Source organism: Streptomyces sp. NPDC057623 (assembly GCF_042800355.1).
Classification (GTDB): Bacteria; Actinomycetota; Actinomycetes; order Streptomycetales; family Streptomycetaceae; genus Streptomyces.
In genome coordinates, this window is the sequence record NZ_JBHVGZ010000018.1 from 98,584 (window position 1) to 155,004 (window position 56,421).

Annotated in this window: 43 protein-coding genes; 19 read left to right on the forward strand and 24 right to left on the reverse strand. The window is 71.9% G+C overall.

The window, feature by feature from the left end:
* Positions 1-156: 156 nt before the first annotated feature.
* The 3 genes from ACFU95_RS20545 to ACFU95_RS20555 form a co-directional block, all read right to left on the reverse strand.
* Positions 157-1,974, reverse strand: coding sequence for a CDP-alcohol phosphatidyltransferase (locus ACFU95_RS20545; protein WP_383829285.1), 1,818 nt, complete (start codon positions 1,972-1,974; stop codon positions 157-159).
* A gap of 175 nt (positions 1,975-2,149) precedes the next feature.
* Positions 2,150-4,087 (reverse strand): glycogen debranching N-terminal domain-containing protein, encoded by a 1,938-nt coding sequence (locus ACFU95_RS20550; RefSeq protein WP_383829288.1) that lies wholly within the window; start codon positions 4,085-4,087, stop codon positions 2,150-2,152.
* Positions 4,084-5,550 carry a trehalase family glycosidase gene (locus ACFU95_RS20555; protein ID WP_383829291.1) on the reverse strand — a complete coding sequence of 489 codons (1,467 nt, stop codon included), beginning with the start codon at positions 5,548-5,550 and terminating at the stop codon, positions 4,084-4,086. Before ACFU95_RS20555 ends, ACFU95_RS20550 begins: the two co-directional genes overlap by 4 nt.
* 120 nt (positions 5,551-5,670) lie before the next feature.
* Between ACFU95_RS20555 and ACFU95_RS20560 the strand changes: the two genes are divergently transcribed.
* Positions 5,671-6,906, forward strand: a complete 1,236-nt coding sequence (locus tag ACFU95_RS20560) for an ROK family protein (protein ID WP_383829294.1) — start codon at positions 5,671-5,673, stop codon at positions 6,904-6,906.
* Between the two features lie 453 nt (positions 6,907-7,359).
* Positions 7,360-10,080 carry a pyruvate, phosphate dikinase gene (gene ppdK / locus ACFU95_RS20565; RefSeq protein ID WP_383829297.1) on the forward strand — a complete coding sequence of 907 codons (2,721 nt, stop codon included), beginning with the start codon at positions 7,360-7,362 and terminating at the stop codon, positions 10,078-10,080.
* 159 nt (positions 10,081-10,239) lie between these two features.
* On the opposite strand, the gene ACFU95_RS20570 is transcribed toward ppdK, so the two are convergent.
* The 4 genes from ACFU95_RS20570 to ACFU95_RS20585 form a co-directional block, all read right to left on the reverse strand.
* A complete protein-coding gene (locus ACFU95_RS20570) occupies positions 10,240-10,710 on the reverse strand; it encodes an excalibur calcium-binding domain-containing protein (protein ID WP_383829300.1) in 471 nt (156 codons plus the stop codon).
* Positions 10,711-10,792: 82 nt separating this feature from the next.
* Positions 10,793-11,950, reverse strand: a complete 1,158-nt coding sequence (locus ACFU95_RS20575) for an alkaline phosphatase PhoX (protein ID WP_383829303.1) — start codon at positions 11,948-11,950, stop codon at positions 10,793-10,795.
* 183 nt (positions 11,951-12,133) lie between these two features.
* Positions 12,134-13,618, reverse strand: a complete 1,485-nt coding sequence (locus ACFU95_RS20580) for a sensor histidine kinase (RefSeq protein ID WP_383829306.1) — start codon at positions 13,616-13,618, stop codon at positions 12,134-12,136.
* The gene (locus ACFU95_RS20585; RefSeq protein WP_383829309.1) at positions 13,615-14,436 is read right to left on the reverse strand and encodes a winged helix-turn-helix domain-containing protein; all 822 of its coding nucleotides are present in this window, start codon (positions 14,434-14,436) and stop codon (positions 13,615-13,617) included. Before ACFU95_RS20585 ends, ACFU95_RS20580 begins: the two co-directional genes overlap by 4 nt.
* A 192-nt stretch (positions 14,437-14,628) precedes the next feature.
* On the opposite strand from ACFU95_RS20585, the gene ACFU95_RS20590 reads away from it, so the two are divergent.
* The 3 genes from ACFU95_RS20590 to cpt are packed head-to-tail and all read left to right on the forward strand — an operon-like array spanning position 14,629 to position 17,550.
* Positions 14,629-15,234, forward strand: a complete 606-nt coding sequence (locus tag ACFU95_RS20590; RefSeq protein ID WP_383829312.1) for a carbonic anhydrase — start codon at positions 14,629-14,631, stop codon at positions 15,232-15,234.
* On the forward strand, positions 15,231-16,964 hold the full coding sequence (locus ACFU95_RS20595) for a SulP family inorganic anion transporter (protein WP_383829314.1): 1,734 nt from the start codon (positions 15,231-15,233) through the stop codon (positions 16,962-16,964). Before ACFU95_RS20590 ends, ACFU95_RS20595 begins: the two co-directional genes overlap by 4 nt.
* A 52-nt stretch (positions 16,965-17,016) precedes the next feature.
* Positions 17,017-17,550: a chloramphenicol phosphotransferase CPT gene (cpt, locus tag ACFU95_RS20600; protein WP_383829317.1), complete on the forward strand. Its 534-nt coding sequence runs from the start codon at positions 17,017-17,019 to the stop codon at positions 17,548-17,550.
* Between the two features lie 187 nt (positions 17,551-17,737).
* On the opposite strand, the gene ACFU95_RS20605 is transcribed toward cpt, so the two are convergent.
* From ACFU95_RS20605 to ACFU95_RS20625, 5 genes are all read right to left on the reverse strand, one after another.
* A complete protein-coding gene (locus ACFU95_RS20605; protein ID WP_383829319.1) occupies positions 17,738-18,517 on the reverse strand; it encodes an SDR family NAD(P)-dependent oxidoreductase in 780 nt (259 codons plus the stop codon).
* 96 nt (positions 18,518-18,613) lie between these two features.
* Positions 18,614-19,198, reverse strand: coding sequence for a TetR/AcrR family transcriptional regulator (locus tag ACFU95_RS20610; protein WP_383829322.1), 585 nt, complete (start codon positions 19,196-19,198; stop codon positions 18,614-18,616).
* Between the two features lie 46 nt (positions 19,199-19,244).
* Positions 19,245-19,595, reverse strand: coding sequence for a nitrite reductase small subunit NirD (gene nirD, locus ACFU95_RS20615; RefSeq protein WP_383829325.1), 351 nt, complete (start codon positions 19,593-19,595; stop codon positions 19,245-19,247).
* Positions 19,592-22,204, reverse strand: a complete 2,613-nt coding sequence (gene nirB / locus ACFU95_RS20620; RefSeq protein WP_383829328.1) for a nitrite reductase large subunit NirB — start codon at positions 22,202-22,204, stop codon at positions 19,592-19,594. The genes nirD and nirB overlap by 4 nt, the downstream gene beginning before the upstream one ends.
* Entirely contained in the window at positions 22,204-23,517 is a 1,314-nt protein-coding gene (locus ACFU95_RS20625) for an NAD(P)/FAD-dependent oxidoreductase (RefSeq protein ID WP_383829331.1), read from the reverse strand. Before ACFU95_RS20625 ends, nirB begins: the two co-directional genes overlap by 1 nt.
* A gap of 203 nt (positions 23,518-23,720) precedes the next feature.
* Between ACFU95_RS20625 and ACFU95_RS20630 the strand changes: the two genes are divergently transcribed.
* Positions 23,721-24,503, forward strand: coding sequence for a sulfite exporter TauE/SafE family protein (locus tag ACFU95_RS20630; RefSeq protein ID WP_383829334.1), 783 nt, complete (start codon positions 23,721-23,723; stop codon positions 24,501-24,503).
* Between the two features lie 23 nt (positions 24,504-24,526).
* Here ACFU95_RS20630 and ACFU95_RS20635 read toward each other — a convergent pair whose 3' ends face one another.
* Complete coding sequence (locus ACFU95_RS20635) at positions 24,527-25,444, reverse strand: NAD(P)-dependent oxidoreductase (RefSeq protein WP_383829337.1); 918 nt, start codon at positions 25,442-25,444, stop codon at positions 24,527-24,529.
* 98 nt (positions 25,445-25,542) lie between these two features.
* Between ACFU95_RS20635 and ACFU95_RS20640 the strand changes: the two genes are divergently transcribed.
* Complete coding sequence (locus ACFU95_RS20640) at positions 25,543-25,944, forward strand: winged helix-turn-helix transcriptional regulator (RefSeq protein ID WP_383829342.1); 402 nt, start codon at positions 25,543-25,545, stop codon at positions 25,942-25,944.
* Here ACFU95_RS20640 and ACFU95_RS20645 read toward each other — a convergent pair.
* The 3 genes from ACFU95_RS20645 to ACFU95_RS20655 all read right to left on the reverse strand — a co-directional run bounded on the left by ACFU95_RS20645 (position 25,882) and on the right by ACFU95_RS20655 (position 29,270).
* The gene (locus tag ACFU95_RS20645) at positions 25,882-26,529 is read right to left on the reverse strand and encodes a class F sortase (protein ID WP_383829345.1); all 648 of its coding nucleotides are present in this window, start codon (positions 26,527-26,529) and stop codon (positions 25,882-25,884) included. The two genes, ACFU95_RS20640 and ACFU95_RS20645, sit on opposite strands and share 63 nt — an antisense overlap.
* 117 nt (positions 26,530-26,646) lie before the next feature.
* Complete coding sequence (locus tag ACFU95_RS20650; RefSeq protein WP_383829348.1) at positions 26,647-27,165, reverse strand: hypothetical protein; 519 nt, start codon at positions 27,163-27,165, stop codon at positions 26,647-26,649.
* A gap of 458 nt (positions 27,166-27,623) precedes the next feature.
* Positions 27,624-29,270, reverse strand: a complete 1,647-nt coding sequence (locus ACFU95_RS20655; RefSeq protein WP_383829351.1) for a M4 family metallopeptidase — start codon at positions 29,268-29,270, stop codon at positions 27,624-27,626.
* 110 nt (positions 29,271-29,380) lie between these two features.
* On the opposite strand from ACFU95_RS20655, the gene ACFU95_RS20660 reads away from it, so the two are divergent.
* Positions 29,381-29,821 (forward strand): gamma-glutamylcyclotransferase family protein, encoded by a 441-nt coding sequence (locus tag ACFU95_RS20660; RefSeq protein WP_383829354.1) that lies wholly within the window; start codon positions 29,381-29,383, stop codon positions 29,819-29,821.
* A gap of 35 nt (positions 29,822-29,856) precedes the next feature.
* Here the strand turns inward: ACFU95_RS20660 and ACFU95_RS20665 are convergent, their stop codons facing one another.
* Together ACFU95_RS20665 and ACFU95_RS20670 are read right to left on the reverse strand one after the other, a co-directional pair.
* Positions 29,857-32,064 carry a molybdopterin oxidoreductase family protein gene (locus tag ACFU95_RS20665; protein WP_383829357.1) on the reverse strand — a complete coding sequence of 736 codons (2,208 nt, stop codon included), beginning with the start codon at positions 32,062-32,064 and terminating at the stop codon, positions 29,857-29,859.
* 190 nt (positions 32,065-32,254) lie between these two features.
* Positions 32,255-35,536 carry a S8 family serine peptidase gene (locus tag ACFU95_RS20670; protein WP_383829360.1) on the reverse strand — a complete coding sequence of 1,094 codons (3,282 nt, stop codon included), beginning with the start codon at positions 35,534-35,536 and terminating at the stop codon, positions 32,255-32,257.
* A 317-nt stretch (positions 35,537-35,853) separates the two neighbouring features.
* Between ACFU95_RS20670 and ACFU95_RS20675 the strand changes: the two genes are divergently transcribed.
* From ACFU95_RS20675 to ACFU95_RS20685, 3 genes are all read left to right on the forward strand, one after another.
* On the forward strand, positions 35,854-36,249 hold the full coding sequence (locus ACFU95_RS20675; protein ID WP_383829363.1) for a hypothetical protein: 396 nt from the start codon (positions 35,854-35,856) through the stop codon (positions 36,247-36,249).
* Entirely contained in the window at positions 36,249-37,184 is a 936-nt protein-coding gene (locus ACFU95_RS20680) for a hypothetical protein (RefSeq protein ID WP_383829366.1), read from the forward strand. Before ACFU95_RS20675 ends, ACFU95_RS20680 begins: the two co-directional genes overlap by 1 nt.
* A gap of 63 nt (positions 37,185-37,247) precedes the next feature.
* The gene (locus ACFU95_RS20685) at positions 37,248-37,967 is read left to right on the forward strand and encodes an alpha/beta hydrolase (RefSeq protein WP_383829369.1); all 720 of its coding nucleotides are present in this window, start codon (positions 37,248-37,250) and stop codon (positions 37,965-37,967) included.
* Between the two features lie 26 nt (positions 37,968-37,993).
* On the opposite strand, the gene ACFU95_RS20690 is transcribed toward ACFU95_RS20685, so the two are convergent.
* Positions 37,994-41,827 (reverse strand): CHAT domain-containing protein, encoded by a 3,834-nt coding sequence (locus ACFU95_RS20690; RefSeq protein WP_383829372.1) that lies wholly within the window; start codon positions 41,825-41,827, stop codon positions 37,994-37,996.
* Positions 41,821-42,546: a hypothetical protein gene (locus ACFU95_RS20695; protein WP_383829375.1), complete on the reverse strand. Its 726-nt coding sequence runs from the start codon at positions 42,544-42,546 to the stop codon at positions 41,821-41,823. The genes ACFU95_RS20690 and ACFU95_RS20695 overlap by 7 nt, the downstream gene beginning before the upstream one ends.
* Positions 42,547-42,968: 422 nt before the next feature.
* Here ACFU95_RS20695 and ACFU95_RS20700 point away from each other — a divergent pair, with 422 nt between their 5' ends.
* Genes ACFU95_RS20700 through ACFU95_RS20710 form a run of 3 tightly spaced genes read left to right on the forward strand, consistent with a single transcriptional unit; the run spans position 42,969 to position 45,954 of the window.
* The gene (locus ACFU95_RS20700; RefSeq protein ID WP_383829378.1) at positions 42,969-44,093 is read left to right on the forward strand and encodes a hypothetical protein; all 1,125 of its coding nucleotides are present in this window, start codon (positions 42,969-42,971) and stop codon (positions 44,091-44,093) included.
* Complete coding sequence (locus tag ACFU95_RS20705; protein ID WP_383829381.1) at positions 44,090-45,367, forward strand: ATP-grasp domain-containing protein; 1,278 nt, start codon at positions 44,090-44,092, stop codon at positions 45,365-45,367. The genes ACFU95_RS20700 and ACFU95_RS20705 overlap by 4 nt, the downstream gene beginning before the upstream one ends.
* Before the next feature lie 2 nt (positions 45,368-45,369).
* Positions 45,370-45,954, forward strand: coding sequence for a C39 family peptidase (locus ACFU95_RS20710; protein ID WP_383829384.1), 585 nt, complete (start codon positions 45,370-45,372; stop codon positions 45,952-45,954).
* On the opposite strand, the gene ACFU95_RS20715 is transcribed toward ACFU95_RS20710, so the two are convergent.
* The gene (locus ACFU95_RS20715) at positions 45,951-47,012 is read right to left on the reverse strand and encodes an oxygenase MpaB family protein (protein WP_383829387.1); all 1,062 of its coding nucleotides are present in this window, start codon (positions 47,010-47,012) and stop codon (positions 45,951-45,953) included. The two genes, ACFU95_RS20710 and ACFU95_RS20715, sit on opposite strands and share 4 nt — an antisense overlap.
* 91 nt (positions 47,013-47,103) lie before the next feature.
* Between ACFU95_RS20715 and ACFU95_RS20720 the strand changes: the two genes are divergently transcribed.
* On the forward strand, positions 47,104-47,754 hold the full coding sequence (locus ACFU95_RS20720) for a TetR/AcrR family transcriptional regulator (RefSeq protein WP_383829390.1): 651 nt from the start codon (positions 47,104-47,106) through the stop codon (positions 47,752-47,754).
* Positions 47,755-47,817: 63 nt separating this feature from the next.
* Here the strand turns inward: ACFU95_RS20720 and ACFU95_RS20725 are convergent, their stop codons facing one another.
* Positions 47,818-48,849, reverse strand: a complete 1,032-nt coding sequence (locus tag ACFU95_RS20725) for a LacI family DNA-binding transcriptional regulator (protein WP_383829393.1) — start codon at positions 48,847-48,849, stop codon at positions 47,818-47,820.
* Between the two features lie 189 nt (positions 48,850-49,038).
* On the opposite strand from ACFU95_RS20725, the gene ACFU95_RS20730 reads away from it, so the two are divergent.
* From ACFU95_RS20730 to ACFU95_RS20745, 4 genes are all read left to right on the forward strand, one after another.
* Positions 49,039-50,352: an ABC transporter substrate-binding protein gene (locus tag ACFU95_RS20730; RefSeq protein WP_383829396.1), complete on the forward strand. Its 1,314-nt coding sequence runs from the start codon at positions 49,039-49,041 to the stop codon at positions 50,350-50,352.
* Positions 50,353-50,555: 203 nt separating this feature from the next.
* Positions 50,556-51,518 carry a carbohydrate ABC transporter permease gene (locus tag ACFU95_RS20735; protein WP_383829399.1) on the forward strand — a complete coding sequence of 321 codons (963 nt, stop codon included), beginning with the start codon at positions 50,556-50,558 and terminating at the stop codon, positions 51,516-51,518.
* Entirely contained in the window at positions 51,515-52,354 is an 840-nt protein-coding gene (locus ACFU95_RS20740; RefSeq protein WP_383829402.1) for a carbohydrate ABC transporter permease, read from the forward strand. Before ACFU95_RS20735 ends, ACFU95_RS20740 begins: the two co-directional genes overlap by 4 nt.
* Positions 52,355-52,440: 86 nt before the next feature.
* Positions 52,441-54,114 carry a glycoside hydrolase family 13 protein gene (locus ACFU95_RS20745; RefSeq protein WP_383829405.1) on the forward strand — a complete coding sequence of 558 codons (1,674 nt, stop codon included), beginning with the start codon at positions 52,441-52,443 and terminating at the stop codon, positions 54,112-54,114.
* Positions 54,115-54,537: 423 nt separating this feature from the next.
* Here the strand turns inward: ACFU95_RS20745 and ACFU95_RS20750 are convergent, their stop codons facing one another.
* Together ACFU95_RS20750 and ACFU95_RS20755 are read right to left on the reverse strand one after the other, a co-directional pair.
* Positions 54,538-55,134 (reverse strand): HD family hydrolase, encoded by a 597-nt coding sequence (locus tag ACFU95_RS20750; protein ID WP_383829408.1) that lies wholly within the window; start codon positions 55,132-55,134, stop codon positions 54,538-54,540.
* Positions 55,131-56,249 carry a helix-turn-helix domain-containing protein gene (locus ACFU95_RS20755; protein WP_383829411.1) on the reverse strand — a complete coding sequence of 373 codons (1,119 nt, stop codon included), beginning with the start codon at positions 56,247-56,249 and terminating at the stop codon, positions 55,131-55,133. The genes ACFU95_RS20750 and ACFU95_RS20755 overlap by 4 nt, the downstream gene beginning before the upstream one ends.
* Positions 56,250-56,421: the final 172 nt, after the last annotated feature.

Sequence of the window (56,421 nt, forward strand, 5' to 3'; positions counted from 1 at the left end):
GGGTGCGGGGTGTACGGCCACTCTTCGACGTCGGGCCAGGCATCCTCAGCCCGTCCGGCGTTTGAGGACGAGGCCGTTCAGGCCGATGGGGGTCCAGGGGGCGGCCGCCCCCTGGGGATGGGACGGGTAGGGGCGGCGGGGGCGAGGGAGTCGGGGTCAGTTCGAGGGGTGGGGGGTTGAGCCGTAGGCCGTCAGGAAGCGGTCTCGGAAGGAGCTCATCTTCCAGACGGGGGCCTTGGGGGCGGGCCGCAGGCCGTCGGTCCAGTTCCAGTCGGCGATCCGGTCCAGCACCTTCGGGTCCTTGGCGACGATCGAGATCGGGACGTCCCGGCTCGCCTTGGCGCCGCTGACGCGGGAGATCGGCTGGTGGTCGCCGAGGAAGACGAGGACCGTGTCGTCGGTGCCGTAGCGCTCCAGCCATTGGGTGAGACTGGTGACGGAGTACGAGATCGACTTGCCGTACTCCTGCTTGGAACGGGTGGAGTCGGAGATGATGTCCGACGGCTTCGTGCCGGACTTCTGGATGGGCCCGAAGACCGAGCCGTCGCCGAGGTCGTTCCAGTCGACCATCTTGGGGATGGGGGCCCAGGGTTGGTGACTGGAGGTCAGGATGATCTCCGCCATCAGGGGCTTGTCGCGCTTCCTGCCGTGGACCTGGCGCTGGAAGGCTTCGAGGGCGTACTGGTCGGGCATGGTCGACCAGCTGAACTTCGGTCCCCTGTAGCCGAGTCGGAAGGCGTTGTAGACCTTGTCCAGGCCGAAGTACTCCTGTTCCGGCCAGCCCTTTTGCACACCGGGCATCACACCGACCGTGTCCCAGTCGCCCGTCTTCTGGAAGGCCTTGGTGAGGCTGAGGTGGTCGCCGGCCATGACGGTGCGGTAGCGCTGCTGGTTGTCGATCCACAGGCCGGAGAGGGTGGTGGAATGGCCCAGCCAGCTGCTGCCGCCGAACGTCGCCGAGGTGAGCCAGCCGCTCCTGGCGTGGAAGCCGGCGTCCGCGAGGGCCTTGGTGCCGGTGTCGAGGGTGCTTGTGACGCCGGGGGCGATCTCCGGATCCTGTAGTGCGCTGCGGCCGTAGCTCTCGATGAAGGTGAACAGGACGTCCTTGCCGCGTAGGTGCGGGACCAGTTGGGCGGGGGGCGTGTCGCCGAACGTGTCCGCCTTCGTTTCCTTCGCGAACTCCGCCTCGTCGCGGAGGGTGTTCACCGCGCGGTGTGCCCGGAGCTTGAGGACGGCGGCGGTGTGTTCGGCGGCGATCGGTGTGCCTGCGACCTGGAGCCCGAAGGCCGTGCAGGTGATCCAGACGGTGCCTGCGACGAGGGCGCCCTTGGACGCGGTTGCCTTGTGGTGGGCCAGGACGTCGGCGATGCGGACGGTGGCGAGGGCGACGAGGACTATCAGGAGGACGACCAGGAGGATGACGCCGATGGTGAGGAGGGTGGTGGTCGTGCCGCCCAGGGAGTCCTTCATGTACGACCGGGCGTCGTCGAGGAGTTCCCAGTCCAGGATGATGTTGAAGCCGCGGCCCAGGTATTCGTTGTAGCCGATGTCGAGGATGTTGAGGGTGGTCAGCGCGCCCAGGAAGGCGCCGGAGATCGCCGCGACGATCAGGCGGGGGCGGCGGGGGAGGCTGAGGAGGAGGGCGGCTCCGATGATGGCCTCTGCGGGGAGGCGTATGAACTCGGCGGGTGTGAGGGTGTCCGGGGTGTTCGGCATCTGCAGGCAGATGTGGATGAGGACGGCGGCCAGGGCTGTGAGGGTCCAGCGGAGGTAGGGGGTGGTGGGTCGTCGTCGCCCGGCCTCGGCCCCGGCTTCGCCTTCGGCGGCCGCGGGTTGTCCGGCCGCCGGGACGGCCCCCTCGGTCGTCGGCTCGGCTGTCGGTGCTGTTTCCGGCGTTGCCTTCTCGGCAGGTGCCCCGTTGGGCAAGTCTGGGTCTTTGCCCGGTAGTTGGCGTAGGCGCGTGAAGACGGGCACCCGAAGGTCCTTCCGTGCGAGGCCCCTGGTGGAGTGGTGCGGCGGGCCTCGCTGGGGAGGCTGGGGGCCCGCCACACCCTCGTACGGGCCGCCGTCGGCAGCTGTTCAGCCACTGCGCCCCAGCGCTCGGCAAACACCCGGCAAACGCCGGGCCAACTGGCCCGCGGCGGCCCGTCTACGCCCCGCCCACCGCCGTCAGCAGGGCCAACGGCGCTGCCGCCGAGCGGGATTCGCGGACGCACGCGTGTGGGTACGGCACCGGCTCCGCGTGGGTGTCGCGGCCGTAGCCCGCCAGGACCTCGGGCAGGCGGTGGCCGGTTGTCGTCGCCGCGCTCACCAGGGCGTGGGCGACCGTGCGGGCCTCGTCGTGCAGGCCGTAGCGGGCCAGGCCCAGGGTGATCAGCGCGTTGTCGTGCGGCCAGACCGAGCCTCGGTGGTAGGAGAGGGGGTGGTAGGCCGGTTGGCCGGCGGCCAGGGTTCGTACGCCCCAGCCGGAGAAGAAGTCCGGTTCGAGGAGGCGGCGCCCCACCGCCTCTCCGTACTCCTTGTCCAGGAGGCCGGACCAGAGCAGGTGGCCGGCGTCCGAGGCGAGTGCGTCCACCTGGTGGCCGTCGCCGGCGAGGGCCAGGGCCGGGAAGGAGTGCTCCGGCATCCAGAAGTCCTGCTGGAAGCGGTCCCGGAGATCGCTCGCCGCCTGCTCCAGGAGGGCCGCGTAGGTCTCGTCCTGCCATACCGTGCGGGCCAGCCACGCCGTGCGGCGCAGGGCGTCGTACGCGTAGCCCTGGGCGCCCGCCGCCGTCACCGCGCCGCCGGGGCGGGTGCCGTCGGCCGAGCAGATCGCGCCGGGGGAGTCCTTCCAGTTCTGGTTGGCCAGGCCGCCCTGGTCGGCCCGGTAGACCAGGTAGCCACGGGAGGTCAGGCCGCCGTGGTCCAGCATCCAGCCGATCGCCGCGCGGGCGTGGGGTTCGAGGCGGCGGGCCAGGGCCCTGTCGTCCGTCTGCTCCACGTACGCGCCCAGGAGGATCAGGAAGAGCGGGGTCGCGTCCACCGAGCCGTAGTAGCGGGCGTACGGCACCTGGCCGAAGTGCGCCAGCTCGCCGTGCCGTACCTCGTGCACGATCTTGCCGGGCTGGGAGACGGAGTCGACGCCGGTCTCCGTCGCCTGGGTCGCGGCCAGGGCGGGGAGGGTGGTGGCGGCCAGCTGGGGGCGGTAGGGGAGGGCGAAGAGGGAGGTGAGGAGGGCGTCTCGGCCGAGGAGGGTCAGGAACCACGGGGCGCCGGCCGCGGGGACGCGCAGTTCCTCGCCGTCGGGGCCGGTCGCCGGGACCTGGAGCGCGGCCAGGTCGGCGAGGCCGCGGGCGCAGGCGGCGGCCAGTTCGGGCCAGCCGGTCGGGAAGGCCACCCCCTCCACGAACTCGCCTTCCAGGGACAGGAGTTGGTGGGTGATGGCCGAGGGGGAGCGCGGCACGCGCAGTGCTCGTTTGTCGCCGTGCGGGCGGGCCATCACGCGGAGGGTCAGCTCCGTCGTGCCGTGCGGGGGCAGGGTCAGCGTCCAGATCAGGCGACGGGCGCCGGTGCCGGTTTCCTCCACGCCGTCCGGGGCGGGGTCGCACGTCACGGTCGTGAGGGAGCGCCATTCGCCGCGCTGGTAGGTGAACTCCACTCCGTGGTCGAGGACCTGGCGGGAGCGGGTGGCGCCGGTCTTGGCGTAGGTGCGGTGGTCGGAGCGCAGTTCGAACTGGTCCGTGAAGTCGGCGTCGGCCGTGACCGCGAGGTGGATCGTCGTGGGGACGGGGCGGTTGCTGGTGACGCGGAGGGTCTCGATGAACGAGCTGTCGCCCACCGCCTGTTCGCGGAAGAGGGTGTAGGCCGGTGGTTCGTTGCGGCCGCCGCGGGGGACCAGCACGCAGCGGGCCGTGTCTCCGTCGGCGACCGGGGTCAGGGTCTCGGGTACCGCTCCGTCCACGGTGAGCTGCCAGCGGCTCAGGTGACGGGCGTCGCGTACGAACAGTCCCTCCGGGGAGCCGGCGGCCCGTACGCCGCTGATGTCCCCGCCGTCACCCACGGCCGCGAACGTGCCTCCGTACACGAGCAGATGATGCCGGTCCGTCATCCCCGGTTTCCTCCCTTGAGTTCGTTGACCACAGTGGCTCCGGTCGGGCTGTGCAGCAGGTCGAGCGAGAGCGCGGCGGTCCAGCTGAAGCCGGTCGCGCCGCAGGCCGCGCCGGTGTACGGGTCCACGTACTCGGCGAAGTCCGAGCTCTGCGCGATGTCCAGCACCGCCTCGCGCAGGGCGTCGGCGCGTCGGTGCTCCCCTTGTGTCCGCAGGCCCCGCTCCAGCAGCCAGTTGGTGTTGAACCAGGCCGGGCCGCGCCAGTAGCGGTGCGGGTCGAAGGACTCGCCGAGCAGGTCGTAACTCGGCGCGAGCCGGGTCGAGGTGCCGAGGCCGAAGTGCTCGGACGTCGTCGTGCGGACCAGGGCTGCGGCGATGTCCCGCGGCAGGCCGGGCAGGAGCAGGGGGATCAGGCCCGAGACGCCGCGCTCGTGGATGAGCCCGCCGCTCCGTACGTCGCGGCAGAAGAACATGCCCTCCGCCGGGTCCCAGAGCCGCTCGATCAGCGCCGCCGTCAGCCGTTCCGCGCGTGCGTGGCGGGCCGTGCCGGTCGCGCCCAGTTCGCCGGCGATCCGGGCGAGCGCGTGCTCGGAGGCGATGAGCAGGGCGTTGAAGGACGGGTCCTCGACGGCGAAGGCGTCCGTCCGCCTCCCGCCGTCGCCGGTGCGGTCGGCCGAGGTCCTGCGGGGTGCTCCCTCGATGCCGCCGTCGGCGTAACCGCCGTCCCGGTAGTCCGTCGCCAGGCGTACGTAGCGTCCGTAGTCCAGGTCGGTCGGGCGGTCCTCGGGCGCCCCGTGGTCGAGGTCGGCGCGGCGGAAGGAACGGGTCGGGGCCGGGGTGACGCGGGCCAGCGGGGCGTCCCAGCAGGGGCTGTTGTCCATGCCCTGTTCCCAGGGGTGCACGACCGACGCGAGGCCGCCGCCGCCCAGGTCCCGGCGGCGCAGCAGATAGCGGTGCCAGGCGGCCAGGCGGGGATACATCCGGGTGAGGAAGCCGCGCGCCCGGGACAGTCCCGGGTCGGCGCGGTGCACCAGCCAGGCGGCCAGCGCGTGCACCGGTGGCTGCACGATGCCGGAGGTCTGTACGGTGCGCGGGGCGCCCGCGGCGCGGCCCGCGGTCGAGGAGCGCCAGAAGTCGGGGCTCGGGAAGTAGGCGTCCAGGGGGACCGAGGGGTTGAAGACGATGTGCGGGACCCGGCCGTCGCCCCACTGGGCGTCGAGCAGGGTCTCCAGCTCCGTCTGCGCCCGTAACGGCGAGAGGTGCCTGAGGCCGATCGCGATGAACGCCGAGTCCCAGGACCACTGGTGCGGATACAGGCTGCGGGAGGGGACGGTGGAGGCGCCGGTCCAGTTGGCCTCCAGCACTCGGGCGGCCCTGACGTGCAGCGAACCTGCCTCAGGAGGCGGATCGTATGCGATGTCACGCTCCGCGGTACGGGCGGTGAGTTGGGCAGTGCGATCCACTCGGGGCTCCCCGAAAGACGTTCGGCCGACCGGTTCGGTCATGGCTACCGTAGGGTTACGTCTATTTAACACGCAAAACTCAATATGTAATGCAGGGTTGAGGAACACAAGGGGGTGCGCATGACCGGGTGGCAGAGGCAGCGGCGGACGGGCAGGACGACCAGGGGGGTCGGCCCGGCCGGCGCCGGCGATCTGCTCGAACTCGTGCGCAGCGGACGGGCCGTCACACGCGGCGCCCTCCAGCAGGCCACCGGCCTCTCCCGCGCGACCGTCGGCCAGCGCCTCGACCGGCTCTTCCGGGCGGGATGGCTGCGCGAGGGTGCCGGGGGGCCCGTGGACTCCCCGCTGGGCGGGCGGCCCTCCATCACCCTGGAGTTCGACGGCGAGCACGCCGTCGTCCTCGCCGCCGACCTGGACACCCGGCACGCGCGTGCCGCCGTACTGTCCCTGACCGGCGACATCCTCGCCGAGCACAGCGGCACGCTGGTCGTCGAGGACGGGCCGGACGCCGTGCTGGGCGAGCTGGGGCGCTGGTTCGCCGAGCTGCTGGAGAAGGCCGGGCGCCGGGCCGGCGAGGTGGGCGGCATCGGGCTCGCGGTGCCGGGGCCGGTGGACATCGAGACCGGCCGGGTGGTCCAGCCGCCGATCATGCCCGGCTGGGACGGCTATGACATAAGAGGGCGGCTGGCCAGGGCCTTCGGTGAGCAGACGGGGGTCGCGCCGGTGCCGGTCCTCGTCGACAACGACGCCAACCTGATGGCGTACGGCGAACAGCGCACCGGATATCCGCAGTGCTCGGCGTTCGTGCTGGTGAAGGTGTCGACCGGTATCGGTGCGGGGGTCGTCGTGGACGGCTCCCTGTACCGGGGCATCGACGGGGGTGCGGGGGACATCGGGCACATCCGGGTGGGCGCCGACGCGCTGTGCCGGTGCGGTTCGTACGGCTGTCTGGCCGCCGTCGCCAGTGGCGGTGCCGTGGCCCGGCGGCTGGCCGAGGCGGGGGCGCCCGCGGCCTCCGGGGCGGATGTGCGGGATCTGCTGGCGGCCGGGGATCCGGGGGCGGCCGCGTTGGCGCGGGAGGCCGGGCGGCAGGTCGGGGACGTGCTGGTGACCGTGGTGACGCTGCTCAACCCCGGGGTGCTGATGATCGCCGGGGATCTGGCCGGGACGCCCTTCGTCACCGGTGTGCGGGAGCTGCTGTACCAACGGGCGCTGCCGCGCTCCACCGCTCATCTGGAGGTCGTCACCTCGCGGCTGGGGGAGCGGGCCGGGTTGGTGGGGGCCGGGGCGCTGGTCGTGGAGCATCTGTACGCGCCGGAGCGGGTGGAAGAACGCCTGGTCGCGCTGGGTGTGTGACGGCCGTCGGGGGCGGTGTGCGACAGCCGTCCGGATCGGTGTGTGACGGGCGCGTTTCCGTCCCGGAGGCACGTCCGCATGGTGAAATCCGATCCTCTGTGGCAGCGTGATTCTCGCCACCTCTGATAAGGGTTGCGCTCAGATGAGCGGATCTTGAGCGGCTGCACTTCTCCAAGGGGTGGCACCGAGTGCCACCCCTTGATCGTTCATCGATCGAAATCAGACGTGCGCGATGGGCGCTCACATGAGCGGGAAACCGCACTTATGGACCCTCTCGCGTTCAAGAAGTGAAAACATCCGCCCGTCACCGCTTGCCAAGCTTTGACTTTCGATCCACTGGCGGACGGGTGGTTACAGGCGTATGACGCGTGAGTAGACGTACCCAGACGCCTTCGATCTGGGTATGTTCCTCGCCGTCAGGGCAGCCACCGCGTCCTCGAGGGAGTCGAGACCGTGTCGGAAAACAAAGATCCCCACGTAGCGAAGTTCGTTTACGACTTCACCGAGGGAAACAAGGACCTCAAGGACCTCCTGGGTGGCAAGGGCGCCAACCTCGCCGAGATGACCAACCTGGGCCTTCCCGTTCCCCCCGGGTTCACGATCACGACGGAAGCCTGCAAGGTCTACCTCGACAGCGGCGAGGAGCCGGCGGCACTGCGTGACGAGGTGAGTGCGCACCTCGACGCCCTTGAGACGAAGATGGGCAAGAAGCTCGGCCAGGCCGACAACCCCCTTCTGGTCTCCGTCCGTTCCGGCGCCAAGTTCTCCATGCCCGGCATGATGGACACGGTCCTCAACATCGGGCTCTCCGACAAGTCCGTGAAGGGCCTCGCCGACCAGGCAGGCGACGAGCGGTTCGCGTGGGACTCCTACCGCCGCCTCATCCAGATGTTCGGCAAGACCGTCCTCGGCGTCGACGGCGAGCTCTTCGAGGAAGCCCTCGACAAGGCCAAGGAGGCCAAGAAGGTCACGGTCGACACCGACCTGGAGGCCGCCGACCTCAAGAAGCTGGTCACCGCCTTCAAGAAGATCGTCAAGAAGGAGGCCGGCCGGGACTTCCCGCAGGACCCGCGCGAGCAGATGGACCTCGCCATCGAGGCGGTCTTCAACTCCTGGAACACCGACCGCGCCAAGCTCTACCGCCGCCAGGAGCGCATCCCCGGCGACCTGGGCACCGCGGTCAACGTCTGTTCGATGGTCTTCGGCAACCTGGGCCCCGACTCCGGCACGGGCGTCGCCTTCACCCGCGACCCCGCCTCCGGCCACCAGGGCGTCTACGGCGACTACCTCCAGAACGCCCAGGGCGAGGACGTCGTCGCTGGCATCCGCAACACCGTCCCGCTCGCGGAGCTGGAGTCGATCGACAAGAAGTCGTACGACCAGCTGATGCAGATCATGGAGACGCTGGAGAACCACTACAAGGACCTCTGCGACATCGAGTTCACCATCGAGCGCGGTCAGCTGTGGATGCTCCAGACCCGCGTCGGCAAGCGCACGGCGGGCGCCGCCTTCCGGATCGCGACCCAGCTCGTGGACCAGGGCCTCATCGACGAGGCCGAGGCGCTCCAGCGCGTCAACGGCGCACAGCTCGCGCAGCTGATGTTCCCGAAGTTCGACGAGGAGGCCAAGGTCGAGCAGGTCGGCCGGGGCATCGCGGCGTCGCCGGGTGCGGCGGTCGGCAAGGCGGTCTTCGACTCGTACACCGCGGTGAAGTGGTCGCGCTCGGGTGAGAAGGTCATCCTGGTCCGCCGGGAGACCAACCCGGACGACCTCGACGGCATGATCGCGGCGGAGGGCATCCTGACGTCGCGCGGCGGCAAGACGTCCCACGCGGCCGTCGTGGCGCGCGGCATGGGCAAGACGTGCGTGTGCGGCGCGGAGGAGCTCGAGGTCGACACCAAGCGGCGCCGTATGACCGTCCCCGGCGGGCACGTGGTGGAGGAGGGCGACGTCATCTCGATCGACGGCTCGTCCGGCAAGGTCTACCTGGGCGAGGTCCCGGTGGTCCCCTCTCCCGTCGTGGAGTACTTCGAGGGCCGGATGCACGCCGGTGCCCAGGACGCCGACGAGCTGGTCGAGGCCGTCCACCGCATCATGGCGTTCGCCGACCGCAAGCGGCGCCTGCGGGTGCGCGCCAACGCGGACAACGCCGAGGACGCGCTGCGCGCCCGTCGCTTCGGCGCCCAGGGCATCGGCCTGTGCCGCACCGAGCACATGTTCCTCGGCGACCGCCGCGAGCTGGTCGAGCGCCTCATCCTGGCCGACACGGAGGCCGAGCGCGAGGAGTCCCTGAAGGAGCTGCTCCCGCTCCAGAAGAAGGACTTCGTCGAGCTGTTCTCGGCGATGGACGGCCTGCCGGTGACGATCCGTCTCCTCGACCCGCCGCTGCACGAGTTCCTGCCGGACATCACCGAGCTGTCGGTGCGCGTGGCCCTCGCCGAGTCCCGCCAGGAGCCGCACGAGAACGAGCTCCGCCTGCTCCAGGCCGTACACCGGCTGCACGAGCAGAACCCGATGCTGGGCCTGCGAGGCGTACGCCTGGGCCTGGTCATCCCCGGCCTGTTCACCATGCAGGTCCGCGCGATCGCGGAAGCGGCCGCCGAGCGCAAGAACGCCAAGGGCGACCCGCGCGCCGAGATCATGATCCCGCTCGTCGGCACGGTCCAGGAGCTGGAGATCGTCCGCGAGGAGGCCGACCAGGTCGTCGCGGAGGTCGAGGCGGCCACCGGTGTGAAGCTCAAGCTGTCGATCGGCACCATGATCGAGCTGCCGCGTGCCGCCCTCACCGCCGGCCAGATCGCCGAGGCGGCGGAGTTCTTCTCCTTCGGCACGAACGACCTCACCCAGACGGTGTGGGGCTTCAGCCGGGACGACGTGGAGGCCTCGTTCTTCACCGCGTACCTGGAGAAGGGCATCTTCGGTGTCTCCCCGTTCGAGACGATCGACAAGGACGGCGTGGGCTCCCTGGTCGCCGCCGCCGCGAAGGCGGGCCGCGAGACCCGGCCGGACCTGAAGCTCGGCGTCTGCGGCGAACACGGCGGCGACCCCGAGTCGGTCCACTTCTTCCACGAGGTCGGCCTCGACTACGTCTCCTGCTCGCCGTTCCGGATCCCGGTGGCACGCCTCGAAGCGGGCCGCGCGGCTTCGGAGTCGGTGGGCAGCGACCACCGGTAGGTCTCACGGCCACCGACAAGGCCTACGGCCACTGAATCTCCGGAGTCGTCGCCTGTCCCCGACCCTCAAGACCGATGGGTGGCGACTCCGGTGCACCAAAGAGGGCGGCATCCTGTGCGGGGATGCCGCCCTCACCTGTTCCGTGGCGGGTGCGCTGCGTCAGCTGTCGCAACCCACCCCGTCGCCATCCCGGTCCAGGTGGGAGGCGTAGCCGGGCTCGCCTCGGTGGACCGGGGCCGCGCCGGCCGCGCGGGCCTCGGTGCAGTTGGCGTAGTAGACGTCGCCGCTGGACGAGCCGTCGTCGTCGGAGACGGAGCCGGTGTCCGGGGCGGGAGTGGCGGTGACCGTCTTGGTGACCTTGACCGTCTTGGTGGCCGTCACGGTCGGCGCCGGCTCCGGGTCCTTCGCCGGGGCCGTCATGGTCGTGGTGACGGTGACCGTGGGCTGCGGCGATGCCGCCTTGGCTGTCGCCTCGGTGTCCTTCGAGCCCTCGCCGGACGCGCCGCCGGCGCCGATGCCCAGGAAGAAGGCCAGGGCGAGCGCGGGCAGTACGTAGCGTTTGCGGGCCCACTTCGGGGCCGGGCGGAACGGCGGCTGCGGCATGGGTGCCGTGGTGTACGGACTGGTCATGTCATCCCCCCACTGGTGCGTGAGGGGATGACCGTAATGCCCTGTGACTGAATGTGGGGGAGGTGTGGCTTTTTTGTGACCGTCAGGCGCGGAAGGGGCCCGTCACCTCGTACGTGATGCCGCCCGACGAGCTACCCGTCGTCCCCCGCTGGCTGGAGAAGTACAGACGGGAGCCGTCCGGGGAGAAGGCCGGGCCCGTGATCTCCGACCCCGACTGGCCGTCGACGCGCAGGAACGAGGCGACGACGTCGTCCGGGGTGATGACGCAGATCTCCATGTTGCCGCCGTCCTCGGCGACGAACAGGTCGCCGGAGGACGTGCCGGTGATGTTGTCGACGCCGGTGAGCGGGGCCGTGCCGTTGACGAGGGAGTCGTCGTACGCCAACTCGTAGGTGTTCGACGTCAGGTTGAGCTGCCAGACGCGGTTGTCGCCCTTGGTCGTGAACCACACCGTGTCGTCGGCGTAGTGGCAGCCCTCGCCGCCGTTGAAGGACTTGGAGCCCGAGACCTGGGAGCGGGTGGCGGTCGGGGAGCCGTCCGGGTCGGGGACGTTCGCCCAGGTGAAGGAGCCCGAGGTGGCACTGCCCGCGACCATGACCTGGAGGGTTCCGGAGGAGAGGTTGCCCCAGGTGTTCGGTACGAAGCGGTAGAAGCGGCCGTTGGTCTCGTCCTCGGTCAGGTAGATCACCTGGCGCACCGGGTCGGCGGCCGCCGCCTCGTGCTTGAAGCGGCCCATCGCGTCGCGGCGGGTCGCCGTGTTCACGCCCCACGGGTCGGTCTCGTAGACGTAGCCGAGGGACACCTCCTCGCAGGACAGCCAGGTGTTCCACGGGGTCTTGCCGCCCGCGCAGTTCTGCCGGGTGGCGGAGAGGATGCGGTACGCGCCCGTGATCGCGCCGGCCGACGAGAACTTCACCGCGCTCGCGCCGCCGGAGGGGTTGATCTCGGAGTTGGAGACGTAGATCCAGCCGCTGCCGTCGGCGTAACAGGCGCCGCCGTCAGGGGCGTTGTGCCAGGTGTACGACGTTCCGGAGACCGTCTGGCCGGAGCGGGCGATGACGCGGCTGGTGAAGCCGCTCGGGAGTCTGATGCCGTTGGCGTCGGGGGAGCCCAGTGCCCCGTAGGGGCCGGTGCCGGGCTGGGCCGGGGCCGCGTACGCGGCGCCGCGCCACAGGGTTCCGCCGAACACGGTGGTCGAGCCGCCGAGGACGGCCGCACGCAGAAGGCTACGACGTTCCACTCTCACTCCAAGAGGTGCCGTACCGCCCCGTCGCCGGTCGACGACGGGGTCGTGCGTGGGGGGCGGCATGGAACCTAGGGGAGCCGGGTGGACGGACCGTGGCCAGTCGGTGACCGCCGGACGGCGTACCTGAGAGCTGCCTGTGGGTGCCTCATGCGCCCACCCGAAGCTCCCACTCGCCGCTCACACCCGCAACACCGGCACCCCCCGCTTCCGCTGCCCCGGCCGGTCGACGCCCGGTCCGTGCGCCTCGCGCGGCGGCTCCGCCGACGGCAGCCGGATCACCGCGTCCAGCCCGCCCGCCGCCGAGGCGTGCAGGCTCGCCTCGCCGCCGCTCGCGTGCGCGAGGCGCTGGACCAGCGACAGGCCCAGCCCCGTACCGCCCTTGGGGGCGCCGGGCGCGCGCCAGAAGCGGTCGAAGGCCCGGGCGCGCTGGTCCGCGGTCATGCCGGGGCCCTCGTCGGCGATGTGCAGGTCGACCCAGGCGGGGCGGGCGTCGCGCAGGGCACGGCGCGCCGGTACGTGGAGCCGCAGTTCGATGGTCACGGTGCTGTCGGGCGGGGAGGCGCGCAGCGCGTTGGAGAGCAGGTTGTCCACGACCTGCTCGACTCCGCCCGGCACCGAGAGAACCGGCCCCACGCTCCCCGCGAACAGCACCAGGGAGACCCTGCGCCGCTCGAAGAGCGGCAGCCAGGTGCGGTGCCGTTCCGCGCAGATCGCGCCCACGTCGACCGGCGCGGGCGTCGCGGAGTCCTCCTCCAGACGGGCCATCGCCAACAGCCCCTCGACCATCCGCGCGAGCCGGTCCGTCTCGGTCACGGCTGCGGTGAGGCTGCCCAGGCCGCGGTCGCAGACGTTCGGCTCCAGGTTCTCCAGCCTCAGCCGTAGCGCTGCGAGCGGCGTCTTCAGCTGGTGGGACGCCTCGCCCGCGAACGCGCGCTGGGAGTCGAGGAGATGGGCGAGCCGGGCCGCCGTGCGGTTGAACGCGGCGGCCAGCCGGCGAACCTCCGGGGGCCCCTTCGTCATCGACACGGGCGTCGCCCGGCCGCCGTCCGCCAACTCATGGGTGGCCCGCTCCAGTTCACGGATCGGCCGGCCGGCCCAGTAGGCGATGGCGAACCCGATCAGAGCGACCGCCGTGAGGACCCCGAGCCCGCCGACGGCCAGCAACAGCCAGACGTGATGGACGCGTTCGTGCACCGTCCGCGTCGGCAGCGTCAGCCATACGGCACCCTGGAGCCGCCCGTCACGCTGGACCGGCCCGGCGACCGACAGGTACTCGACGCCACCGATGGTCGACGTACGGACATCCACCGTGGAGGTGCCCCGGAGGGCGGCCGCGATGCCGGGGCGGGAGGCGAGGTCGGCCGACATGATGGCGGCCATCGGATGCGAGGCGGCGAGCAGGGTGCCCGAGGCGTCCACGACGACCACCTTCCCGCCGATCCGCTCGGCGCAGTGCGCCACCCGGCGCGGCAGGTCCCGCTCGGCACGGCCCGTACTGAGGGACAGCGAGGCGTACGCCGACACCGATTCGGCCTCGTCCTTCGCCGCGCCCACCACCCGCTCCCGCTCGCTGCGCGAGTAGACGAAGCCCAGCGGGACCTCCAGGCAGAGCAGCACCAGGGCGGCGAGCGAGAGGTAGCTCAGCAGCAGCCGGCGGGTCACGGCGAGGACACCTGCTGCCCGCCCGGTTCGGTCTGCACCGCCAGCCGGAAGCCGACCCCGCGCAACGTCTGGATCCACCCCGCGTGGCCCAACTTCCGCCGCAGCGAGGCGACATGGACGTCCAGCGTCTTGGTCGGGCCCTCGTAGTGCGGGTCCCACACCCGGTCCAGGATCTGCTGACGGGAGTAGACCGCACCGGGGTCCTCGGTGAGCAGCGCCAGCAGCTCGAACTCCTTCGGGGTGAGGGTGACGGGGATCTCGCCGACCCAGACCTGACGGGTGCGGCGGTCGACGACGAGGGGGCCGGGGGCGGCGTACGTGGGCTGGGGGGCGGTGTCCTCGTACGGCGAGGGTGGCTCGGCCTCGTACGAAGGGGGCGGCGCGGCCTCGTACGAGGGTGGCGGCGTGGCCTCGTACGACGTGATCGGTGCCGTGCCCGCCGGATCCGGTACCGCCTCCGTGCGCTGGGTTCGCCGGGTCACGGCCCGCACCCGCGCCACCAGCTCCCGCACGCTGAACGGCTTCGCCAGATAGTCGTCCGCGCCCAGTTCGAGCCCCAGCACCCGGTCGGCCTCCTCACCCCGCGCACTCAGGATGATGACCGGCACGTCCGAGACCTGCCGGATGCCCCGGCACACGTCGATGCCGTCCATGTCCGGCAACCCGAGGTCGAGCAGGACGACATCGCCGTACGGCCGTCTCAGCCCCTCGGCTCCGGTGGTCACGTGATCCACCGTCAGCCCGAAGTGCCCCAGGCCCTCGGCGAGCGGTTCGGCGATCGTCTCGTCGTCCTCGATGAGCAGCACTCGTATGCCCATGCGTCCTGTCTCTCGGTAAATTTGCATTCTCTGCCCTGACGTCAGCACGCTACAAGAAACAAGCGCTTGCGGGGCATTGCGACAAAGAATGTCCAATTACTGGACGCGCTCTGGCCTTTACTTAACCTTCCGCTGGCGTGGACTCCCCTACGGTGCTGTGAACTGGCCGAACTCCCCACCGAGGAGCCACCGTTGAAGGCGTTGCTGGACCGTGCCCGTTCGTTCAAGCGGCGGGTCGATTTCGAGAGCGGTGAATACCGCAAACTGGCCGAGGGGCAATATCCCGAGGCGCTCTTCATTACTTGCTCGGACTCGCGGGTCATACCCGCACTGATTACCGGAGCGCGGCCCGGAGAGATATTCGAGCTGCGCAACGCGGGAAATATCGTGCCGCCGTACGGCAGTCCCGGCGTGTCCGGGGAGGCCGCCACCATCGAGTACGCACTGGAGGTGCTCGGGGTTCAGGACATCATCGTGTGCGGTCACTCACACTGCGGGGCGATGAGCGCGCTGAAGTCGGGCGACGACCTGTCCTCGCTGCCGGGCGTGGACGCGTGGCTGCGACTGGCCCGCCCCGAACTGGTGCCGGTCCTCACGACCGCCTCCGACGACCCGTCCCTGCCCGACGTGGCCCAGGGCAACGTCGTCAACCAGCTGGCCGTACTGCGGACCTACCCGGTGGTGCGGCAGCGGCTGGACGGGGGGCGGTTGCGGCTGCACGGCTGGTACTACGAGGTCGACACCGGGCAGGTGCACGAGCTGGAGGGCGACGGGCTGTTCCGGGTGCACACCGGATGAGCGGGGCGCATGCGCGCGGGCGCGGGCCGGGGCGTACGAAGGTGGGCACGCCGAGGAGCGGGGATGCCGCCCAGCCGCCGCAGGCGGGGGGTGGGAAGGCGGCGCGGGCCGGGGGTGGGAGGCCCGACCTCGCCAACGAGATCACCGCGTCCCTCGTGGTCTTCCTCGTCGCCCTGCCCCTGTGCATCGGCGTGGCCGTGGCCTCCGGGGTCCCCGCCGAGCTGGGGATCATCTCCGGGGTGATCGGCGGTCTGGTCGTCGGCGCGGTCCGGGGCAGCACGCTCCAGGTCAGCGGGCCGGCCGCCGGGCTCGCCGCGCTGGTCGCGGAGACGGTGCTGGAGCACGGTGTGGCGATGCTCGGCGTGATCGTCCTGTTCTCGGGCATCCTCCAGATCGTCCTCGGCGTCGTACGCCTCGGCCGGCTGTTCCAGGCGATCTCCCTCGCGGTGGTGCAGGGGATGCTGGCCGGCATCGGGCTGCCGCTGATGTTCAGCCAGGCATACCCGATGGCCGACGCCAAGGCCCCGGGCGTCCCGATCGAGAACATGGCAGGCATCCCGGGCCTGGTCGCCGACGTCCTCACCGACCCGCAGGCGATGATCGCCACACTGCTCGGCATCGTCACGATCGTGCTGAGCTTCGTGTGGAAGAAGGCGCCGGGCCCGGCGAAGAAGATCCCGGCCGCGCTGGTCGCGGTCGGCATCGGCATCGCGGTCGCCGCGCTGCCCGGCGTGGACGTGAAGACACTCCAGGTCGGCAATCTGCCGGCGTCGGTGCGGGTGCCGGGGGCCGAGCAGTTCGCGGGTCTCGCGGAGCCCGCGATCCTCACCTCCATCCTCACCTTCACGGTGATCGCCTCGGCGGAGAGCCTGTTCACCGCGGCCGCCGTGGACCGTATGCACAGCGGCCCCCGCACCCGCTACAACACCGAACTCATCGCCCAGGGCGCCGGAAACACGGTCGCGGGCGTCCTCGGCGCCCTCCCGATCACGGCGGTCGTGGCCCGCAGTTCGGCGAACGTCCAGGCCGGCGCGAAGACCCGTCTCTCCCGCACCCTGCACGGCCTGTGGCTGCTGGCCTTCGCACTGCTGCTGCCGCAGGTCCTGGCACTGATCCCGATCTCGGTGCTCGCGGGCGTCCTCGTGCACAGCGGCTGGAAGCTGTTCGCGCCGGCGGAGTTCCCGAAGATGTGGCGTCAGGACCGCGGCGAATTCGTGGTGATGACGGTGACGACGCTGGTCATCGTCGCGACCGCCCTGCTGGAAGGCGTGCTCATCGGCCTCGCGGCCGGCATCGTGCTCGCCGCCCTGCGCATGTCGCAGACGGTGATCCGGCAGCACGTCGAGGACGACACCGCGAAGGTCGTCATGGCCGGCAACGCGACGTTCCTGCGCCTGCCGCAGGTCATCGAGGCCCTGGAGGCCGCCGCGGCCTCGGGCAGGCCCCGTATCCGCCTCGACCTGACCGGCGTCACCCATCTGGACCATGCCTGCCGCAACCAGGTGGAGGAGTTCACGGCGCAGCAGCGGGGGCTGGGGCTGCGCGTGGAACTGCTGATGCCGGGCCCGGCGAAGCCGGCTCCCACGGCGACCGGGCCGACGCCTGCGCCGCTGCCGCCCTCGGCCCCGGCACCGGCTCCCGGCCCGGACGCCGAGTGGTTCTACCTGGACACGCGGCCGCTGCCCGACGGCGCCGACGACTACGCGGAGCACCCACGGCTCGTGGGCTGAGCGGTGCCGTAATCCGCTGCACGCCGCGCGGGCGGCGCCCTACTGTGACGCGATGACGACTCGGATGATCATCCTCAACGGCGGTTCCAGCTCGGGGAAGTCGGGAATCGTGCGGTGTCTGCAGGCCGTGCTGCCCGACCTGTGGCTGACGTTCGGGTGTGACTCGTTCGTCGAGGCGCTGCCCGCGAAGACACAGGGGTCGGACGGGGGGATCACGTTCGCCGCGGACGGCGGGGTGAGCGTCGGGGCGGACTTCATGCGGCTCCAGGCGGCCTGGACGGAGGGCGTCGTGGCGATGGCCCGCGCCGGCGCCAGGATCGTCATCGACGACGTCTTCCTCGGCGGAGCGGCGTCCCAGCGGCGGTGGCGCGGGCATCTCGGCGATCTGGACGTGCTGTGGGTCGGCGTCAGGTGTGAGAGCGCGGTCGCCGCGGGACGTGAGATCGCGCGGGGGGACCGGGCCCGGGGCATGGCCGCCGCGCAGGCGGACCTGGTGCACGAGGGCGTGCGCTACGACCTGGAGGTGGACACCACACACTCCGAGTCCCTGCTGTGCGCGCGGACCATCGCCGCCCACGTCGGCTGATCGCGGACCGTGACCTCGCCGTCGAGGATCTGGCGCCGCAGGTCGGCCTGATTGACCGACCTCTTGGCGCCCGAGGTCCTCATCGCCGCCGACGAGGCCCCCCGACGATGCCCTCTGCCGTGCTGCGCGGTGGGCGTGAAGCGGCCCCTGGCCGGGAGGCTCGTCACCCGCCCGGCGGCCTGTGCGCTCAGGCCGTGGCCCCGCTGTCCACCACCAGGTCCGTGCCCACCACCGACATGGCGTCGTCCGAGGCCAGGTAGAGGACCGCCGCGGCCACCTCCTGCGTGGTCGAGACGCGGCCGAGGGGGAGCGTGGCCCGGGCGCGCTCGGCGCGGTCCGCCTCCTGCTCGCCGGGGCGCAGCGACATGGGGGTGGCCACGGCGCCGGGGCTGACCGCGTTGATGCGGACGCCGTCGCGGATGTGGTCGAGGGCGGCGCCCCTGGTGAGGACGGATACCGCGGCCTTGGTGGCGGCGTACGCGGCGGCGCCCGGGTGGCGGGTGTGGACGCCGAAGGTGGAGGCGATGTTCACGATCGCGCCGCCGGTCGGCTGGGTACGCATCCGGCGGACCTCGGCCTGGAGGGCGAGGAACACCCCGGTGACGTTGATGCCGAGCTGGGTGTGCCAGTCCTCCTCGGAGAGGTCGGCCAAGGGGGCGCCGCCGCGGAAGACGCCCGCGTTGTTCACGGCCACGTCGAGCGAGCCGAAGTGGTCCACGGTCGCGGCCACGGCCGCCTGGATGTCGGCGGCGCGTGAGACATCGGCGGTGACCGCCAGCGCCTTGCCGCCCGCCTCCTCGATCAGGGCCACCGTCTCGTCGAGCGGCCCGCGCCCGCGGCCGGCCACGACGACGTTCGCGCCCTCGGCGGCCAGCGCGAGCGCCGTCGTCCGTCCGATGCCGGATCCGGCGCCGGTGACCAGGGCGGTCCGGCCGGTGAAGCGGGTGCGGTTCAGTGCGGTGGTCATGATCTCCCCTGATTCTTGACCGGTCTGTTTCTTGACCGATCGATCCAGTATTGAGGCAAAGAAAAAGGCACCTCGCCCGAGGTGCCCAGGTGTGAGTCAGTCCAGCAGTGCCAGCGCCTGCTCCGCCGCGTCCCGTACCCGCGCGGGGTCCGAGGACGCCTTGCCGACCACGCGCAGGCCCTGCAGCAGCACCAGCAGCATGCGCGCGAGGGTGAGCGGATCGCGGTCCGCGGGCAGTTCGCCCTGCGCCCGCGCGCGCACCAGCGCCGCGTGCAGCACGGTCTCCAGCTGGTCCCAGTTGCGCTCCACCCACCGCGCCGCCGCCGGGTCGTGCGGGGCGAGCTCCGTCGCCGTGTTGGTGACCAGGCAGCCGCTCAGGCGCAGTTGCCCGTCGGCGGCCTCGCTCGCGTACCGCCGCACGACGGACCGTACGGCCGGCAGCGCGGGCCCCGGCCGGGACAGCTCCCGCACGATCGGCGGGAGCCCTGCCCGGGCGTAGCGCTCCAGTGCCTTGAGGTACAGCTCGTGCTTGTTGCCGAACGTGGCGTAGAGGCTGGCCCGGCCGATGCCGAGGTGTTCGACGAGGTCGGACATCGACGTCGCCTCGTAGCCGCGCCGCCAGAACAGCTCCAGAGCTGCCTGCAGCGCGGCCTCGGGATCGAACTCCTTGGTCCTGGCCACGCTCAGCAGCCTAGATCCAATAAGAACGCTCGGTCAAGAAACCCTCTTACGCGGCACGCACCTCGTACGTGGCCACCCGCACCGACTCATCGTCCAGGCACACCCCGGACTCCAGGTCGAACCGCTGCTTCAGCAGTGGCGAGGCGACGAACGGACGTCCCTGGTGGGTGCCGGTCAGACCGCGGGAGAGGACCGCCGCGCCGCCGAAGGGGTCGCGGTTGTCGATGGCGTACAACTTGCCGGAGCGGTCGCGGAACAGGGCGGCCTGACGGCCGTCGGGCAGCAGGGCCGCCACGCCGCGGCCGGGGAGCAGCCGGGCCAGCTCGCAGACCGTGAACCAGCCGTTCTCCAGCTGGACTTCGATCTTCAGGTCGGTCGTCTCGGGTGCCAGGGTCATCGCTGGGCGCTTCCTTCCAGGGGGCGCTGGCCGATGGTCAGCAGCGGCAGGTCGGGCTTGATCTGGTCGCGCTCGGGGACGAAGCCGACGACCGGGTCGGGGGTGTCCGGGGCGTTCACGAAGGACACGAACCGGGCGAGCTTCTCGGGGTCGTTGATGGTGGTCGCCCACTCGTCGGCGTAGTGCGCCACGTGGGCCGTCATCAGGGACTCCAGTTCCTCGCAGATGCCGAGGGAGTCCTCCACGACCACGTCACGGACGTGGTCCAGGCCGCCGGGGATGCGCTCCAGCCAGGTCGAGGTGCGCTCCAGGCGGTCGGCGGTGCGGATGTAGAACATCAGGAAACGGTCGATCAGCTTGATCAGTTCGGCGTCCGACAGGTCCTGGGCCAGGAGGTCCGCGTGGCGCGGGGTCGCGCCGCCGTTGCCGCCGACGTACAGGTTCCAGCCGCCCGAGGTGGCGATGACGCCGAAGTCCTTCGACTGGGCCTCGGCGCACTCGCGGGCGCAGCCCGACACCGCCGACTTGAGCTTGTGCGGGGAGCGCAGGCCCCGGTAGCGCAGCTCCAGGTCGATCGCCATCCGGACGGAGTCCTGGACGCCGTAGCGGCACCAGGTCTGGCCGACGCAGGACTTCACCGTGCGCAGGGACTTGCCGTAGGCGTGGCCGGACTCGAAGCCGGCGTCCACCAACCGGGTCCAGATCAGCGGGAGCTGCTCGACGCGGGCGCCGAACATGTCGATCCGCTGACCACCCGTGATCTTCGTGTAGAGGCCGAAGTCGCGGGCGATCTCGCCGATCACGATCAGCCCCTCGGGGGTGATCTCACCGCCGGGGATGCGCGGGACGACCGAGTACGAGCCGTTCTTCTGGAGGTTGGCCAGGAAGTGGTCGTTGCTGTCCTGGAGGGAGGCCTGCTCGCCTTCCAGGACGTAGCCGCTCGCGCCGATCGTCGGGGCGAGCGAGGCGATGATCGAGCCGACCGCCGGCTTGCAGATCTCGCAGCCGTCGCCGCCCTTGGCGCCGTCCCGGCCGTAGCGGTCCAGCAGGTCCTGGTAGGTGTTGATGCGCAGGGCGAGGACGATCTCGTACAGCTCCTCGCGGGTCTGCGAGAAGCAGCCGCACAGGCCCTTGTCGACCTCGACGCCGGACGCCTCCAGCTCGGCGTCGACCAGCTGGCCCAGCACCTTGACGCAACTGCCGCAGGTCGTACCGGCCTTGGTGCACTTCTTCACCTCGGGCACGGTCGTGCACTTGTGGTCGGTGACCGCGCCGCGGATCGTGCCCTTGGTGACGTTGTTGCAGGAGCAGATGATCGCCTCGTCCGGCAGCGCGGACGGGCCGAGCTGGGCGGGCGCCCCGGCGCCGGCGGGCAGGACGAGGGACTCGGGGGAGACCGGCGGGACCGAACCGGTGAACGCCTTCAGCGTGCCGTACGCCTCCGCGTCGCCGACCAGGATGCCGCCGAGCAGCGTGCCGTCCCGGCCGATGATCAGCTTCTTGTACAGGCCCGCGCGGGAGTCGGAGTAGACGACGTCCAGGCAGTCCTCGGCGGTGCCGTGCGCGTCACCGAAGGACGCCACGTCCACGCCGAGCAGCTTCAGCTTGGTGGACAGGTCGGCGCCGGTGAACGTCAACTGCTCGCTCTCGTCGGCGGCGATGGTCGCGGCGGCCGTCTCGGCCTGCTCGTAACCCGGGGCGACCAGGCCGTACACCCGGCCGTCGGAGGCCAGCGCGCACTCGCCGATCGCGAACACGTGCGGGTCGGCGACCGTACGGCACTGCTCGTCGACGGTGATGCCGCCGCGCTCGCCGACCGTCAGACCGCAGTCGCGGGCCAGCTGGTCGCGGGGGCGGACACCGGCGGAGAACACCACCATGTCGGTGGCGAGTTCGGAGCCGTCGGAGAGCTTCATGCCGGTGACGGCACCGGCCTCGTCGACGACGATCTCCTGCGTGCCCACGCCCGTGTGGACGCTGAGGCCCATGTCCTCGATGGTGCGCAGCAGGGCCGCGCCGCCGCCGTCGTCGACCTGCACCGGCATCAGCCGCGGCGCGAACTCCACGATGTGGGAGGTGAGTCCGAGCCCCTTCAGAGCGCCGGCCGCCTCCAGACCGAGCAGACCGCCGCCGACCACGGCACCGGTCGTGCGGGTCTTCGCGTACTCCTCGATGGCGAGGAGGTCCTCGATCGTGCGGTAGACGAAGCAGCCCTCGGCGTCCTTGTTGGGGACCGGCGGCACGAACGGGTACGAGCCGGTGGCGAGGACGAGGGTCTCGTACTGGAAGACCTCGCCGGACCGGGCGGTGACCTTCTTCGCCTCGCGGTCGACGGAGACGGCCGGGTCACCGACGTACAGCTCGATGCCGTGCGTCTCGATGAACTCCATGTCCGTCATCGACAGGTCCTCGGGCGTCTTGCCCGAGAAGTACGAGGTGAGGGCGACGCGGTCGTACGCCGGACGCGGCTCCTCACACAGCACGACCACGCGGTGCGTGGCGGTCAGGCCGCGCTGGGCGAGCGCTTCGAGGAAGCGCTGGCCGACCATGCCGTGGCCGACGAGCACGATCGTGGGGGTGGCCTCCGTGGCCTCCGGGGTGGCGGTCATCAGGAGCCTCCATCGTTGGTGAGCAGGTGGAGCAGCGGGCCGTCGTCGGGGAGCGGCTCTGCTCCCTCCCAGGCGCGGGCGAGCGCGCCGACGGTGCCGAGTTCGCCGACGAGAACCCCGCCGACCAGGCGGTCGTCGCGGACGACGACCTTGCGGTAGGTGCCGCGGGTGGCGTCCGTGAGCTGGACGACGTCGTCGCCGGGCAGGGCCTCCGTCTCGCCGAACACGGCGAGGTCGAAGAAGCCCTCACCGGCCAGCGTCAGCCGGGTCAGCGCCCGGGTGCCGGTGTAGCGGGCGCCGGCGTCACCGGCGTCCGCCGCGAGCAGCTCGGCCAGGACGTCGGCCTGTTCGAGCGCGGGCGCGGCCAGCCCGTACACCGTGCCGTCGTGCTGCGCGCAGTCGCCGACGGCCCGGATGTGCGGGTCGGAGGTACGGAGCTCGTCGTCGACGACGATCCCCTTGCGTACCTCCAGTCCCGCGGCCTGGGCGAGACCGGCGCGCGGGCGGACGCCGCACGCCAGGACCACGATGTCGGCGTCGAGCGCGTATCCGTCGGCCATCTCCACCGAGCGGACCGCACCGCCGACGCAGCGCACGTCCCGCACCCGCAGGTCGGTGTGCACCTCGACACCGAGGTCGCCGAGATGGCGCCGGACCAGCTTCGAGGCGGCCGGGTCGAGCTGGCGCTCCATCAGCCGCTCGGACTGCTGGGCGAGCACGACCTGCGCGCCGCGCATCGCGAGCGCCCGGGCCGCGGAGACCCCGAGGAGCCCGCCGCCGATCACCACGGCCCGCACACCCGGCCGGACCGCCTTGGACAGGCCCAGGCAGTCGTCCATCGTCCGGAAGGCGTGGACGCCCTCCGGCAGCACGTGGTCGGGGGTGCTGTGCCTTCCCGGGGGGCGACCCCCGGACCCCCGGCCGGAAAGACCGGTCGGATCGGTCGGCCGGTGTGCCGATGCGAGGTACATGTCCGTGAACAGCCCGCGCAGCGGCGGCAGTACCGGGTTCGAGCCGGTGGCCAGGACGAGCGTGTCGTATGCGATCTCCGACCCGTCCGCGAGGTGTACGGCCCGCGCCTCGCGGTCGATGCCGGTGACCCGGCCGCGGGTCAGCTCCGCGGGCGCCGGGAGGGCGATCACCTCGGGGCTGTAGCGGCCGGCCAGCACCTCGGCGAGCAGCACCCGGTTGTACGGGCGGTGCTCCTCGTCGCCGACGAGCGTCACGGGCGTGCCGAGCTCGCCGAGCCGCCGGGCGAGTCGTACGCCCGCGAGGCCGGCGCCGATCACCACCACACGCGTATTCGAGGTCATGGCATCGAGCGTGCGGTGCCGGTGTTTCCCGACCGCATCGCATCTGTTTCCCGCGAGGAACGCTGCCCTCAGCGAGCGCGAGGGGCGGGTGTGAGGGTTCGGCGGGCACGGTGCGGGCGGGCTGTGAGGCCGGGCGCGGCCGAACCTCAGATGCTCCTCATGTACATGGACGGCGCACGTATGCACTGCCTAGGGTCGCGATCATGCCCGACATATCGCTGACCATGGTCGTCGTCCTGTGCCTCGCGGCCCTGGTGGCCGGCTGGATCGACGCCGTGGTGGGCGGCGGCGGCCTGCTGCTGCTCCCGGCCCTGCTGCTCGGCCTCCCGGTGAACACCCCGGCCGCGTACGCGCTCGGCACCAACAAGGCGGTCGCGATCGTAGGCACGACGGGCGCCGCCGTGACGTACGCCCGCAAGGCACCCGTGGACGTGCGCCTCGCCGTGCGCATCGGCCTGGCGGCACTCGCGGGCTCCTCCGGCGGCGCCTTCTTCGCGGCCGGCATGAGCACCGAGGTGCTGAAGCCCGTGATCATGGTGGTGCTGCTCGCCGTGGCCGCCTTCGTGATCCTGCGCCCCGCCTTCGGCACCGCCCCCGCGACCGGCCCGGCCTCCCCGCGCCGGATCCTCGCCGCGATCGGCCTGGCCGGCCTGGGCATCGGCTTCTACGACGGCCTGATCGGCCCCGGCACCGGAACCTTCCTGGTCCTCACCCTCACCGCCGTCCTCCACCTCGACCTCGTCACCGCCTCCGCCACCGCCAAGATCGTCAACTGCTGCACCAACGCCGGGGCGCTCGCCACCTTCGCCTGGCAGGGCACGGTCCTGTGGCAGCTGGCCGCCGTGATGGCCGTGTTCAACCTGGCGGGCGGCATGCTGGGGGCGCGCACGGCGCTGAAGAAGGGCAGCGAATTCGTCCGGGTGGTGCTGCTGACGGTGGTGTTCGCACTGGTGGCGAAGCTGGCGTACGAGCAGTGGGTGGGCTAGGGCCGGCCGCGACGCGTCACCCGTCAGGCCGGGCCGAGCAGCTCGACCGCCCCGGCGGTGTCCTCCTCGCCGTGCCCCGCGGCGAGCCACCGGTCCAGGAGGGCCATGTACGGCGTCAGCAGCTCAGGGCTCACGCCCTGCTCCTCGGCCGTGGCCAGCAGCGTGCCGTTGCCCGCGACCTGCATCGCGAGGTTGGAGACGACGTCCCTGCCGTAGTCGCCGCTCTGCAACTGGTCGGCGGTCTTGTGCACGAGGGGCGCCATCGCGCCGAGCCACTCCGCCAGCAGGGGCGCGAAGTCCTTCGGGGCGATGTCCTCCCGGCGGATCAGCGCGAAGGCGTGCAGCACGCCCGCGAACATGCCGGTCATCCCGCTCAGCAGCGCCACGTCGTGCAGCGCCGCGAAGCCCGGGTCCGCGCCGACATAGCGGGTGGCGGCCGGCACGGCGAGGGTCTCGCCGTGCTCCTCGAAGAGAGCGGGCGAGCCGCTGTAGAGGACGTACGCCCCCGACGCCGGGTCCCCGACCATCGGCGGTACGGCCATGATCCCGGCGTCCAGGAAACGGGCGCCGCGCGCCTCGGCCCAGGCGGCGCGGGCGCGGCCCTGGGCGGGGGTGCCGGTGGTCAGGTTCACCAGGTCACGGCCGGACAGGCCGACGCCGTCGAGGGCTTCGCCGACCGAGGCGTCGTCGAGCAGACAGACGACGACCAGCCGGCTCGCGGCCACCGCCTCGGCGGCGCTCGCGGCGACGGTCGCGCCTTCGGCGGCCAGCGGTTCGGCGCGGCCGGGCGTGCGGTTCCACACGGTGAGCGGGTGCCCGGCGGCGAGCCAGGCACGGGCCAGGGCGGTGCCCATGGCGCCGGTGCCGAGGAGGGTCAACGGGGTCGGGGCGGAGGGCTGGGTCGAGGCGGGCGTCGTAGCGGCAAGTGCGTTGTCAGTCATGGCGTTTAGGCTCGTCGCAGGGGAACGCTCCGCTCAAGTACGTACTTGAGAGTGGGCGGTTACCACCGGGAAAGAGTCCAGGTAGGGGGAGGGACACGATGGCGATCGGTCGGCGTCCGGGGTCGTACGTCTGCGGGACCGACGCGGCGATGGATGTGATCGGCGGCAAGTGGAAGGTGCTCATCCTCTGGGAGCTGAGCGAGCGCCCGCACCGTTTCGGGGAGCTGCGCCGCGAGCTCCCGGGCGTGACCGAGAAGGTCCTCGCCGCACAGCTGCGCGAGATGGAGGCCGACGGCATCGTGCACCGGGAGGCGTACGACGAGGTGCCGCCGCGCGTCGAGTACTCGCTGACACCGGTCGGCACCGCGCTCAACGACGCCCTGGGCCCGCTCGGGGACTGGGGCCGGGAGAACGTCCTGGGTGTCCGCGCGCAGGGGTCAGCGGCTGCCGCTGAGATGCGCGAACACGACGACGTTGCCCTGATACCCGGTCGTCCGTGAGTAACCGCCGCCGCAGGTGATCACCCGCAGCTCGGGGCGCGGTGCCGCGCCGTACACCTTCTCGTCCGGGAAGTCCTTCGCGTCGTACACCTCGACGGCGTCGACCGAGAAGAGGGCCGTGCCGCCGTCCCGTCGCTCCACCTCGATCGTGCTGCCCTTCTTCAGGGCGCCGAGACGGTAGAACACGGCGGGTCCGTCGGCGTTGTCGACATGGCCGGCGACGATCGCGGTGCCGGTCTCGCCCGGGGTGGTGCCTGCCTCGTACCAGCCGGCGAGGTTCTCGCGCTCGGCGGGCGGGACGTCGAGGCTGCCCGTCTTCGTCAGACCCAGCCCCATGACGGGAGCGTCGACGCGCAGCGAGGGGATGCGGACGCGGTCGGGAGGGGAGGGGGGAAGCGCGGGGGCGGCGGGGTGCCGGGGGTGCGGGTCGGCCAGGGTGCGGCCAACCTCCCCGGCCTGTGCGGTGGACGGCTGCGGCGGGGCGTGCGTCTCGCCGCCGTTGCGCAGCAGCCAGGCGCCGGAACACAGGGCCAGGACGGTGACCGCGGCTATGACGGTGTCGCCGACGCTCCTCTGAGTGCGCACGCGAGCCTCCTGAAACAGTCCTCGGGCCGCCCGGTCCCCCTCCGGGCCGCGAGGGGCGTCGGACCCGGAGGGGGAGGGGACGTGCGGTACCGGCGGACGGACAGCGGAGGGTGTCCGTCAGATCCCGTCGCCTCTCGCCCGGCGATGCAGGAGCCAGGTACCGCCCGCGGCGGCGACGGCGAGAGCCGTCACGCCGGCCGCGGTCTGCACGGGATCGCGGCCGAAAGCGCCGCCGACCCCCGTCTTCACACTTCCTCTCGGAGGCACCTCGTCGCGTGTGGCCGTCAGCGTGACCACCAGGTCGCCCGCCACCCGCCGACCGCCCTCGGCACAGGTCGCGACGATCTCGTACGTCCCCGGCTGCGCGCTCGGCGGCACCTGGAACCTTCCGGCCGCGTCGTCCTCGTCCGAGCCCGGCGCCAGCGTGAAGGAGCCGGCGCCCACCGCGCTGGCGTCGCCCGCCGCACCGCCGTCCCGGCACGCGGCCGTGTGCACCGTGACCTGCCCGCCCGGTACCACCGAGGACGGCGACACCTTCAGCTCGCCACCGCCGGCGCCGTACGCGGGCGCGACGGCGGGGCCGATGACACCGACGGCCAGTACGGTCCCGGTCAGCAGACGGGCGGTACGTCGCATCGAGACTCCTCCGAGCGCACGGACTCACGACCCGCGACACCCCCAAGTGCCGCCGCCTCGGCCGAGCCCCTGCTCTTCCGAGGTAAGGGGCAGTGGGGCGGGAGCGCTTCCCGAGAAAGCGCCGGGAATGGGGTGAACGGGTGTCCGGGGGAGGCGGACGGTCCCCCGGGGAGGGGGCGTTTCAGCAGGTCACCGCAGGTCGTCGCCGCGTCCGGGGCGGGCCGGGCAAGAGAACCCGTTGGTGGGGGCCGGGAGTGTGAACGGGTGACCGTCGCCTGCCCCGGAGGCTCGGTCGCGCCTGCCCGACCGCGGCCCGTACTCCGCCGGCACCGGGTTCGTCCCGTTACCGCGGCCGTGTCGGCGCCCAGCCGGGCGAGGACAGCTACCGCTTCTCCCACCCGCGCCCGGCCCCGCAGCTCACCCCCGAAGGCGCTCGACCGCCCCCCGGCCCCCGCCCGTCAGCCCACGTTCACGGCACTCCACGCCGCCCCGACCGCGAGGTACTCCGCGCTGCCGGCCCCGTACAGGTCCTTCGCCGCGTTGAGCGTCGAGGTGCGCGCCCCCGCGTAGTTCGTCGACGACGTCATGTAGACCGTCAGCGCCCGGTACCAGATCTTGCCCATCTTGTCCCGTCCGATGCCCTTCACCGAAGAGCCGTCGCAGGTGGGCGAGTTGTAGCTGACGCCGTTGACCGTCTTCGCGCCGCTGCCCTCGGCCAGCAGGTACGCGAAGTGGTTGCCGACGCCCGACGAGTAGTGGACGTCGAGGTCCTTCGTCCCCGTGCTCCAGCAGTCGACCGACGCGCCGTCCTTCGACGGCTTGTCCATGTAGCGCAGGGCGTTCCGGCCGAGACCCGAGCGGACGACCTTCTCGCCGATCAGATAGTCGCCCGGGTCCGCGGTGTTGCCGGCGTGGAACTCCACGAGTGTGCCGAAGACGTCGGACGTGGCCTCGTTCAGCCCGCCGGACTCGCCCGAGTACGTCAGCGCCGCGGTCTTCGAGGTCACCCCGTGCGTCATCTCGTGCCCGGCCACGTCCAGCGACACCAGCGGACCGAGCTGGGTGCCGTCACCGTCGCCGTACGTCATGCAGAAGCAACTGTCGTCCCAGAAGGCGTTGTTGTAGTCGTTGCCGTAGTGCACACGGTTGAACGACCCCTTGCCGTCGCCCGCGATGCCCTTACGGCCGTGGACGTCCGCGTAGTAGTCCCACGTCACGTCGGTGCCGTACTGCGCGTCCACCGCGGCCGTCGAGCGGTCGGTCCCCGCACCGGTGCCCCAGTGGTTGTCGGCGTCCGTGAAGACCGTCGCCGGGGCGCGGCTGAGGCAGATGGTGAGGACGCACAAGTCCGTCTTGTTCGCCGCGTCGCCGGTGTACGTGCCGCCGCGTGTCGCGTCCTTCAACCGGTACGCCGATCCGGACGCCGTGGTCTCCAGCGGCACCGTGCCCGCGTACAGCGACTTCCCGTCGCCGGACGCCTTCTCGATGCTGTCCCACGCGTCGATCCGCGTGCCGGTGCGGGCGTCGGTCAGCGTGGTGCGGGCGACCGGGTTGCCGGCCGAGTCCTGGGCGACCGCGTCGGTCCGCCAGGCCAGCTTCGGGGCGCCGTGCAGGGCGTCGACGACCAGCTCGGGCCTGGACGTCAGCCTCTTCAGCGTCTCGCCGACGTTCGCGGCGCGCAGCACGGTCGCCGCGAGGCCGGCCGCCTTGGGCGCCGAGATCAGGGGCGTCACGCTCGGCAGGGAGATCGCGCTCCGGGTGGCGCGGGAGGCGCTGCGGTAGGTGCCGTCCTTCGCAAGATGGACGACGAAGTCGCCGCCAAGTACCGGCAGTTGGCGATAGGTGCGGTCGTAGCGGACATGCTGGGTGCCGTCCGCGTCCACGATCACGTCCCGCACGGTGGTGTCCTGAGCGGCCGTCAGTCCCAGGCTGCTCGCCCGGTTTTTCAGGGCCGACGCCGCGCTCTTGAGCGCGGTGGCCCTCGTCGGACCGTCGTCCGCGCCGGCGGTGGGGGACAGGGCGGTGGCCAGCAGGGCGGCGACGGCGGCGGTGATGCCCGCCGTGGCGAGTCGGGAACCCCGGATGTGCGGCCGTATTCGGCTCATCGGTCTCCTTGAACTGGGCGGCGCAGAGGATGCCCAAGATTCAAGGGGGCGCGCACATGCCGTGACCAGGGTGAATACGTGGAGGTGTGTGAGGGGAGAGAATCGTTTCCGTGACCCTCTCTCCCCGACTCCCGTTCTTCGTCTACGGCACCCTGCGTCCCGGAGAGCCCAACCACGACCGGTTCCTGCGCGGCCGCACCCTCACCGAGGAACCGGCGCGACTGGCCGGGGCGGTGCTGTACGACGGCCCGGGTTACCCGTACGCCGTGGAGGAACGCGGCGCCGGCGGCACCGTCCACGGAGAGCTCGTCACCGCCCGACCCGAGGAGTACCCCTCACTCCTGGCCGCCCTCGACCGCCTGGAGGAGTTCGCCGTGGGCGACCCGCGCAACCTCTACGACCGTGTCGCCCGCGAGGTGGTCCGCGAGTGCGACGGAACGGCCGTACGGGCCTGGGTGTATGTCGCCGCCCCGCCCGTCGCCGCGCGTCTGCGCGCCCGCGGCAGGCTCATCGCAAGCGGCGACTGGGCGGCGCCCCGGCCGCCCGCCTGAACCACCCGCCCCCGGTCCCAACCGGCCCTGCACGCTTACGACTTCACGGCCTCCAGCCGCACCGCGCACGCCTTGAACTCCGGCATCCGTGACGTCGGGTCCAGCGCCGGATTGGTCAGGGTGTTGACGCGGCCCTCGCCCGGCCAGTGGAAGGGCATGAAGACCGTGTCCGGGCGGATGCCGGTCGTGATGCGGGCGGGGGCCACCGCCCGGCCCCGGCGCGAGACCACGGCCACCGGGTCGCCCTCGGCCGCCCCGAGCCGCGCCGCCAGCCGGGGGTGCAGCTCCACGAACGGGCCCGGCGCGGCGGCGTTCAGCTCGTCGACGCGGCGGGTCTGGGCGCCGGACTGGTACTGCGCCACGACCCGGCCGGTCGTCAGGAGGACCGGGTACTCGTCGTCGGGCTCCTCGGCGATGGCCCGGTACGAGACGGGGACGAACCTCGCCCGTCCGTCCGGCGTCGCGAACCGGTCGAGGAAGAGGCGGGGCGTGCCGGGGTGCGCCGGGCCGCCGGTCGCGGAAGCCGACGAGGCGCCCTCGGCGTCCCCGGCTCCCTCGGCGTCTCCGGATCCCTCACCGTCCCCGGCGCCGTCGGCCTTGGAGCCCTCCGCGTCCCCCGTGCCCGGCACCGCCGGACACGGCCAGAACACCCCGTTCTCCTCCGCCAGTCGGCGATATGTGATCCCCGAGTAGTCCGCGGCCCCGCCCGCGCTCGCCCGGCGCAGCTCCTCGAAGACCTCCTCCGGGTCGGTCGGGAAGCCCTTCTCCAGGCCCTTCCCGCCGCCCAGCCGCGCCGCGAGCTCGTGCATGACCTCCAGGTCGCTGCGGACACCCTCCGGAGCGGTGATCGCGCGCCGCCGCAGCAGCACCCGGCCCTCCAGGTTGGTCGTCGTGCCCGTCTCCTCCGCCCACTGCGTGACCGGCAGGACGACGTCCGCGAGCTCGGCCGTCTCCGACAGCACCACGTCGCACACCGCCAGGAAGTCGAGGGACCTGATGCGCTCCTCGATGTGCGCGGCACGCGGTGCGGACACCACCGGGTTGGAGCCCATCAGCAGCAGTGACTTGATGTCCCCGCCCAGCGCGTCCAGCAGCTCGTACGCACTGCGCCCCGGCCCGGGCAGGCTGTCCGGGTCCACGCCCCACACCTCGGCGACGTGCCGGCGCGCCGCCGGGTCGTCCAGCTTGCGGTAGCCGGGCAGCTGGTCGGCCTTCTGGCCGTGCTCGCGCCCGCCCTGTCCGTTGCCCTGCCCGGTGAGGCAGCCGTAGCCGGACAGCGGCCGGCCGGCCCGCCCCGTGGCCAGGCACAGGTTGATCCACGCGCCGACCGTGTCCGTGCCCTTGGCCTGCTGCTCGGGCCCGCGCGCGGTGAGCACCATCGCGTGCTCCGGCTCGCAGAACAGCCGTACGGCTTCCCGGAGTTCGGGAACGGACACCCCCGTGATCCGTTCCACGTACTCCGGCCAGTGCGCCATCGCGGCGGCCCGCGCGTCCTCCCAGCCGGCCGTGCGCTCCTGGACGTACTCCTCGTCCACCCGTCCCTCGGCGACGACCAGGTGCAGCAGCCCGAGGGCCAGCGCGAGGTCGGTGCCGGGGCGTGGTGCCAGATGCAGATCGGCCTGCTCGGCGGTCTTCGTGCGGCGCGGGTCGATGACGACGAGCGTGCCGCCGTTCTCGCGCAGCTCGGTGAAGTAGCGCAGCGACGGCGGCATCGTCTCCGCGAGGTTGGAGCCGACGAGGATCACACAGCCCGTCTTCGGGATGTCCTCCAGCGGGAACGGCAGCCCCCGGTCGAGCCCGAACGCCTTCATCCCGGCCGCGGCCGCCGACGACATGCAGAAGCGGCCGTTGTAGTCGATCTGCGAGGTGCCGAGCACGATCCTCGCGAACTTGCCGAGGCTGTACGCCTTCTCGTTGGTCAGGCCGCCCCCGCCGAAGACCCCGCACGCGTCCGGGCCATGTTCCGTACGCGTGCGGGCGAGGCCCTCGGCGACGCGGTCCAGCGCCTCGTCCCAGGTGGCGGGCACGAGCGTGCCGCCCGAACGCACCAGCGGCGAGCTCAGCCGGACGCCCGACGCCAGCACCGCGGGCGCCGTACGGCCCTTGCCGCACAGCGCCCCCTTGTTCACCGGGAAGTCCGGGCGCTCGACCACCGCGACACCCCCGTCCCGCAAGGGCGTGAGGTTCATTCCGCACTGCAGGGCGCAGTACGGGCAGTGCGTGGGCGTCGCGGAGTTCGGCATACCGTTCAGCGTGCTTCCGGCGTGTTACGTGCACGGCGGCTCCCTTGTTACACGGCCGGGACGGCGACCTCCCCGTCGCCGCCCGGCCGCGGTGAGGCCCCACGACATGACGGAGGGCGGGAGGGGGGGGGGGGGTGTCGGGGTAGGACACCCGCCCCTCAGTCATGCGTCATGCGTCATCCGGTGACGGCTACGGCGTGACCTTCTCGATCGTCACGCCGCCCACGCCCGCGGTCGTCCCGCGCGCGTTCACCAGCCGCACCTCGCCGAAGAGCTGCCGCCCCTCGGGTACCGCCCGCGCGACCGTGACGTCGGCCGCCGCCTTCGTCGAGTCGCCCGTGCCGAGCTTCACCGGAGCCGACTCGTCGACCTTGACCGAGCCGAGCGCGGTGGAGAAGAACGCGTCCCGGTAGTCGTACGCGGTCGAGCCGGACGGCACCTCGAAGCCGACCACCTCGACGGTGTAGGTTCCGGCGGCCGGGTCGGCGAGGGAGACGGACTCGTCCGAGTCGCCGTCCGCGGACTGGCCGACGAGGTTGCCCGCGGCGTCGTACACGTTCAGGTCCAGGTCGGAGCCCAGGTCGGAGACACCGCCGATGGCGACGTCCAGCGAGGTGGTGCCCTCGGGGACCTCGATCGTGCTGGTCTGCGTCTGGCCCTCGGCCACGGTCGGCCGCGCGGTCTTCGACGAGCCGAGCGCGCCGCCCTTGAGGTTGCCCTCCACGGCCTCCAGCTTGTTGGTCACCGTCCAGGAGGCGGCGACCGGCGTGCCGACCTCGGCCTCCGGCACGGTCACGGACTCCGGGTCGAAGGCCGCGCCGTACACGGTGGCGTTCAGCTTGAACGGGTTGTCCAGCAGCGCCGACGTACGGCGGGAGTCGACCTCGATCTCCCAGACGCCGGGGACCGGGTCCGCGTAGGAGGCGATGTCCGTCGTGTTCACGTCGTTGTCGGCAACCGTGACGCCGTACGGGCTGATGGCGCTGAACAGCGTCCGGCTGCCCTCCTTCAGGCCGCCGAGCGTGACCTGGAGCGACTTCGCGCCCTCGGGGACGGTGACGAAGTACGACCTGACGTTGTTGCGCTCCACCGAACCCGAGGCGGTGAAGGTGTGCTGGACCGGCGTGGAGACCACGACGGTGCCCAGGATCTGCTTGTCGACACCCACCGTCCTCGGGTCGTCGGCCTCCAGGATCACGCTCTTGATGCCCGCGTGCTTCGGCGCGGCCTGAACCTTGACGGTCACCGCCTTGTTCAGCGGCAGGTCGACGACCTTGGGGCCGACGATCGAGAAGGTGCGGGCCTTGTTGTTCGCCAGACGCAGGGTGTGCGGGAGCGAACCGGCGGGGCCGGACGTACGGGTGATGATGACGTCGTACGTCTTCTTCGCCCCGGCCTTGAGGCCGCCCTCGCGGTCGTAGAGGCCCGTGCCGAAGCCCGGCGTCTTCAGCGCCTGGTCGAGCGCGGTGTCGACCGGGGCCTTGACGGCGTAGTCGTGGGCGGTCGCGCCCGCCTTGACCGCCTTCCAGGCGTCGACGACGTCGATGAGGCCGGCACCCTCCTCGTACGCCTGAAGTCCCTCGATGTGCTTGGCCGTCGAGGTCAGGGCGGTACGCAGCTTCTCGGGCGTCAGGTCGATGCCCTTCTGCTTCGCGGCCGACAGCAGCAGCGCGGACGCGCCCGCCGTCTGCGGGGACGCCATCGAGGTGCCGTTGTACATGGCGTAGCCGGCCGGCAGCTTCCAGCCCGCCTCGGCGATCGGCGAGCCGGGCATCCAGGCCGGGATCGTGCTGACCGCGGAGCCGGGGGCCACGACGGTCGGGGTGAAGCCGCCGTCCTCACGCGGGCCGCGCGAGGAGAAGTTGAACAGCTGGTACTCGTTGCGCACGCCGGTGCCGTAGTTCGCGGCGAAGGTCTCCTTGGAGACGCCGGCGCCGACCGAGATGACCTTGTCGGCGAGGCCGGGGTCCCCGATGGTGTTGGCGCCGGGGCCGGAGTTGCCGCCGGAGAGGACGAGCTGGACGCCGTAGGTGTCGATGAGCCGCGTGTAGAGCTCGGCGCGGGCGTTGTTGCCGTCGTTCAGCGGGGGCAGGCCGCCGATGGACATGTTGACGACGTCGACGCCGCGGTTGACGACGAGGTCGATCATGCCCTCGGTGAGCGCGACGTTGGAGCAGCCGGGCCCGAAGACGCAGGCCCTGGACGAGACGATCTTCGCGCCCGGGGCGGCACCGTTCATGTTCTTGCCGCCGAACATGCCGTTGGCGGCGGTGATACCGGCGACGTGGGTGCCGTGCGCACCGGCGGTGAGGCCGATGTTGACGAAGTCGGCCTTCTTGCCGACCCAGTCGCCGCCCAGCGGGTCCATCGGGACGTCCTTGCGGACCTCCACGACGAAGTCCTGGCTCTCGGGGATGTCCGTGGCCGGGTTGTCCGTACCGAAGTGGCCGACCTGGTGGCCGTCCTTGTACGGCTTCATCGGGGTGTCGTCGGTGAAGTCGCCGTTGTCGTTGACGTCGACGGTCACCGTGCCCGCGGCCGGGTCGTACAGCACGCCCCAGTCGTCGGTGGTGTCGCCGTCGCGGTTGACGTCGCCGTCGGCGTCGCCGTCCGTGACCTTGCCCTGGTTGGTGACGGCCTCGCGGAAGGTGCTGATCCCGTACGAACCGGCCGGGGCCTTCCAGCTCTTGCCGCCGTAGGTGAAGGCGGGCCCGGAGACGGAGGTGGTCATCGCCCGCCAGGTGCCGTCGCCGTCGACGATCGGGTCGGTGGCGGTCACCCAGTCGACGACCTTGCGCTCACCGGTCGTGGTCTTCTGCAGCGCGGGGCTGGCGAGGTCGACACCGGTGTCGAGGACACCGATGGTCACCCCGCGCCCGTCGGCCTTCGGGTTCTTCTTCACGAAGTCGACGGCGCCCGTCTCGAAGGACGGGTTGTACGGGTTCTTCGCGGGGGTGCTCTTGTCCGGACCGGGGTAAGTGGCCGCGGACGCGCCCGACTTGCCGCCGCCGGCGCGGCTCGGCTCCTCCAGGGGTATCTCGTCCCGCAGGTCGATGGCCTGCACGGTGGAGAGCTTCGCGGCGGCCGCGATGGCCGACTCCGCCCTGCCGGTCGGCACGGTGGCCCGTACGTAGCCGAGCTTGTCGTACGTGCGGCCCACGGAGCCGCCCTTGATCGCATCCAGCTCCTCGGCGACCTTCTCGGTCTGCCCGGGCGCCGTCGCGATCATCATCGTGACGGTCTTGTCGCGCTGCGCCTTGGCCCGCGCGAGGAGGTCGGCGTCGTCCGAACCGAGCTTGTCGTGGGCGGACTTGACGCCGGGGTCGGCCGCGGCGGCGGGGGCGCCGTCCGCGGCGAGGGCGAGGGGTACGGGCCCGGCCGCGGAGAGCGCGGCGACGAGGCCCGCGGCCACGGCGATACGGGCGACGCGTTTCGCGCCCGGTATCGGGGCCGGGTGGGGGGTGGGGGGCATGGTGGTCCCTGGTGCTGAAGGAATGAAGGCGTCGGCGGCCGGCACGAGCACCTTCGACCGCCGCGGTCCGGAATGTGATCCCGGATGATCGCCCAGCTTTCCTCAAGGGACCGATTTCTGTTGATAGTTAAGGCAGGGGAGATCACGGACTGGCGCAAACTCGCCATACGCCAGCGCGCACTTATCGGGCCAGGCTGTGACATTCCTGTGGCTGTGGGACTTCGCCGAACTCGGACATGCGCCCTCGCGTCCGGAGCGAGAATGACCGCCTGGGCCCCGAAGGGGACCGACGACGACGCACAGGGACGGAGTTGTGCATGACGGACCGGGCGGAACCGACCGGACTGCGGATCGCCGGGGCGCTGTCGTACGTATGCCGGCGACGGGACGAACTCGCCGCGCTGCTCGCCGGGAACGACACCGCCCTGCACGCTCTCGAAACCGCGGCCGGCCGTCCCACCGTGGACGACGCCCTGCTCACCGGCCTTCTGGACACCCTGCACAGGGCGGTCCGCCAGGCCGGCGACCCGTTCGGGGTGTACGGCGGAACGGGCCGCGGCGTCATGCCGGCGGGCGTCGGTGATCTGGACGTCGTGTACCGGTGTCCCCTGCGGCTGTGCACCGGCCGGTCCGGCGGCGAAGTGGACGGCGACGTGCCGCACTGCCGGTTCGCCCCGTCCGGGACGGCACTCGTACGGGAGAGGCTCCCGTAGTGGGAGGGCTGCTCGGCGAACTCGGCAAGCAGCTGGCCGAGCGGTGGCTGACCCTCCTCGCCCTGCCCGGCGTGCTCTTCCTGGCGGTCGCCGCGGCCGGACACACCCTCGGGCACGGTGCCGCGCTGGACGTGGGGCGGCTCGTCTCCGCGGTCTCGGACGCCGCCCAACATCCCCAGGTGAGCACGGTGGGCGGCCAGGTCGTCCTGCTGACCGCCGTTCTGGCCGGTGCGGCGGCCACCGGCCTCGCCGCCCAGTTTCTCGGCTCCGCTGTCGAACGCATCGCCCTGGCCGCGGGCTGGAGCGCATGGCCCCGGCCGTTCGGCGAGCTGGCGGAGCGCCGCGTCGCCCGCAGGCAGCGACGCTGGGACACGGTACGGGCGCGGTACGAAACCCTGCGCCTCCAGGAACGCGCTCCGCGTCCGGCCGACCGGCCCAGTCCCCGGGAGCGTCATCGCGCGGCCCACCGATGCCGACGCATCTCCGTGGAGCGGCCCGAGCGGCCGACCTGGAGCGGCGACCGCGTCCATGCCGCCGCCGTCCGGCTGGACCGGGACGCCCACGTCAACCTGCTCGTCGTCTGGCCGCATCTGTGGATCGTGCTGCCGGAGGAGATACGCGGTGAGATCGGCAGGGCCCGCACCGCCCTGGCCCGCGCCGCCGTGCTCGGCGGATGGGCCCTGCTCTACCTGCCCCTGGCCTGGTGGTGGTGGCCCGCGGCGCCCCTCGCCGCCACCCTCGTGATCATCTCGGCGTATCGCCTCCGTACCGCCTCGGACACCTACGCCACCCTGCTGGAGGCGTCCGTACGCCTGCACCTGACGGACCTCGCCGACCAGCTGCGCATCGAGGAACAGCCGATGGGCCCCCTGCTCGGCGCGGCCGTCATGCGACGGCTGAGCAGCCCGGCGCCGGTGCCGGAAGCGGGCCCCTAGGCCCACGCGCACCGCGACTCGACGGCGTTGTCTTTCCGTCAACCGTGGGCCACACTACGGCGCATGACACAGGCGGGGCACTTAGGAACAGACGACTCCTCGGGTGAGGAACAGCGCGTCCTCCTCCTGGGTTTCGACGCCGACGGACGCGTCGTCATGGCGAGGAACAACCCGGACCACGCGCGCTACGTCGTCATCCTCGTTCCCGGCGTCGGCGCGGGGCCGTCCAACCTCGACCCACTCCTGCTGCGCGCCGAGTCCCTCTGCCGTGAGCTCTCGTCGGGCCCGGACGACGACGCCGTCTCGGTCATCACCTGGGTCGACTACAAGACACCCGGGTCGCCCGCGGACGCCCGCGATCCGGAGTTCGCCGCACAGGGTGCGCTCCGGCTGGCCCGCTTCATCGTCGATCGCCGGGTGACGGCACAGGCCTGGGGCCGGCGGACCGGCCCCCAGCGGATCACGGTCATCGGCCATGGGTACGGCGGCCTCGTGGCCGGATTCGCGGCGCGTGACCACGGCATGGACATCGACGCGCTGGTCCTGCTCGGCGCCCCGTCCGCGGGGACCGACACCGTGGGCGAACTGCGCCTGGCGGGGCCGGTGTACGCGACGTCGGCCGAGGTCAACGGCGACGGCACGCCCTACGACGTACACGGCCCCCGACCCGACTCCCCCGGGTTCGGCGCCACCGTGCTGCATCCCGGCCCGCTGTCGTACGGCGGCGATCCGACGGTCCGGTATCTGCCGTCGCTCAAGAAGATCGTCCTCGGCACCGCCTGAACCTGCGTCGGACCCACGTGTATCCGTCAGGCCCCTGTGTACAGGTGCGCGGCCCACAGGGACGGCGTGCGGGGATACAGGTCCCGCTGCCTGCGGGCGGCCCGGTGCAGGGCATGCGCGGCCCGTCCGAGGTCGAGCGTGCCGCCCCGCGGGTCGAGCAGCGCGGAGTAGAAGTCCTCGGCGATGTCGACGGCCACCTCGTCGTCCACCGTCCACAGGGTGCCGACCACTCCGGGGAAGCCGGCGAGCTGGAAGGCACCGGTCAGGTGCAGCGACTCGTCGAGGAGATGACCGGCGGCGTTCAGAGCGGTGTGGCACGCCGAGAGATACGCGAGCTGGGCGCCTTCGAGGTCGGTGCCGGCGAGAGCGGCGACGGTCAGCGGACTGTGCTCGTGGTCGTGCAGCAGGAGCCTGCTCGCCGACGGGTCCCTGTGGTCGTGGTCGCCGTGGCAGGCGAAGTGCACGACGGCCCGTCCCGGCAGCTCCGCCAGCACGAGGTCGCGCGTGGGAGGCGGGCCGCCGTCGGCGCCGGAGACCCGGCCCGGGTCCGGTTCGATCAGCACCAGGGGATCGGGGAGCAGCCGGGCGAGTGCCTGCGTCTCGGCCTCGACGTACCGGAGCGGCCCGCCCCCCGGCAGTCCCGGCGTGGTCGGCATCGCCACGACGAGTGAACGGTCCGACGCCCCGATCGCGGTCCGGCGTCGACGGGCGTGCCGCAGGGCTCTGACGGTGGGGGTGTACGAGGACACGACCCGGTCCATGACCGTACGCCGAGCCGGGGAGGCGGGGTCGTCATGGTGACCGGCCGCGTGCAGGGGCAGCAGGCCCAGCCGCCCGCTGGGCGCCCACCACAGACGCGGCAACGCGGCGTCCTCGGCCGGAGTGGCGTCGTGGCCGAGGGCGGCGAGGACCGGCCCGGCGGCACTGTCCCAGAGCCATTTCAGTACGTCGCCGAGGGCGCCCTGGGCGGCCACGCGGTCGGCGTGCGCGTCGGTGGCCTCGCGCAGCGCCACATGGAACGCGTTGACGTTGTCGATCACTGCTCGCGGCGTCAGGGCGGGCAGGGGCAGCGCGGTGACGCCGTCCGCCGTGAGCAGCAGGGCGTGGCTGTGCCAGTCGTGCAGGACGAAGGTGACGATCGGCCCCTGCCCGGCGTCGGACCGCAGTTCGTCGGCGGTGGGCGGCAGGGCGAAGTCGGCGAAGCCGTCCAGGGCCCGGACGCGGTCGAGCAGCGCCGTCATCTGTGCGGCCGTGTCGACGCGGTCGTCGGGCGTGTCCGGCCCGGCGTTCCCGGCCTGGAGGGGCTCGGTGTCACGGTCGAGGCTCTCCCTGAGCTCGGTGAAACGTGCCGCGAGTTCAGGGTGGACGCGGCGCAGCTCGGCCAGGGCGCTGCGGGCGTCGAGGGTCTGGCCCAGCAGGACCGCGCGTCCCGCCTCCAGCAGCGCGAGGGCCCGCTGGGCACGCTCCGGGAGCGGACGGGTCGTGTCGGCGAGCACTGCTGCGGCGGCGCTGTCGGCGAATTCGGCGACCGACGCGATGGCGTACTGCTGGTCGGCGCGGCGCATGCGGTGCGAGGCGAGTTCGGGCAGCAGGAGGATCCCGGTCTCCAGCAGTTCGGCCTCCAGGGCGGGGTCGGTGTTGTCGATCAGCACCGCGCCGAGGCGGGCGCCCTGGATGCGCAGGCTCGGCGGCGCCGCCTCACCGCGGACCAGCTCGGTGATGAGACGGAGTGCTTCCGCCTTGTCCGCGGATGCCTCCGCGGAGGGCTCGGCGGAGGGCTCGGCGGAGGCATCGGCGGAGGGCTCGGTGGGGGTCGTCTCCGCGTAAGGCCCCGTATAAGGGTTGTTCCTCGTGAACCGGGACCGCAGGGCCGCCGCCGTCACCAGCAGGGCCCCCGGCCGGTGGGCGTCGTCGGCGGAAGCCGCGTCGAGTGCCTGACGGCCCGCGTCCACCGCTTCGTCGAGATCCCTGGGATCCCGGCGCAGGCGGTAGCGGGCCTCGAGAAGGTGGCACAGGTTGGAGAGCTCCGGCACCCGGCCCTCGCCGTCCGCGGTCGCGCGTTCGAGGGCATGGCGGCCGAACTCCAGTGCCTCGTCGAGATCGGCCGCCTCCCGGTTGTGCTGGAACCGGAAGTGCAGGGCGTTGCTCAAGGACGCCAGGTACACGGCGCGCTGGGAGTTCCCGGCGAGGGAGGCGTCCACGGCCCGGCGTCCGGCTTCGACCGACGCGTCGAGGTCCGCGGGCTCACCGGAGCGTTCGTAGCGGAGCCGGATCGCGAAGCTGAGGGCCGCCAGGCGTCCCACCCGCCCGGCGGCGTCGGGCGCGGTGGCCTCGACCGCCCGGCCGCGCACCTCGACCAGTTCATCGGCGTCGGCCAGCGAGCGCGTGCGCCCGAAACGGTCCCTGAGGCAGTCGGCGAGCAGGTCCAGGCAGTCCGCGTGCCGGGGACCGCCTCCGACGGCGAATCTGACGGACGTTCCGTCGGCAGCGGACGCTTCACCCGCCTCGGCCCGCTCCCTCTCCGGTTTGCGCCGCACGGTCGTCTCGGCGGCACGGCGGGCGAAGCCGGCCGCCTCGTCGAGGTCGGACAGCGATCTCGTCAGCCGTGAGCGGCGCAGCAGCATCTGGGACAGATTCCGCAGTGCGGATCCGAGTGACTCCTCGGACGGGTCGTGCGTGGCTTCGACGGCCATACGGCCGTGGGCGACGGCCTCTTCCAGATCCTCCCGGTCGCCGAGGCGATCGAAGCGGACGTACAGCGCGCTGCCGAGGTTGGTCGAACACACCGCGCGCTCGGAAGCGTTCCGCGCGGCCTCAAGAGCCTCGCGCTCGACGGCTATCGCCCCGTGCAGATCGTCGAGCGCCTTCTCGCGTTCGAACCGCCGGATCAGCGCGGTGGCAAGACCGCTCAGCCGCACGCACCGACCGGCATGGCCGACGGCGGTCGCCTCGACCAGCAGCTGCCGGGCTGTGACCGTCTCGTCGAGATCCCCCGGCGTCCCGAGCAGTTCGAAACGCCTCCACACCGCGGTGTCGAGGACGGTCAGAGACATCTCCCGGTAGAGGTCGTCGTCCGCCGCGGCCTCGACGGCCCGACGGCACGCGTCGACGGCCTCGTCCAGGTCGGCCGCCGCCTTCGTCCTCTCGTGGCGCGACAGCAGCAGGGTGGCGAGGTTCGTGAGCACCAGCGCCCGGCCGGAGCGGTCGGTGTCGTCAACGGACTCGACGGCCTGCCGGGCCACGTCGACCGCTTCGTCGCCCTCGGCCGCCGTGCCGGTCGCCTTGAAGCTCTCGCCCAGTGCCCTGCTGAGGTCCAGGAGGAGGGTCGTGCGCCGCCGGACGTGCGGCGGTGTGCCGGTGGCCGCCTGGCGCAGTACGGCCACCATCTGTCGCAGATCCGCGGGGCTGCCGGTCAGGTCGAACCGGGAGCGCAGGGCGTCGCCGAGCTGCTCGAGGCGCCGAGCCCGCTGGCCGTGCCCCGCCGGCGTCGCCTCGACGGCCCGCCGCAGCACGTCCACGGCCTCCTCCAGGTCCGCCGCCGACCGTGTCTGCCGGAACCGGCTGTGGCATGCCTCGCCCAGGGTCGTCAGATACATGGCCCGGTCCGGATGCGCCGCCGCCGCTGCCACGCACTCCCGGCCGACCCGCACCGCCTCGTCCAGGTCCGCCGGCCGCTTCGTATGCGAGAACCCACTCGTCAGAGCGGTGCCGAGGTTGTTGAGCATCGCGGCGCGGTCGGGGTCGTCCGCGGGGGTGGCGGCGAGGGCCCGTCGGGCCACATCCGTCGCCTCGGCCAGATCCGCGAAGTCGCCCTTGAGGCCGAAGCGGGCCTGGAGGACAGCGCCGAGGTTCGTCAGCATCGGGCCCTGTTTCTCGATGCCCTCGCCGGCCTCGACGCCCCGCCGCCGACCGTCACCGCCTCGTCCAGATCCGCCTCGGCGTGGGTCAGGTCGTAGCGTCCCTTGAGCGCGGCGGCGAGATTCGACAGGGCCATCACCAGGTGACGGCGCTCCGAGGCGATCCGCACGGCGTGCCGCCCGGTGGCCAGCGACTCCTCCAGGTCCCGTGGGTCCCCGGTCCGTGAGAAGCGGATCCAGAACGCGCCGCAGAGGACGGCGAGGCGGTGCGGCCGTTCCGGGTGGCCCTGCGCGGTGGCGTTCACCAGATGGGCCCAGTGATCGACGACGTAGGAGAGCAGGGTCGGGTCGGAACCGGCCACCGCGTACTCGAGCACGCTGATCAGGCTCGGTGCGGCCCGGTCCGCCAGTGCGGGCAGCAGCGGTGCGGGCAGTTCCCACAACCCCATGGTGATCGCGGCCGGGGTGAGCTGCTCCAGGGCCTCTTCGAGCGCCGCCTCCTTCCGCCGCCCCTCCGGCAGGGCCTGGAACTGGTACCACTTCAACCAGCCCAGCGCGTGTCTGGCCGCCGTGTCGCTGCCCTGCGCCCCGTCGAGAGTGCGCACGAGTTCGGCGGCCAGCGCGTCGACACCCGGCGTCAGCGCCAGCGACGGATCACCCGAGTCCCCGATCCAGCGCAGAGCCTCTTCCAACAGGCCGGCCAACTCGTCACGACGTCCCATCGGACCCCCCTGTCACGGAACATGCCGCCATCCAAGCAGTCACCGGCCGTGCGGAGAACGCCCCGCGTCTCTCAACCTGTCGGCACGGCCCGCCACTTGGAACCCTTCGAAACGAAGACGCAGGACCGTCAGCACGCAGGAAGGCATGGCCAAAAATCGCGGGTGATCGGATGAACCATGGCTGCTCGACGTTAGTGTGGCGCTGAGAACGAGCCGCATGCCTGCGGTACGGGGGAGGCGAAGGCACCGATGACGGCCGTCCACTGTAAGCAACTCGCAGAGGCGTCGTGACAGCCCAACCAGCCCAACCAGCCCACCCCGTATCCCACGATCCGACGAGCGGGCCGACGGGTGACCCCGGGCCCCGCGGTGTCCGCCCGTCCACGGTCTTCGGAGCGACCACCGCGTCGAACCTCGTCGGGATGGGCGGCAACCTCGCTCTGAGCGTCTGGGTCCTGCACGAGACGGACTCCTTCGCTCTGTCGTCCGCGCTCTTCGGCTGCCAGTGGCTCCTTCCGCTGATCTGGCCTGCCGGAATAGCGCACTTCACCACCGGGCGCCGTCCCGCCGCCGTGGCCGCGGGGTCGGAGTGGGCCGGTGCGGTGCTGTCCCTCGCGCTGCTGGGATCCGTCGCCTTCCGGTGTGTGCCCCTGGTGCTCGTTCTCGTGACCGTGCGTGGCTTCTGCGACGCGCTGACGCGTACGGCCGCCTCACTCGTGTTCAAACTCGGCGGTGCCCCCGCGGAAGAGGTCGAACGGAACATCTCGCGGCTGGAGTTCTGGCGCATCGTCGGCACCTCGGCGGCGGGCGTGCTGTTCAGCCTGGTGGGCGAGCGCACTGCCACGGCGGCCTTTCTCGTGGCGGCCGGCGCCGTCCTCGCGGCGACCGGTGGCGTCTACGCCAGGGCCGCTTCGCTGACGGACCGTCCGGTGGCCGGGCCTGCCGGCGGGACAGCGGGCATGGCGGCTCTGCGCGCGAGTCTGCGGGCCCAGCCGCTGGCCAGGATGTGGCTGTGGCAACTCGGGCTGGTGGCGGCCTTCCAGGGGCTGCACAACGCGATCCGCATCGCCTACCCGCAGCAACAGCTCGGCGAGGGTGTGGCCGGTGTGGGCGTGGTGAGCGCGGTCAGCACGGTCGGGGTGCTCTGCGGGGGCTGGCTCGCCAGCAGGGAGCAGGTCGTGCGCCGGCTGAAGCCCGTGCCCGGACCTGTCCTGGTCGCCGTGGTGGGGGGCGTGGCGTGCGGTGCCGTCCTCCTGCCCCTCGCCGTCCCCAGCTACGCGCTCTACTTCGTCTTCATGGTGCTGTTCGAGACCGTCTTCATGGCGTTCAACCTGCGCGTCGTCACCGCCACGGAGCAGGGACACGCCACGTCCCTGCTCGGCTTCCGCAGCACGCTCCTGGGCGGCAGCACGCTGGCCGGACTCGCCGTCACCTCACTCCTGTTGACCTGGCTGTCCGCGGCCTGGAGCACCGCGGCCGTGATCGTGGTGATCGCGGCGCTGTCGTGGCTGCTCGCCCGCCCGCGGACACCGACCGAAAACGAATGAAACAGATGCGCTATCAGGGATACAACCAGCGGGCTGTCGCCGTGGTCGACGCCTTCTCCACCGGACACCTGCTCGGACCGGCGTTCCGCGCCAGAGGTGTGCCGGTCGTCCATGTCCGCAACCGCAACACCGCCCTGGAGTCGCAGATCCGGACCTTCCACGGTCCCGACTTCCAGGCCGAACTGGACTTCACCGACGACATCGCCGACACGGCCGCCCGGCTCGCCTCCCTGGGAGTCGTCCACGTGGTCGCGGGCATCGAGAGCGGCAGCGACGTGGCCGACCTCCTGGCCACACACCTGGCCACCCCCACGGCCAACGCCTCCGGATTCGCCGATGCCCGCCGGGACAAGCGGGTGATGCACCAGTTCCTCGACCGGGCCGGGATCGCCGTGCCGTGGCAGCGTCACCTCGACGCGCGGGGCGACACGGTGTGGCAGAGCACCGGGGCCGAGCCCGAGACGGTGGTCGTGAAGCCCGCGGCCAGCGCGGGCACGGACAGTGTGGTGGTCTGCCGCAGCCACTCCGAGCAGGACGACGCGGTCAACGGCATCCTGCGATCGACCAACGTGTACGGACGTCAGAACGCCGGCGTGGTCGTGCAGGAGTACCTGCCCGGAACCGAGTACATGGTCAACACCGTGTCGGTCGACGGCGCGCACGCGGCCGTGGAGGTGTGGCGTTCGGACAAGAAGCTCCTGGACGCCAGCCCCGTCTACGACCGCCAGGTGCTGGAGGACCCCACCGAACCCGGCATCGCCGCGGTCATCGCGTACGTCTTCTCCGCCCTGACCGCTCTGGGGGTGCGCTGGGGCTCCGGCCACAGTGAGGTGATCGTGACACCTCGCGGGCCGCTCCTCCTCGAAACGGCTACCCGGCTACCCGGCGGTGCCGACCCCTCACTGGGACTCAAGGCGCTGGGCACCAGCCATGTCGACGAAGTCGTGGAGTCGTATCTGGCCCCCGACGCCGTCGCGGACCGGGGTCCGGTCCGTCCGCTGAGGAGGTTCGCCATGGGTGTCAGCCTCGTCTCCCCGTGCTCCGGCCGTATGGCGCGCGACCTCGACCTGCGTCCCCTCCTGGCGCTCGCGTCCTTCCACGGCGCCCGGATCCCCCTGAAGGCGGGAAGCCGGGTGTCGCGCACGGTCGACCTCTTCACCAAGCCGGGCGGCCTGTACCTGTGCCACGAGGACGGGGACCAGCTCACGAGGGACTACGAGACCGTCAGGGAATGGGAGAGCGTCGAGTTCGCCCGGGTGACGGAAGGGGCCTGAGCGTGGACCACTGCCTGAGTGTTCCGCGCTTTCCCCAGCGGTTCGAGCCGCTGGACTGGCCGACCGGGACCCTGTGCGAGGGGGCGGGCCCGGAAGTCTGGGGTGACCGCGCCTGCGGGCCCGCCTGCCTGCGGATGATCACCTCGTACTTCGGGCTGGCGGTTCCGTCCCAGTACGACCTCGTCCGGCAGGCCGTCGACAGCGGCGCCTACACCAGCCGGGGCATCCTCCACCAGGGGCTCGCCGATCTCGCTCGCCGCCACGGCGTCAGCGCCGCGCCCGTCGCGCTGGACACCGAGGATGATCTGCGCCATCTGCTGACCACCTGCGGGCCGGTGGTCGTGTCCGTCACCCACCAGTTCCCCGAGGACGGACGCCGGGGCGGTCACCTCGTGGTCGTCAGCGGTGTGCACCGGACTCCTGAGCCCACGGTGACCTTTCGCGACCCGTCGCGGTGGGGGCACACGCACAGCGAAGTCTCCGTACGGCGGTTCCTCGGCAGTTTCACCGGTCGCGCCATCGGCTTCGCCGCGGATGCCGGGACTCTCGAAGCGGCGTTGGCCGGCCTCCCCCGTACCCGAACCTAGGAGAGCGGCCCCAGGATCTCCTGGGACTCGATGAGCCCCTGGTCGCTGGGCGCCTCGCCGTCGTCGAAGACGCGGGCGGCCTGCCGGGCCCGGAAGGCGAGGTGGGCCTCGGCGGGCTTGGCGTAGCCGTGGCGGGCGCGGGCTTCCGCGGGCGTCAGCACTTCCTCCTCGCGGGGCGGGATGCCGAGCTTCATCGGCGCGATCACCGCGACCGTGGAGGGCGAGAGCCGCCCTATCAGGCGCAGTTCGGCCCTGGGACTGAGGTGGGCGAGCGCGAAGGCCGTTTTCATGACGGGCACGATGAGCAGGTCGAGAAGGCGGGACTGCCGGATCCCGGCCATCTCGCGCATCCAGCGCGGCATGGTGGCGATCGTGGCGATCCGCTGTGCCCTGGCGACAGCCATGCTCGCCGGTTTCGCCCAGCGCGGCGTCGGCGGCAGTACGAGCTCGCTCCTGAGCAGGTGGTTCATGGCCTGGCGGGCGATCGGGCTGGCGGACAGCCGCGGGCGCATCCGTTCGAAGTACGCCCGGACCCCGTCACGGCTGCGGGGGACGTCGTCGGGGGAGCAGGTCTGCAGTTCCGCGGCGACCGCGCACGCCTCCCAGTACTGCCTCTCCTCCTGTTCGGTGAGCCTGCCGGGTCCGTACTTCTCGTAGGCGTAGAGGATCGAGTGCCAGCCGGTGAGCTGGATCCACAGCTGCGAGGCGGGGTCGTTGGCGTCGTAGGTCCCGCCGCCGTAGGGCAGCCGGCCGATCGCCTTGGAATGGACCTTGACCAGGATGTCCGCGGCCTCGCACACCTCCCGCGAACCGGCGAAGGCCACCATCGCGAAGTACCGCAGCGTCCGGTCGTAGCGCGTGCGGGAGCGCCGGTAGATGCCCTGGGTCGCGTGGACGGCGGCCACCAGCGGCGGGTCGAGTTCCTCCACCACCACGGCCCGCTGGAAACCCACCGTCGGCGCCGTCGGATAGCTCCAGACCTTCCACACCACCGAACCCGGGCCGAAGAAGCCGTAGTCCTCGTGCGGTTCGACCTCGCTCCGCTTCGTCCTCGCCATGGAGCCGCTCCTCACGCGTCAGCGGCGTGCGCCGCCCTCGTTTACGACACTGCTGTCCTAAATTAAGACACGCATGTCGTAAACTGCCAAGGTGTCAGCTCCCACCTCTTCGGAAGACAGGCCGCGCAAGCGACGCCCCTACGCCCCGCGCGTCCCGATCGCGGAGCGCCGCGAGCAGCTGCTGGACGCGGCCCTCGCCGTGATCGTGAGTGACGGCTACGACCGGGTCTCCATCGACGCCATCGCGAAGCGGACCGATGTCGCCCGGTCGGTGGTCTACGGCGCCTTCGAGAACCTCGACGCCCTGCTGACCGCGTTGCTCGACCGGCAGCAGGCACGCGCCTTCGGACGGCTGCTCGGGACGATCCCCGGCGCTGAGGACCTGCGCGACCCCGCCGCGTTCGCCTCCGAGGCGGTGCGCCGGATGTCCGCGATGCTCCGCGAGGACCCGGACACCTGGCGGCTGATCCTGCTGACTCCGGGCAACATGCCCACGGTCGTCCGCGACCGCGTCGAGGCGGACCGGGAACGGTTCCGACGGCGGGTGGAGCAGTGGCTCTCCGTCGCCCTGGCGTCCCGAAGCGGCCCGCCACTCGATCCGGAGGTCCTCACCCACGCCCTCGTCGCCTGCGCCGAGCACTTCGGGCGCGTCGCGCTCACCGATCCCGGCAGATTCGACCCGGCCCACCTGATCGGCCAGGTCCAGGCGATCCTCAGCGCCATCTGGCCGCCGACGCGTTGACGGCGGCCGCGCACGCATGGCTCCCGCGCCCCTCCCGCATCGCCCCCGCGGGCAGTTCGGGGGTCAGGGCGCCGGCCGGCGTACGGCACTGGTCGTGCCACGCGGCACCAGGCGGGTGTCGAGGCGTTGCCGTGGGTCGGCGACCGTCCCGTGTTCCACGGCTTCCACGAGCATCCGGCCGGCGATGAGGCCCTGTTCGTAGACGGACTGGGCGACGGTCGTCAGGTCGAGGAGGTCGGCGATGGGGCTGTCGTCGAAGCCGATGAGCGACATCTGCCCGGGCACGTCGACCGCGGCCCGGCGCAGGGTGCGCAGGGCGCCGGCGGCGATGTCGTCCGCCTCGGCGAACACCGCCGTCGGCGGCGTGCGCAGGGACAGGAGCTGCGCCATGGCCTGGGCGCCGCCGTCGATGCCCCAGGGGGCGGAGACGACCGAGTCCTGCTGTACGGGCAGGCCGCACTCCGCCATGGCGGCGAGATAACCGTCCAGGCGGCGCCGGGAGACACCGCGGTGGACGCCTTCCTCGTCGGTCGCCCGGATCATGCCGATCCGCCGGTGGCCGAGGTTGGCCAGGTGCCTGACGGCCATCGCCACCCCGGCCGGGTCGTCGATGCCGACGCTCGGGTGCCCGCCGAGATCCGTACTGGCTCCCACGACAGGCATGCCCAGACCACCCAGGCGCTCGATCTCCTGGTCGGACAGGGAGAGAGCGATGACCACCAGGCCGTCCGCCCGGCGTCGTACGGGCAGCGTTTCGAAGAACTCCCGGCGCTCGGCGATCCCCTCGACGTGGTAGAGCACCACCTCGAAGCCGGCGTTGCGCAGGACGTGGTGCGCGCCCGCCAGCGCGCGGGCGTGGAACCAGCGACTGATGTGCGGCACCAGGACCGCGACGGAGCCGGTGCGTCCGGTCGCCAGCCCGGAGGCGCCGGGCGACACCACATAGTCCAGGCCCTCGGCCGCCCGCAGGATGCGGCGGCGCATCGCCTCCGAGACCCCCGGCAGACCGCGCAGCGCCCGCGAGACCGTACCGGTCGAGACCCCGACCGCCCGGGCCACGTCCGCCATGCTCGCGGCTGACTGTTCATCACTCACCGAGGCAGGCTATCAAGGTGAGCGCAAGCGCTTGAGCAACCGCGCTCCACCATTGCTTTCGAGCAGAGAGCTTGATGCTGACGGCAAGGAATTTTCTGCATTTCACTCTCTTGACGGGCTACAGGGAGTCGCGCAAGCTAACGCAAGCGCTTGAGCAAACGTGTTGTGCGGGACAGGAAGAGAGCCGCAGTGATCGACAAACCAAGGCGCCGCGCCCCCCGCCTGACGAGGCTCGCCGCGGCCGTGCTCGCCGTCACGATCACCGCCGCGTGCGGGGGCGGACCCGGCGGTGCGGCGGGCGACGGGCGGGTGAAGCTCACCTGGCAGGCGGCCCCGTTCGGCAACCGCGCGGACGACGCGCGGCGGTACCTCGTCACGGCCTTCGAGCGGGAACACCCCGACATCGATGTGCAGGTCGTCAGCGCGCCCACCAACGTGGACACGAACCGCGCCGGCCTCACCACACAGATCCTCGGGCACTCGGCCTCGCCCGACGTGTTCAACGGCGACGTCGCCTGGGCCGCGCAGTTCGCCTCCGCGGGCCTGGTGTGGCCCATCGGCAAGCACGTCCCGAAGGGCTTCTGGGACCGGTTCGACCCGGCGACCGTTCAGGGCGCCACCTACCAGGGCACCGTCTACGGCGTTCCCCTCACGCTCGACCAGGCGTTCCTCTACTACCGCAAGGACCTGCTGGCCAAGCACCACCTGGCCGTGCCGACGACCTGGGAACAGGTCGCCGAACAGTCCCGGATCCTGCGCGAGGCGGGTGACGTCGACACCGGCGTGGTCTGGCAGGGGGCCTCGTACGAGGGTCTGACCGCGGTGACCAACGAGTTCCTCGCCGCCGGCGGCGCCGGACTCCTCAGCGAGGACGGCCGGCACGCGGGCACCGAGTCACCGGCGGCCGCCCGCGCCCTGGGCTACATGGACGCTCTCCTGCGCGACGGAGTGAGCCCGAAGGCGACCGTCACCTACCAGGAGCCGCAGGCGCTCCAGGCCTTCGCCAACGGCCACGCGGCCTTCCTGCGCAACTGGTCCTACGCGTACGGCACGTTGGAGGCCGAGGGCTCGCCCCTCGCGGGCAAGGTCGGCGTCACGGCCATGCCCGCCCTGAAGGGGGGAGACGGCACCCGCGCCTCGACCGTGGGCGGCTGGAACGTCTACGTCAACCCCAACTCCCGGCACCAGAAGGCCGCCCTGGAGTTCGTCACCTGGCTGACCGGCCCCGCCACCCAGAAGCTGATGGCCGAGCGGTCCTCGACCGTCCCCGCCGTCGACAGCGTGCGTACCTCGCCCGAGGTGCGGAAGCTGAGCCCGGTGCTCCAGGCTTCGCTGCAGAACGACCTGGTCGCCCGGCCGACGACGTCGCGCCACTACAGCCAGATCAGCCAGGCCACGTCCAGCACGGTCAACGGCATGCTCTCCGGGACGGTGGGGGTGTCCGCCGCCCCGCGCCGACTCGCCGAGGACATCGAGGCCGCGCTCGCGGGACGACGGCTGTGAGACGCCGACCGTGAGACCGCTCCACGGACGCCGGCCGTGAGCCCCCGCCACGGACGCCGCTCCTGAACCCGCCCCGTCGGCGCGGCGGTGTACGACGCCCCACTCACCCCACCCACCGCACCCGCCGCACCGCCCACCCCGGAAGGCCGCGCGAAAGCGCCCGCGAAAGCCCCGCGCCCGGCCCCACGAAAGGCCCCACCGCCATGACCGCACCCGCCCGGCCCGCGAGCCGCACTCGCCGAGGGGCCGCCACCCCGCCGGCACCGCCACCCCCCGCACGCGCCCGACGCGCCTCCCGCACCGCCTGGTGGTACACGGCACCCACCCTGTTCGTGGTCGGCACCGTCACGATCGCCCCGATCGCGATCTCCCTGATCATGAGCTTCTCCGAGGTCCGGCTGAGCAGCTCGGGATTCGAGCTCGGCGACTTCGGCACCCGTAACTACGAGGCCCTGCTGGCCAGTACGGCCTGGCGCGACGCCCTCGCCTTCACCGTGACATACACCGTGCTGAGCGTCCTGATCGAGCTGGTCCTCGGCGTCCTGGTCGCACTCGTCCTGGAGCGGCTGACGAAGGCCCGGGGCTGGATGATGACGCTGCTGCTGATCCCCTGGTCGATGATCACCGTGGTGTCGGCCCAGTTGTGGAGCTACCTCTACAACTCCGCGTACGGCGCGCTGTCCTGGCTCATCGGCCTGGTGACCGACGAACCGCCGATCATCCTCGGCACACCCGTCTCCGCCTTCTCCGCGATCCTCGTCGCGGACGTCTGGAAGACGACCCCCTTCGTGGCGATCATCGTGCTCGCCGGGCTGGTCACCATCGACCGCAGTGTGTACGAGGCCGCCCAGATGGACGGGGCCGGCGCCTGGACGACGTTCTGGCGGATCACCCTGCCCCTGCTGCGGGGCACGCTGGCCATCGCGGTGCTCTTCCGCGTACTCCAGGCCTTCGGCGTCTTCGACCTGCCCTTCGTGCTGACCGGCGGCGGGCCCGGTACCTCGACCCAGCCGCTGGCCATGCTCGGCTGGAAGGTGATGTTCCAGAACCTGAACATGGGCGCGGGCGCGGCGGTGGCCGCCTCGACCGCGCTGATCGTCTTCGTCGTGTGCCTGCTCTGTCTGAAGGCATTCCGTTCCCAGGTCGCAGAGGAGGACGCCAAGTGACCGCCCCTTCCGCCCGGCGCCGCCTGTTCACCCCGGTCCATGCCGGGGCGGTGGTCATCGCGCTGCTGACGGCCCTGCCGCTGTACTGGCTGGCCGTCTCCTCCTTCAAACCGGACACCGAGCTGGGCAGCACCCCGCCCACCCTGTGGCCGTCCCACCCCACGATCGACCACTACCGGGACGCCTTCGGCGACTACGACTTCGCCCGCTACCTGGCCAACAGCCTGCTGGTGGCGGGCCTCACCACCCTCGGCGTGCTCGCCCTGGGGCTGTCCTCCGGATACGCGCTGGCCAGGCTGCCGATGCGCGGCAAGCGGCCCATCCTGATCGCGCTGCTGATGATCTCGGTGTTCCCGACGGTCTCCGTCATCACGCCGCTGTATCTGATCGAGCGCCAGATCGGCTGGCTCAACAGCTATCAGGGCCTGATCGTGCCCTACATCGCCTTCCATCTGCCGTTCGCCGTCTGGATCCTGCGCAACTACATGCTGCGCATCCCCTTCGAGATGGAGGAGTCGGCGCGGATCGACGGCGCGGGACCCACCCGCACCGTGCTCCAGATCATCCTGCCGCAGGCCGGCCCCGGCCTGTTCACCGCCGGGGTGTTCACGTTCACCGCCGCGTACACCGAGTTCCTGATGGCGCTGACCTTCAACAGCGAGGACGCCTTCCGCACCGTCCCGGTCGGAGTGGCCCTCTTCGGCGCCGAGTTCGAGGTCCCCTACGGCACGATCTTCGCCGGGTCGATCGCCGCCCTGCTGCCGATCGTCGTCCTCGTCCTCGTCTTCCGCCGCGCCGTCGTCTCCGGACTGACATCGGGGGCGGTGAAGGGCTGAGTCCCGGCCACCACCGCCCCACGCGACCGCACCACCCCCGCGGCAGCACCGCCGTATCCCGCCCTCGCACCGCACGAGAGGACCCCGTGGCCCCGACCACCCCCACCCCCCGCCCCGCCCGGCCCGGCCCCGCCTGGTGGCGCGAAGCCGTCGTCTACCAGGTGTACGTCCCCAGCTTCGCCGACTCCGACGGCGACGGGATCGGCGATCTGCGCGGGATCACCGACCGGCTGGACCATCTCGCCGGCCTCGGGGTCGACGCGCTCTGGCTCACGCCGTTCTACCCCTCGCCCTGGGCCGACGGCGGCTACGACGTGTCGGACTACCGCGACGTCGACCCCCGCCACGGCACCCTCGACGACTTCCGTGAACTGGCCGCCGGGGCCCGGGCGCTGGGCCTCAAGCTGATCGTCGACATCGTCCCCAACCACTGCTCCGACCAGCACCCCTGGTTCGTCGAGGCGCTGGCTTCGCCGCCCGGTTCACCGGCCAGGGACCGTTTCGTGTTCCGCGACGGACAGGGCCCCGACGGGAGCCTGCCGCCCGCCGACTGGCAGTCCAAGTTCGGCGGCGGCGCCTGGACGCGGGTGCCCGACGGCCAGTGGTACATGCATATCTTCGCCGCCGAGCAGCCCGACCTGAACTGGGAGAACGCCGAGGTCCTCGCCGACTTCCAGGACACCCTCCGCTTCTGGCTCGACCTCGGAGTCGACGGGTTCCGCGTCGACGTGGCCCACGGCCTCCGCAAGGACCTCGAACCACCCCTGCGCGACACCCACGGATGGGACGCCGCCCCGCTCAACTCACCGCCCCAGGGCGACGACCACCCCTTCTGGGACCGCGACGAGGTGCACGAGATCTACCGCGCCTGGCGCAAGATCATCGACACCTACGACCCGCCCCGCATCGCCGTCGCGGAGGCGGGCGTCAGCGCGGCCCGACTGCCCCTCTACACCCGCCCCGACGAACTCCACCAGGCGTTCAACTTCTTCTTCCTGCGCTGCCCCTGGACCGCGAGCGACCTGCGGAGGGTCATCAACACCTCGCTCACCGACGCCCATGCGGTCGGCACCCTGCCCACCTGGGTCCTCTCCAACCACGACGTCGTGCGCCACCGCAGCCGCTACGGCCTGCCTCAGGACACCGACCTCACCGCCTGGCTCGCCACCGACGGCACCGCCCCCGCCGCCCCCGCCGCCGACGACGCGCTGGGCGCCCGCCGCGCCCGAGCCGCCGCCCTGCTGACCCTCGCCCTGCCCGGCAGCGCCTACCTCTACCAGGGCGAGGAGCTCGGCCTGCCCGAGGTCGCCGACCTGCCGCCGCAGGCGCTGCGCGACCCCATGTGGGAACGCTCCGGGCACGCCCTCAAGGGACGGGACGGATGCAGGGTCCCCCTGCCGTGGACCCGCTCCGGGACCTCCTACGGATTCGGCCCGGCCGGCAGCTGGCTGCCCCAGCCGGACAACTGGGGCGACCATGCCGTCGAGGCCCAACGAGGACGGCCCGGCTCCTTCCTGGAGCTGTACCGGGAGGCCCTGTCCCTGCGCGGACGCTTCCGCGGCGACGAGACGTTCGCCTGGCTGCACTCCCAGGAGGGCGAACTCGCCTTCCGCAAGGGCGGACTCGAATGCCGCGTCAACCTCTCCGGCCGGCCTCTCCCCCTGCCGACCGCCGCCCCGGTACTGCTGGCCAGCGGCCCCGTGGAGGATGGCATCCTCGCCCCCGACACCACGGCATGGACGCTCGCGGCGCACACCTGAACCCACCGCCGACACATCGGTCGGGCTCGTCACCCAGAAGGTCGACGCGGAGATCCTCCGGCTCGGACAGGAAGCGCAGGACGAGCGGCACACCGCGCTCGTCGCCCGCGTCGCGAAGCTGGAGCAGCAGGCCGATGAAAAGGACAAGCAGAGACAGAACGACCGCCGCCTGATCTTCTTCAGCCCCGCCGAGACCCGCTCGCCCTACTGGGCGTGCTGTTCGCCCTGCCGGTGGCGTACATCTGGTGGCAGACCTCCCAGTTGGCGCACGACCTGCGCACCGCGAACGAGGCGCGGGACGCGCTGGCCGCCCAGGTGCAGCAGCTCGGGGAGAAGCCCGTCGCCCGACCGACGCCGGTACCCGTGAACGACCGCGGCCCCGCTCTCCTCCGGGAGGGCGGGGCCGCTTTCGTCGTCTCCGGGTCAGCCGCGCTCGCCCATGGCCGCCCGCAGCCAGTCGAGCGGGGCCTGGGCCAGCAGCTGGTCGGCGAGCAGCCGGCCGGATTTGGTGACGATCCGGGCCCGGCTGTTGTCGACCCATCGCTGGGCAGCCTCGTACCCCTGCCCCCTGTACTCCAGGCCCTGCAACATGCACTCCAGCTTGTCCGCGTCGCGCGCACAGATGGCCTCGGGCGTCTCGCGCGCCTCGTACTCGGCGACGACCGCGCGGACCGCGGTCCGCAGGACCTCGGGCATGCCGGCCGTTTGGTCCGCCGTCACCGCGACAGGGTCGCCCGGGGCCGCGTACTTTTTCCCCAGGTGGTTCACGTCGCCGGTGCGCGTCTCCTGCGAGTCGTGCCACACCGCCAGGTGCGCGGCCCGCGCGGCGTCGGCGCCTTCCAGGGTGGCGATGACCGAGGCGATGACGGACGTGCGCCACGCGTGCTCGGCGACACTTTCGGGGTCACGAACGCCCGCCATCCACCAGCCCGTTCGGCGGGCCGTCTTCAACGTGCCCGCCTCCCACAGGAAGTGGGCTACGTCCGCCAGGTCCTGGTCACCCCCGGGTGCCCCTTTCACGCCTCGGCGAGGCGGATTGCGTACCAGATGCCCTCCAGCTCCCGCCGAGCCTGCGGCGAAAGCCCGGAGTCATCCAACATCATCGGCAGGCGGGCGCGTAGTGCCTGCCCGGCCGATGACCGCGCGCGCAGCAGGTTCGGGCGGGCCGCGAGCAGCGTCCACAGGGTGTGGACGCTGAGGTCGAAGAATCCGTGCCGCGGCGTGAGCCCACGCACCAGGTGGGCCATCAGCCGGGCTCCGTGCCAGCGCCCGGGCGTCGCCTCGCCGATGAAGTCGTCCGACAGCTGGACGTGCGGGGACTCCCCGATCCGGTACGCCCAGTAGTTCAGGTTCGCTGACTCGGCCTGGTCGTCGTCGCCGAGGGTGCGGTCGATGAAGTGGGCCATGCGGTCCCGGTCGCCCTGGCGGGCGGCCACCGCGGCGACGGAGCGGGAGTTGAGCCACTGCGTCAGCCAGTCGTCGGGCCGCTCGGTGCGCTGCTGGTGCGCCAGCCACTCGGAGGTGTCGGCGTCTTGGTCGAACCCGGCGAGGTAGAGGGCCTGTCGGCGTAGCAGGAAGTCCCGGCCGTCTCGGGCCTGTTCGGCTGTCTCCCGCATGCGGCCGTAGAAGCGGCGCCGGTCGGCCGCGGGTAGCTCGGGCGCCATCGGCACCGGGCCGCGGCGTGGACGAGGCGGTGCTGGAAGGTCGCGCACAGGGCTGGGCGGGACACCGTTGAGGGGCCAGGTCAGTACCTCTACGAGGTCGCGCTGCATGACCCAGGCGCCGAGTGGGTTGGGCACGGCGGGCGCCTCGTCCTCCAGCACTCTGGCCAGCAGCATGTCGGCTTCCATAGCGCGTTCGAGGGCGGCGAGCAGGGCGGGCTCCGTGCCCATCTGCATGAGCCGGTGGCGATGCACGAGCATCTGCCCCACCGGCAGGGAGGTCAGCGGCCGGCGCCCGGTCTCCCACCCGGCGACCGTGTCCGGGACTACCCCAAACAGCTCGGCAAGGCTGTCCTGGGTGTGCCCCAACTGTTCGCGTACGACCCGGAAGACGTAGCCCGAGATGATGCCCGCACGGCTCCGCCCGGGCGTTCCCTGACCACCGGTCCGGGTTCCGTTCGCCTGGTGCCCCATGGCGTCCCCCTTGCCCGCTCACGACGGGCCCTTACCCGTACTCACGGTCACTACAAGCGGTAACCACGCCTACCTAACCTCGATCTTTCGTGACGGTCCGCCGACGGAGTCGGTGGGCCGTTTCGCTTTCTGTGGCTGGTGGTGGGCAGGCTGAGGAGCCGTGTGTCGTCTC

What these genes read in the sequence shown, in the direction of transcription:
- ACFU95_RS20550 (WP_383829288.1), bottom strand. Translation starts at nt 4,087, where the DNA reads ATGACGGACCGGCATCATCTGCTCGTGTACGGAGGCACGTTCGCGGCC.
- ACFU95_RS20560 (WP_383829294.1), top strand. Translation starts at nt 5,671, where the DNA reads ATGACCGGGTGGCAGAGGCAGCGGCGGACGGGCAGGACGACCAGGGGG.
- ACFU95_RS20570 (WP_383829300.1), bottom strand. Translation starts at nt 10,710, where the DNA reads ATGACCAGTCCGTACACCACGGCACCCATGCCGCAGCCGCCGTTCCGC.
- ACFU95_RS20585 (WP_383829309.1), bottom strand. Translation starts at nt 14,436, where the DNA reads ATGGGCATACGAGTGCTGCTCATCGAGGACGACGAGACGATCGCCGAA.
- ACFU95_RS20595 (WP_383829314.1), top strand. Translation starts at nt 15,231, where the DNA reads ATGAGCGGGGCGCATGCGCGCGGGCGCGGGCCGGGGCGTACGAAGGTG.
- cpt (WP_383829317.1), top strand. Translation starts at nt 17,017, where the DNA reads ATGACGACTCGGATGATCATCCTCAACGGCGGTTCCAGCTCGGGGAAG.
- ACFU95_RS20605 (WP_383829319.1), bottom strand. Translation starts at nt 18,517, where the DNA reads ATGACCACCGCACTGAACCGCACCCGCTTCACCGGCCGGACCGCCCTG.
- nirD (WP_383829325.1), bottom strand. Translation starts at nt 19,595, where the DNA reads ATGACCCTGGCACCCGAGACGACCGACCTGAAGATCGAAGTCCAGCTG.
- nirB (WP_383829328.1), bottom strand. Translation starts at nt 22,204, where the DNA reads ATGACCGCCACCCCGGAGGCCACGGAGGCCACCCCCACGATCGTGCTC.
- ACFU95_RS20625 (WP_383829331.1), bottom strand. Translation starts at nt 23,517, where the DNA reads ATGACCTCGAATACGCGTGTGGTGGTGATCGGCGCCGGCCTCGCGGGC.
- ACFU95_RS20630 (WP_383829334.1), top strand. Translation starts at nt 23,721, where the DNA reads ATGCCCGACATATCGCTGACCATGGTCGTCGTCCTGTGCCTCGCGGCC.
- ACFU95_RS20635 (WP_383829337.1), bottom strand. Translation starts at nt 25,444, where the DNA reads ATGACTGACAACGCACTTGCCGCTACGACGCCCGCCTCGACCCAGCCC.
- ACFU95_RS20640 (WP_383829342.1), top strand. Translation starts at nt 25,543, where the DNA reads ATGGCGATCGGTCGGCGTCCGGGGTCGTACGTCTGCGGGACCGACGCG.
- ACFU95_RS20650 (WP_383829348.1), bottom strand. Translation starts at nt 27,165, where the DNA reads ATGCGACGTACCGCCCGTCTGCTGACCGGGACCGTACTGGCCGTCGGT.
- ACFU95_RS20655 (WP_383829351.1), bottom strand. Translation starts at nt 29,270, where the DNA reads ATGAGCCGAATACGGCCGCACATCCGGGGTTCCCGACTCGCCACGGCG.
- ACFU95_RS20665 (WP_383829357.1), bottom strand. Translation starts at nt 32,064, where the DNA reads ATGCCGAACTCCGCGACGCCCACGCACTGCCCGTACTGCGCCCTGCAG.
- ACFU95_RS20670 (WP_383829360.1), bottom strand. Translation starts at nt 35,536, where the DNA reads ATGCCCCCCACCCCCCACCCGGCCCCGATACCGGGCGCGAAACGCGTC.
- ACFU95_RS20675 (WP_383829363.1), top strand. Translation starts at nt 35,854, where the DNA reads ATGACGGACCGGGCGGAACCGACCGGACTGCGGATCGCCGGGGCGCTG.
- ACFU95_RS20685 (WP_383829369.1), top strand. Translation starts at nt 37,248, where the DNA reads ATGACACAGGCGGGGCACTTAGGAACAGACGACTCCTCGGGTGAGGAA.
- ACFU95_RS20690 (WP_383829372.1), bottom strand. Translation starts at nt 41,827, where the DNA reads ATGCTGACGAACCTCGGCGCTGTCCTCCAGGCCCGCTTCGGCCTCAAG.
- ACFU95_RS20695 (WP_383829375.1), bottom strand. Translation starts at nt 42,546, where the DNA reads ATGGGACGTCGTGACGAGTTGGCCGGCCTGTTGGAAGAGGCTCTGCGC.
- ACFU95_RS20700 (WP_383829378.1), top strand. Translation starts at nt 42,969, where the DNA reads ATGGGCGGCAACCTCGCTCTGAGCGTCTGGGTCCTGCACGAGACGGAC.
- ACFU95_RS20705 (WP_383829381.1), top strand. Translation starts at nt 44,090, where the DNA reads ATGAAACAGATGCGCTATCAGGGATACAACCAGCGGGCTGTCGCCGTG.
- ACFU95_RS20715 (WP_383829387.1), bottom strand. Translation starts at nt 47,012, where the DNA reads ATGGCGAGGACGAAGCGGAGCGAGGTCGAACCGCACGAGGACTACGGC.
- ACFU95_RS20735 (WP_383829399.1), top strand. Translation starts at nt 50,556, where the DNA reads ATGACCGCACCCGCCCGGCCCGCGAGCCGCACTCGCCGAGGGGCCGCC.
- ACFU95_RS20755 (WP_383829411.1), bottom strand. Translation starts at nt 56,249, where the DNA reads ATGGGGCACCAGGCGAACGGAACCCGGACCGGTGGTCAGGGAACGCCC.